The organism is Streptomyces sp. NPDC096013 (assembly GCF_044763565.1).
Taxonomy (GTDB): domain Bacteria; phylum Actinomycetota; class Actinomycetes; order Streptomycetales; family Streptomycetaceae; genus Streptomyces.
Genome location: NZ_JBIWGK010000019.1, coordinates 1 through 57,671, shown reverse-complemented (window position 1 = coordinate 57,671; position 57,671 = coordinate 1). Strand labels below are relative to the sequence as shown.

The 57,671-nt window shown below is 70.7% G+C and carries 45 protein-coding genes (1 of these 45 running past the window's edge); 30 read left to right on the top strand and 15 right to left on the bottom strand.

Annotated features, from left to right (window positions below; all coding sequences use genetic code 11):
- On the top strand, positions 1 to 216 hold the 3' end of the coding sequence (locus ACIRB1_RS40145) for a hypothetical protein (protein ID WP_403468983.1). 498 nt of this gene lie to the left of the window's left edge; 216 of the gene's 714 nt are visible here — the last part of the coding sequence; the start codon falls outside the window, past its left edge; its stop codon occupies positions 214 to 216.
- A 16-nt stretch (positions 217 to 232) separates the two neighbouring features.
- On the opposite strand, the gene ACIRB1_RS40140 is transcribed toward ACIRB1_RS40145, so the two are convergent.
- The 3 genes from ACIRB1_RS40140 to ACIRB1_RS40130 all read right to left on the bottom strand — a co-directional run bounded on the left by ACIRB1_RS40140 (position 233) and on the right by ACIRB1_RS40130 (position 3,868).
- Entirely contained in the window at positions 233 to 619 is a 387-nt protein-coding gene (locus ACIRB1_RS40140) for a hypothetical protein (RefSeq protein WP_403468982.1), read from the bottom strand.
- A 122-nt stretch (positions 620 to 741) separates the two neighbouring features.
- Positions 742 to 2,790 (bottom strand): TIM-barrel domain-containing protein, encoded by a 2,049-nt coding sequence (locus tag ACIRB1_RS40135; RefSeq protein WP_352182205.1) that lies wholly within the window; start codon positions 2,788 to 2,790, stop codon positions 742 to 744.
- 64 nt (positions 2,791 to 2,854) lie between these two features.
- Positions 2,855 to 3,868: a LacI family DNA-binding transcriptional regulator gene (locus ACIRB1_RS40130; protein ID WP_266773063.1), complete on the bottom strand. Its 1,014-nt coding sequence runs from the start codon at positions 3,866 to 3,868 to the stop codon at positions 2,855 to 2,857.
- A 413-nt stretch (positions 3,869 to 4,281) separates the two neighbouring features.
- Between ACIRB1_RS40130 and ACIRB1_RS40125 the strand changes: the two genes are divergently transcribed.
- Positions 4,282 to 6,213: an acyl-CoA dehydrogenase family protein gene (locus ACIRB1_RS40125; RefSeq protein ID WP_403468981.1), complete on the top strand. Its 1,932-nt coding sequence runs from the start codon at positions 4,282 to 4,284 to the stop codon at positions 6,211 to 6,213.
- Positions 6,214 to 6,220: 7 nt separating this feature from the next.
- Here the strand turns inward: ACIRB1_RS40125 and ACIRB1_RS40120 are convergent, their stop codons facing one another.
- Positions 6,221 to 6,670, bottom strand: coding sequence for a lamin tail domain-containing protein (locus tag ACIRB1_RS40120; protein ID WP_352182202.1), 450 nt, complete (start codon positions 6,668 to 6,670; stop codon positions 6,221 to 6,223).
- A 188-nt stretch (positions 6,671 to 6,858) separates the two neighbouring features.
- Here ACIRB1_RS40120 and dxr point away from each other — a divergent pair, with 188 nt between their 5' ends.
- The 6 genes from dxr to ACIRB1_RS40090 all read left to right on the top strand — a co-directional run bounded on the left by dxr (position 6,859) and on the right by ACIRB1_RS40090 (position 15,421).
- Positions 6,859 to 8,127 carry a 1-deoxy-D-xylulose-5-phosphate reductoisomerase gene (gene dxr, locus ACIRB1_RS40115; RefSeq protein WP_352182201.1) on the top strand — a complete coding sequence of 423 codons (1,269 nt, stop codon included), beginning with the start codon at positions 6,859 to 6,861 and terminating at the stop codon, positions 8,125 to 8,127.
- An 8-nt stretch (positions 8,128 to 8,135) separates the two neighbouring features.
- Positions 8,136 to 9,428, top strand: a complete 1,293-nt coding sequence (locus ACIRB1_RS40110) for a site-2 protease family protein (RefSeq protein WP_352182433.1) — start codon at positions 8,136 to 8,138, stop codon at positions 9,426 to 9,428.
- A gap of 202 nt (positions 9,429 to 9,630) precedes the next feature.
- On the top strand, positions 9,631 to 10,788 hold the full coding sequence (gene ispG, locus ACIRB1_RS40105) for a flavodoxin-dependent (E)-4-hydroxy-3-methylbut-2-enyl-diphosphate synthase (RefSeq protein ID WP_352182200.1): 1,158 nt from the start codon (positions 9,631 to 9,633) through the stop codon (positions 10,786 to 10,788).
- Positions 10,789 to 12,058: 1,270 nt separating this feature from the next.
- Entirely contained in the window at positions 12,059 to 12,907 is an 849-nt protein-coding gene (locus ACIRB1_RS40100; protein WP_403468980.1) for a GNAT family N-acetyltransferase, read from the top strand.
- A gap of 129 nt (positions 12,908 to 13,036) precedes the next feature.
- Positions 13,037 to 13,600 carry a GNAT family N-acetyltransferase gene (locus ACIRB1_RS40095; RefSeq protein WP_403468979.1) on the top strand — a complete coding sequence of 188 codons (564 nt, stop codon included), beginning with the start codon at positions 13,037 to 13,039 and terminating at the stop codon, positions 13,598 to 13,600.
- Positions 13,601 to 13,717: 117 nt separating this feature from the next.
- The gene (locus ACIRB1_RS40090; protein ID WP_352182197.1) at positions 13,718 to 15,421 is read left to right on the top strand and encodes a proline--tRNA ligase; all 1,704 of its coding nucleotides are present in this window, start codon (positions 13,718 to 13,720) and stop codon (positions 15,419 to 15,421) included.
- Positions 15,422 to 15,524: 103 nt separating this feature from the next.
- Here ACIRB1_RS40090 and ACIRB1_RS40085 read toward each other — a convergent pair whose 3' ends face one another.
- The gene (locus ACIRB1_RS40085; protein WP_403468978.1) at positions 15,525 to 15,941 is read right to left on the bottom strand and encodes a hypothetical protein; all 417 of its coding nucleotides are present in this window, start codon (positions 15,939 to 15,941) and stop codon (positions 15,525 to 15,527) included.
- A 15-nt stretch (positions 15,942 to 15,956) separates the two neighbouring features.
- Between ACIRB1_RS40085 and ACIRB1_RS40080 the strand changes: the two genes are divergently transcribed.
- Genes ACIRB1_RS40080 through ACIRB1_RS40065 form a run of 4 tightly spaced genes read left to right on the top strand, consistent with a single transcriptional unit; the run spans position 15,957 to position 18,995 of the window.
- Positions 15,957 to 16,916, top strand: coding sequence for an FAD:protein FMN transferase (locus ACIRB1_RS40080; RefSeq protein ID WP_403468977.1), 960 nt, complete (start codon positions 15,957 to 15,959; stop codon positions 16,914 to 16,916).
- Positions 16,913 to 17,494: a ferric reductase-like transmembrane domain-containing protein gene (locus ACIRB1_RS40075; RefSeq protein WP_403468976.1), complete on the top strand. Its 582-nt coding sequence runs from the start codon at positions 16,913 to 16,915 to the stop codon at positions 17,492 to 17,494. The genes ACIRB1_RS40080 and ACIRB1_RS40075 overlap by 4 nt, the downstream gene beginning before the upstream one ends.
- Positions 17,491 to 18,720, top strand: coding sequence for an NADH-ubiquinone oxidoreductase-F iron-sulfur binding region domain-containing protein (locus tag ACIRB1_RS40070; RefSeq protein ID WP_403468975.1), 1,230 nt, complete (start codon positions 17,491 to 17,493; stop codon positions 18,718 to 18,720). The genes ACIRB1_RS40075 and ACIRB1_RS40070 overlap by 4 nt, the downstream gene beginning before the upstream one ends.
- A gap of 2 nt (positions 18,721 to 18,722) precedes the next feature.
- Positions 18,723 to 18,995, top strand: coding sequence for a ferredoxin (locus ACIRB1_RS40065; protein WP_403468974.1), 273 nt, complete (start codon positions 18,723 to 18,725; stop codon positions 18,993 to 18,995).
- On the opposite strand, the gene ACIRB1_RS40060 is transcribed toward ACIRB1_RS40065, so the two are convergent.
- From ACIRB1_RS40060 to ACIRB1_RS40050, 3 genes are read right to left on the bottom strand one after another with little or no spacing between them, the layout of a single operon-like run.
- Positions 18,992 to 19,882 (bottom strand): aminoglycoside phosphotransferase family protein, encoded by an 891-nt coding sequence (locus ACIRB1_RS40060; protein WP_352182192.1) that lies wholly within the window; start codon positions 19,880 to 19,882, stop codon positions 18,992 to 18,994. The genes ACIRB1_RS40065 and ACIRB1_RS40060 overlap by 4 nt on opposite strands.
- Positions 19,883 to 19,933: 51 nt before the next feature.
- The gene (locus ACIRB1_RS40055; RefSeq protein ID WP_352182191.1) at positions 19,934 to 20,398 is read right to left on the bottom strand and encodes a ferritin-like domain-containing protein; all 465 of its coding nucleotides are present in this window, start codon (positions 20,396 to 20,398) and stop codon (positions 19,934 to 19,936) included.
- Entirely contained in the window at positions 20,395 to 20,919 is a 525-nt protein-coding gene (locus ACIRB1_RS40050; protein WP_403468973.1) for a hypothetical protein, read from the bottom strand. The genes ACIRB1_RS40055 and ACIRB1_RS40050 overlap by 4 nt, the downstream gene beginning before the upstream one ends.
- Positions 20,920 to 21,224: 305 nt before the next feature.
- On the opposite strand from ACIRB1_RS40050, the gene rimP reads away from it, so the two are divergent.
- The 9 genes from rimP (at position 21,225) to ACIRB1_RS40005 (ending at position 33,331) form a co-directional block, all read left to right on the top strand.
- Positions 21,225 to 21,749: a ribosome maturation factor RimP gene (gene rimP, locus ACIRB1_RS40045; RefSeq protein ID WP_403468972.1), complete on the top strand. Its 525-nt coding sequence runs from the start codon at positions 21,225 to 21,227 to the stop codon at positions 21,747 to 21,749.
- A gap of 2 nt (positions 21,750 to 21,751) precedes the next feature.
- A complete protein-coding gene (gene nusA, locus ACIRB1_RS40040; RefSeq protein WP_352182188.1) occupies positions 21,752 to 22,750 on the top strand; it encodes a transcription termination factor NusA in 999 nt (332 codons plus the stop codon).
- 90 nt (positions 22,751 to 22,840) lie between these two features.
- Positions 22,841 to 23,119 carry a YlxR family protein gene (locus ACIRB1_RS40035; protein WP_266773092.1) on the top strand — a complete coding sequence of 93 codons (279 nt, stop codon included), beginning with the start codon at positions 22,841 to 22,843 and terminating at the stop codon, positions 23,117 to 23,119.
- Positions 23,120 to 23,265: 146 nt separating this feature from the next.
- The gene (gene infB / locus ACIRB1_RS40030; RefSeq protein WP_352182187.1) at positions 23,266 to 26,448 is read left to right on the top strand and encodes a translation initiation factor IF-2; all 3,183 of its coding nucleotides are present in this window, start codon (positions 23,266 to 23,268) and stop codon (positions 26,446 to 26,448) included.
- 136 nt (positions 26,449 to 26,584) lie between these two features.
- Positions 26,585 to 26,878 carry a DUF503 domain-containing protein gene (locus tag ACIRB1_RS40025; protein ID WP_019064765.1) on the top strand — a complete coding sequence of 98 codons (294 nt, stop codon included), beginning with the start codon at positions 26,585 to 26,587 and terminating at the stop codon, positions 26,876 to 26,878.
- A gap of 54 nt (positions 26,879 to 26,932) precedes the next feature.
- The gene (gene rbfA, locus ACIRB1_RS40020; RefSeq protein WP_328828382.1) at positions 26,933 to 27,382 is read left to right on the top strand and encodes a 30S ribosome-binding factor RbfA; all 450 of its coding nucleotides are present in this window, start codon (positions 26,933 to 26,935) and stop codon (positions 27,380 to 27,382) included.
- The gene (truB, locus tag ACIRB1_RS40015; protein ID WP_403468971.1) at positions 27,379 to 28,284 is read left to right on the top strand and encodes a tRNA pseudouridine(55) synthase TruB; all 906 of its coding nucleotides are present in this window, start codon (positions 27,379 to 27,381) and stop codon (positions 28,282 to 28,284) included. Before rbfA ends, truB begins: the two co-directional genes overlap by 4 nt.
- 312 nt (positions 28,285 to 28,596) lie before the next feature.
- The gene (locus ACIRB1_RS40010) at positions 28,597 to 32,214 is read left to right on the top strand and encodes a trypsin-like peptidase domain-containing protein (protein WP_403468970.1); all 3,618 of its coding nucleotides are present in this window, start codon (positions 28,597 to 28,599) and stop codon (positions 32,212 to 32,214) included.
- A gap of 139 nt (positions 32,215 to 32,353) precedes the next feature.
- Positions 32,354 to 33,331, top strand: a complete 978-nt coding sequence (locus ACIRB1_RS40005; RefSeq protein WP_403468969.1) for a bifunctional riboflavin kinase/FAD synthetase — start codon at positions 32,354 to 32,356, stop codon at positions 33,329 to 33,331.
- 100 nt (positions 33,332 to 33,431) lie between these two features.
- On the opposite strand, the gene ACIRB1_RS40000 is transcribed toward ACIRB1_RS40005, so the two are convergent.
- The 3 genes from ACIRB1_RS40000 to eccE all read right to left on the bottom strand — a co-directional run bounded on the left by ACIRB1_RS40000 (position 33,432) and on the right by eccE (position 39,110).
- Positions 33,432 to 36,755 (bottom strand): SCO5717 family growth-regulating ATPase, encoded by a 3,324-nt coding sequence (locus ACIRB1_RS40000; protein WP_403468968.1) that lies wholly within the window; start codon positions 36,753 to 36,755, stop codon positions 33,432 to 33,434.
- A gap of 307 nt (positions 36,756 to 37,062) precedes the next feature.
- Positions 37,063 to 37,779: a hypothetical protein gene (locus ACIRB1_RS39995; protein WP_352182183.1), complete on the bottom strand. Its 717-nt coding sequence runs from the start codon at positions 37,777 to 37,779 to the stop codon at positions 37,063 to 37,065.
- Entirely contained in the window at positions 37,776 to 39,110 is a 1,335-nt protein-coding gene (gene eccE, locus ACIRB1_RS39990; RefSeq protein ID WP_352182182.1) for a type VII secretion protein EccE, read from the bottom strand. The genes ACIRB1_RS39995 and eccE overlap by 4 nt, the downstream gene beginning before the upstream one ends.
- Before the next feature lie 198 nt (positions 39,111 to 39,308).
- Between eccE and eccB the strand changes: the two genes are divergently transcribed.
- From eccB to ACIRB1_RS39955, 7 genes are all read left to right on the top strand, one after another.
- On the top strand, positions 39,309 to 40,829 hold the full coding sequence (eccB, locus tag ACIRB1_RS39985) for a type VII secretion protein EccB (RefSeq protein WP_352182181.1): 1,521 nt from the start codon (positions 39,309 to 39,311) through the stop codon (positions 40,827 to 40,829).
- 12 nt (positions 40,830 to 40,841) lie between these two features.
- Entirely contained in the window at positions 40,842 to 42,107 is a 1,266-nt protein-coding gene (gene mycP, locus ACIRB1_RS39980) for a type VII secretion-associated serine protease mycosin (protein ID WP_403468967.1), read from the top strand.
- A gap of 511 nt (positions 42,108 to 42,618) precedes the next feature.
- The gene (locus ACIRB1_RS39975) at positions 42,619 to 43,011 is read left to right on the top strand and encodes a hypothetical protein (RefSeq protein WP_352182180.1); all 393 of its coding nucleotides are present in this window, start codon (positions 42,619 to 42,621) and stop codon (positions 43,009 to 43,011) included.
- Positions 43,011 to 44,705, top strand: coding sequence for a hypothetical protein (locus tag ACIRB1_RS39970; protein WP_352182179.1), 1,695 nt, complete (start codon positions 43,011 to 43,013; stop codon positions 44,703 to 44,705). The genes ACIRB1_RS39975 and ACIRB1_RS39970 overlap by 1 nt, the downstream gene beginning before the upstream one ends.
- Positions 44,706 to 44,832: 127 nt before the next feature.
- A complete protein-coding gene (locus tag ACIRB1_RS39965) occupies positions 44,833 to 45,987 on the top strand; it encodes a S8 family serine peptidase (RefSeq protein ID WP_352182178.1) in 1,155 nt (384 codons plus the stop codon).
- 97 nt (positions 45,988 to 46,084) lie between these two features.
- Positions 46,085 to 46,423, top strand: a complete 339-nt coding sequence (locus tag ACIRB1_RS39960; RefSeq protein WP_266773112.1) for a WXG100 family type VII secretion target — start codon at positions 46,085 to 46,087, stop codon at positions 46,421 to 46,423.
- Positions 46,424 to 46,487: 64 nt separating this feature from the next.
- Complete coding sequence (locus ACIRB1_RS39955) at positions 46,488 to 46,793, top strand: WXG100 family type VII secretion target (protein ID WP_266773114.1); 306 nt, start codon at positions 46,488 to 46,490, stop codon at positions 46,791 to 46,793.
- Between the two features lie 115 nt (positions 46,794 to 46,908).
- Here ACIRB1_RS39955 and ACIRB1_RS39950 read toward each other — a convergent pair whose 3' ends face one another.
- The 4 genes from ACIRB1_RS39950 to eccCa all read right to left on the bottom strand — a co-directional run bounded on the left by ACIRB1_RS39950 (position 46,909) and on the right by eccCa (position 54,137).
- The gene (locus ACIRB1_RS39950; RefSeq protein ID WP_352182430.1) at positions 46,909 to 47,412 is read right to left on the bottom strand and encodes a hypothetical protein; all 504 of its coding nucleotides are present in this window, start codon (positions 47,410 to 47,412) and stop codon (positions 46,909 to 46,911) included.
- A 50-nt stretch (positions 47,413 to 47,462) separates the two neighbouring features.
- Positions 47,463 to 49,532, bottom strand: coding sequence for a DUF6571 family protein (locus ACIRB1_RS39945; RefSeq protein ID WP_352182177.1), 2,070 nt, complete (start codon positions 49,530 to 49,532; stop codon positions 47,463 to 47,465).
- Entirely contained in the window at positions 49,532 to 49,978 is a 447-nt protein-coding gene (locus tag ACIRB1_RS39940; RefSeq protein WP_352182176.1) for a hypothetical protein, read from the bottom strand. Before ACIRB1_RS39940 ends, ACIRB1_RS39945 begins: the two co-directional genes overlap by 1 nt.
- Before the next feature lie 193 nt (positions 49,979 to 50,171).
- Complete coding sequence (gene eccCa, locus ACIRB1_RS39935; protein WP_352182175.1) at positions 50,172 to 54,137, bottom strand: type VII secretion protein EccCa; 3,966 nt, start codon at positions 54,135 to 54,137, stop codon at positions 50,172 to 50,174.
- 250 nt (positions 54,138 to 54,387) lie between these two features.
- Here eccCa and eccD point away from each other — a divergent pair, with 250 nt between their 5' ends.
- Together eccD and ACIRB1_RS39925 are read left to right on the top strand one after the other, a co-directional pair.
- Positions 54,388 to 55,890 carry a type VII secretion integral membrane protein EccD gene (eccD, locus tag ACIRB1_RS39930; RefSeq protein WP_352182174.1) on the top strand — a complete coding sequence of 501 codons (1,503 nt, stop codon included), beginning with the start codon at positions 54,388 to 54,390 and terminating at the stop codon, positions 55,888 to 55,890.
- A gap of 126 nt (positions 55,891 to 56,016) precedes the next feature.
- Positions 56,017 to 57,546 (top strand): PQQ-binding-like beta-propeller repeat protein, encoded by a 1,530-nt coding sequence (locus ACIRB1_RS39925; RefSeq protein ID WP_352182173.1) that lies wholly within the window; start codon positions 56,017 to 56,019, stop codon positions 57,544 to 57,546.
- Positions 57,547 to 57,671 lie beyond the last annotated feature (125 nt).

Genomic DNA, 57,671 nt, shown 5'->3' with positions numbered 1-57,671 from the left:
GGCAACAACGGTGCCAACGACGTGTTCTCGTTCGTGCGCAGCTCCAACTCCTCGTCCGGGACGATCGACATCCTGCCGATCCTCAAGTGGATCAAGGACACCAAGGGCTGGTTCGGCAACGTGACCATCGGGGACCTCCAGTTCGGCTTCGAGATCACGTCCTCGTCCGGCGGGCTCGACTTCACCACCAACAGCGAGAGCGTCACCAGTAGTTGACCCACCCGCACTCCGGTCAGCCGCCCGGTCCCCGCACTCCGCGAGGGCCGGGCGGCGCTACGACGAGCGCGGCGACCCAGCAGCCGAGCGCGGTGAGCGTGAGGGCGCCGACCACCGGATTGACGTACCCGGGAACGGTGTCGGTGGCGTAACTGCCCCCGCCCGTCAGCTCGCAGACGAACCTGAGCGGGACGAAGTCCACGGAGTAGTCCACGACGTGGGCGGCCCTCGGGTCCGCCGGGCCGTCGGCCTCCCCGTTCGTCGTACGACAGGGCAGTACCGGCGAGGAGTCGGCGCCCCCGTCGGCGGCCTGGACGACCGCGCCCAGAAGGCAGAGCAGACCCCAGAGATACAGGGCGAACGCGGCTAGGCCCGCCGCGAGGGCGAGCTTGCGTAACACCATCGGAGAAGTCCAGCAGAACAAGATCGATACGGCTGTGACGGAGGCCATAGTTCCGCACAACGGAAGCGTCACGGGCGTCCGCCCCCCCACCGGGCGCCCGCCCCCACCGGGCGCCCCGGCCGCTACTCCGCCACCGGCAGCGCCGCCCCGTCCCGCAGGAACAGCGGGATGCGGTCCAGCGGGGCGTCCACCGTGACCGCCGTACCGCCCTCGTACGTCTCGCCGGTCCACGCGTCCGTCCACCACGCGCCCGCCGGGAGATACGCCGTACGGGCCGTGGCGCCCGCCGTCAGCACCGGCGCGACCAGCAGGTCCGGGCCGAAGAGGTACGCGTCGTCGACCGACCAGGCCGCCGCGTCACCGGGGAACTCCAGGAACAGCGGGCGCATCACCGGCAGCCCCTCCTCGTGCGCGGCGCGCATCACGTCCAGGACGTACGGCCGCAGGCGTTCGCGCAGCCGCAGGTACTTCTCCAGGATCGGCAGCGCCCGATCGCCGTACGACCAGACCTCGTTGGGGCCGCCGGTCATGTCGGGGCCCAGCGGCATGCCCGGGTCGCGGAAGCCGTGCAGGCGCATCAGCGGGGACAGCGCGCCGAACTGGAACCAGCGGACCATGACCTCCTGGTACGCGGGGTCGTCCGGGTCGCCGCCGTGGAAGCCGCCGATGTCCGTGTTCCACCAGGGGATGCCGGACAGCGCGGTGTTGAGGCCCGCGGCGATCTGGCGGCGCAGGGTCGGGAAGTCGGTGCCGATGTCACCCGACCAGAGCGCGGCACCGTGGCGCTGACTGCCCGCCCACGCCGAGCGGTTGAGGGTGATGATCTCGTCGTCGCCGACGCCTTCGGCGCGCAACCCGTCGGCGAACGTACGGGAGTTCTCCGCCGGGTACATGTTGCCGACCTCCAGGCCCGGCCCCGCCCAGTAGCGCAGGTTCTCCTGGAAGCCCGGCTTCAGCTCGGGCTCGCACGCGTCCAGCCAGAAGGCCGTGATGCCGTACGGGACAAGGTAGTTGTCGCGGATCTTCGACCAGACGAACGCGCGGGCCTCGGGGTTCGTGGCATCGTAGAAGGCCACCTGGACGGTCGACGCGACCCCCTTGTCCGGCCAGTCGGCGTGGGCCATCGGGCCGTACTGGGTGCCGATGAGATGGCCGCGCTGCTCCAGCACGCCGTGGTTCTCGCTCAGGGGCGACACCGACGGCCAGACGCTCACCACCAACTTGACTCCCAGTTCGTCGAGTTCGCGGACCATGGCGGCCGGGTCGGGCCACTCCGCCGGGTCGAACTTCCAGTCGCCCAGGTGCGTCCAGTGGAAGAAGTCGCAGACGATCGCGGAGAGGGGGAGCTCCCGGCGCTTGTACTCCCGTGCCACGGCGAGGAGTTCGTCCTGGGTGCGGTAGCGCAGCTTGCACTGCCAGAAGCCCGCCGCCCACGCGGGGAGCATCGGCGTACGGCCCGTCACCGCGCTGTAGCGGCGCTGGCCGTCGGCCGGGTCGCCCGCGGTGATCCAGTAGTCGAGCTGCCGGGCCGAATCCGCCACCCAGCGCGTGCCGTTGCCGGCCAGCTCCACGCGGCCGATGGCCGGGTTGTTCCACAGCAGGGTGTAGCCGCGGCTGGAGACGAGGACCGGGATGCCGACCTCGGCGTTGCGCTGGACCAGGTCGAGGACCAGGCCCTTCTGGTCCAGCTTCCCGTGCTGGTGCTGCCCGAGGCCGTACAGCCTCTCGTCCTCGTACGCTGCGAAGCGCTGCTCCAGGCGGTGGTGGCCGTTGCCGACCGCCGTGTAGAGGCGCGCGCCGGGCCACCAGAAGTGGGCGCGGGCCTCGGCGAGGAGTTCGCTGGAGTCGTCGGTGCGCAGGAAGCGGACCAGGCCCTCGGCGTCGACCTCGACCGTCAACTCGCCCACGGTCAGGGTGCCGTGGCCGTCCTCGATCTTGACGCTCGCCTCGGTGGGCGGTGCCTCGTCCAGCAGGGCGCCCGGCAGTCCGTCGAGCAGCGGGCCGCCGAGCCGGGCCCTGACCCGGACCGCGTCCGGACCCCACGGTTCGATCCGCAGGGTCTCCTGGCGACCGCTCCACTCCAGCGCGCCGTCCCGCTCGCGGAACGTTCCGACGGTGGGGGAGGACTGCGCGAGACTGACCTCGGACTGGATTTCGGCATGCTGATTCACGAGGAGTGCTCCTGGAGGAAAGCAGAACAGGGGGTAAGCGCACAAACACGTGGAGCGTGGCTGGTCAAGAAGCCGACGGTGCCGGTCCTGTGCTCGCCCGCACCGTCAACTCCGGTGCGATCAGCACGACTTCGTCGCTGCCGCGGCCGTCCAGCTTGGCCACCAGATGCTCCACGGCGTAACGGCCCATCTCCTGGGCGGGGATGGCGACGGAGGTCAGCCGCACCGAGGCCTGGGTGGCGACCTGGTCGGGGCAGACCGCGACCACCGACACGTCCTCCGGCACGGCCCGGCCCTGCTGGCGCAGCAGGGCGAGCAGCGGCTCGACCGCCGACTCGTTCTGCACGACGAAGCCCGTGGTGCCGGGGCGCTCGTCGAAGACCCGGGCCAGGGTCAGCGACATCGCGTCGTACCCGCCCTCGCACGGCCGGTGCAGCACCCGCAGGCCCAACTCCCGGGCCCGGGACCGGAGTCCGTCGAGGGTGCGCTCGGCGAAACCGGTGTGCCGTTCGTAGACGGCGGGGGCCTCGCCGATGACAGCGATGTCGTGGTGGCCGAGCTTGGCGAGGTGTTCGACGCACAGCGCGCCGGTCGCCCCGAAGTCGAGGTCGACGCAGGTCAGTCCGGTGGTGTCGGCGGGGAGGCCGATGAGCACGGAGGGCTGGTCGGTGCCGCGCAGCAACGGCAGCCGCTCGTCGTCGAGTTCGACGTCCATCAGGATCATCGCGTCGGCGAGGCCGCTGCCGGTGACCCGGCGCACCGCGTCGGGACCCTCCTCGCCGGTGAGCAGCAGGACGTCGTAGCCGTGCAGCCGGGCGGTGGTCGCCACGGCGATGGCGATCTCCATCATCACCGGCACGTACATGTCGGTGCGCAGCGGCACCATCAGCGCGATGATGTTGGACCGGCTGCTGGCGAGGGCGCGTGCCCCCGCGTTCGGGTGGTAGCCCAGCTCGCGGATGCTCTGCTCGACCCGCTGCCGGGTGGCTCCGGAGATGGACCGCTTGCCGCTGAGGACATAGCTCACCGTGCTCGCCGAGACTCCGGCGTGCTGGGCGACCTCGGCGAGGGTGACCATCCAGCTCTCCAAGCTTTGTGAAGCGCTTCGACAGTGCGCGTTGCTGACAAGGGCGAGTGAGGGTGGTTCGACATTAGCTTCAGGCGGTGTGGGTGTCCATAGGTTGTCGAAGCGCTTCGACACTTTCTATGAGCGCCGGACTCCGGGAGGTTCTCCGGGTGGGGGGAGGCAACCTCCGGGCCGGTCGGCGGCCACGGAGAGGTCGTAGACGAACCGTCCCCCGGAAGGCCCCCCGACGCAACACCGCGGACCCCGCCCCGGCGCGTCTTGACACAAAGGCGTACTCCGTCGACATCGGCTGAACGGACGCGCGAAGGGTGGCCGCCTCGCGGCGGATCGGGTACATACGATCGGGTAGCACCCGTCGGTAACCACCATGGTCCGAGGGCCCGATTCGCGGCGAGGTGAGCCTCATGTCCGCTCCACCCAGCAAACCCACCGTCACCGAGCGAGAGGCCCGGCAGGTGGCGGAGGCGGCCCGGGAACAGGACTGGCGCAAGCCCAGCTTCGCCAAGGAACTGTTCCTCGGCCGCTTCCGGCTCGACCTGATCCATCCCCACCCCCTCCCGCCCGCCGAGGACTCCCGGCGCGGCGAGGAGTTCCTCGCGAAGCTGCGCGTCTTCTGCGAGACCCGGATCGACGCGGCCCGCATCGAACGCGAGGCGCGCATCCCCGACGAGGTCATCGCCGGCCTCAAGGAGCTCGGCGCCCTCGGCATGAAGATCGACACCAAGTACGGCGGCCTCGGCCTCACCCAGGTGTACTACAACAAGGCGCTGGCTCTCGCGGGCTCCGCCTGCCCCGCGGTCGGCGTGCTGCTCTCCGCGCATCAGTCGATCGGCGTACCGCAGCCGCTGAAGCTGTTCGGCACGGACGAGCAGAAGGCGGAGTTCCTGCCCCGCTGCGCCCGCACCGACATCAGCGCCTTCCTGCTCACCGAACCGGACGTCGGCTCCGACCCGGCACGGCTCGCGACCAGCGCGGTGCGGGACGGGGACGCGTACGTCCTCGACGGAGTGAAACTCTGGACCACCAACGGCGTGATCGCCGACCTCCTGGTCGTGATGGCCCGGGTGCCGAAGTCCGCGGACGGCAAGGGCGGCATCACGGCCTTCGTCGTCGAGACCGACTCTCCCGGCATCACCGTCGAGAACCGCAACGCCTTCATGGGCCTGCGCGGCATCGAGAACGGCGTCACCCGCTTCCACCAGGTCAGGGTCCCGGCCGCGAACCGCATCGGCCCCGAGGGCGCGGGCCTCAAGATCGCCCTCACCACCCTCAACACCGGCCGCCTCTCGCTGCCCGCGTCCTGCGTCGCGGCCGGCAAGTGGTGTCTGAAGATCGCCCGCGAGTGGTCGGCGGCGCGTGAGCAGTGGGGCAGGCCGATCGCCGAGCACGAGGCCGTGGGCGCGAAGATCTCGTTCATCGCGGCGACGACCTTCGCCCTGGAGGCCGTCCTCGACCTGTCCTCGCAGATGGCCGACGAGGACCGCAACGACATCCGCATCGAGGGCGCGCTCGCCAAGCTCTTCGCGTCCGAGATGGGCTGGCTGATGGCCGACGAACTCGTCCAGATCCGCGGCGGCCGGGGCTTCGAGACGGCCGAATCCCTCGCGGCGCGCGGCGAGAAGGCGGTCCCCGCCGAGCAGGTGCTGCGCGATCTCCGGATCAACCGCATCTTCGAGGGCTCGACCGAGATCATGCACCTCCTCATCGCCCGCGAGGCCGTCGACGCCCACCTCAAGGTCGCCGGCGACCTCATCGACCCGGACAAGTCCCTCCAGGACAAGGCGAAAGCGGGCGCGGGCGCAGGCGTCTTCTACGCCAGGTGGCTCCCGAAACTGGTCGCGGGCAGCGGCCAACTCCCCGGTTCCTACGGCGAGTTCCGCCACGGCGTCGACCTCTCCCGGCACCTTCGCTTCGTCGAGCGCGGCGCCCGCAAACTGGCTCGCTCGACCTTCTACGCCATGTCCCGCTGGCAGGGCCGCATGGAGACCAAGCAGGGTTTCCTGGGCCGGGTCGTCGACATCGGCGCCGAACTCTTCGCGATGAGCGCGGCCTGCGTACGGGCCGAACTCCTGCGCACCCAGGGCGATCACGGCCGCGAGGCCTATCAACTCGCCGACGCCTTCTGCGAACAGTCCCGCATCCGCGTCGAGGAGCTCTTCGGCCGCCTGTGGACCAACACCGACGCCATCGACCACAAGGTCGTCAAGGGTGTCATGGGCGGCGCCTACGAGTGGCTGGAGCAGGGCATCGTCGACCCCTCGGGGGACGGACCCTGGATCGCCGACACGACCCCGGGCCCGTCCAAGGCGGACAACCTGCACCGCCCCGTCAACTAGCCCTCCGTCAGCAGTACTTGTCGCTCGGATCCCGTGTCGTCCACGAACAGGTGTCGACCTTGCTGCCGTTGGACTTCGTCAGCGTCGCGGTGTCGCTGGTGTTGTTCCAGACGTAGGCGGCACGGCCCTGGTACGTGTTCGACGCGGTGTCCGTGCCCTTGCCGGTGTGCACCTTGATGTACTTGCCGGCGCCGATCTTGATGTTCTTGAAGGTGTAGCGGTGGTTGGAGACGTCCTTCAGGACCCAGCCCTTGAGGGAGATCGCCGACCGGCTGGTGTTCTTGATCTGCACCCACTCGCCGTTCAGGCTCGTGTTCGACCGGTTGTCCGAGCCCGGGCTGTCGAACCAGACGTGGTAGATCGTGACCCCGCCCGCGGCCTCGGCCGGAGTGCTCAGCAGGGTGCCGGTGAAGATCACGGCGCCCGCGAGCGCGGGCAGGGCAGCGCGTTTCCGCATGGAGAATCCCCCCAGGATGTCGTCCACGCACCGGCAGTCCACCGGCGCAGGACTGAAGTGTTATCACACGACCTTCACGTCGTATTCACAAAGGGGGATTTCCCTTCAATCACCGACGAGAGCCGATAAGCCACCCGCCCGAGGGAACCGCTGTCCACCGGACCACCCGGTGCGGCAACAATGGAGGGATGAGCGACAGTCCAGCACCCCTCGCCGACCCACATCTCGTCTACGATCCCGTCGTGGGCGACGGTCCCAAGGCCCTGGTGATCCTCGGGTCCACCGGGTCCATCGGTACCCAGGCCATCGACCTGGTGCTGCGCAACCCGGACCGTTTCAAGGTCACCGCACTCTCCGCGAACGGCGGCCGGGTCGGCCTCCTCGCCGAGCAGGCGTACCGGCTGCGGGTGCGGACGGTGGGGGTCGCCCGCGAGGACGCCGTACCGGCACTGCGCGAAGCGCTCGCCGCACGGTACGGCGCCGGGGAGTCGCTCCCGGAGATCCTGGCCGGCCCCGACGCGGCCACCCTGCTCGCCGCCTCCGACTGCCACACCGTGCTCAACGGCATCACCGGTTCCATCGGCCTCGCGCCCACCCTCGCCGCCCTGGAGGCGGGCCGCGTCCTCGCGCTCGCCAACAAGGAGTCGCTCATCGTCGGCGGCCCGCTGGTGAAGGCGCTCGCCAAGCCCGGCCAGATCATCCCGGTGGACTCCGAGCACGCGGCGCTCTTCCAGGCCCTCGCGGCCGGTACCCGCGCCGATGTCCGCAAGCTCGTCGTCACCGCGTCCGGCGGCCCCTTCCGCGGCCGTACGAAGGCGGATCTGGCGCGCGTGACCGTGGAAGAGGCCCTCGCGCACCCCACCTGGGCGATGGGACCCGTGATCACCATCAACTCCGCGACCCTGGTGAACAAGGGCCTCGAAGTGATCGAGGCGCACCTGCTGTACGACATTCCCTTCGATCGCATTGAGGTGGTCGTACACCCGCAGTCGTATGTCCACTCGATGGTGGAATTCACGGACGGTTCGACACTCGCCCAGGCGACGCCCCCCGACATGCGCGGGCCGATCGCCATCGGGCTCGGCTGGCCCGAGCGGGTCCCGGACGCGGCGCCCGCGTTCGACTGGAGCAAGGCGTCGACGTGGGAGTTCTTCCCGCTCGACACCGACGCGTTCCCGTCGGTCGGCCTCGCCCGCCACGTGGGACAGCTCGCGGGCACGGCCCCGGCGGTGTTCAATGCGGCCAACGAGGAGTGCGTGGAGGCCTTCCGCGCGGGCGCGCTGCCGTTCAACGGAATCATGGAGACGGTGACACGGGTGGTCGAGGAACACGGGACGCCGGCCACGGGAACTTCACTGACCGTGCCGGACGTCCTTGAAGCGGAGACCTGGGCACGCGCCCGGGCCCGCGAACTGACAGCGCAGACGACCACGGCGAACGCGGAGGCGCGTGCATGACAGCCCTGATGATGATCCTCGGCATAGTCGTCTTCGCGGTCGGCCTGCTGGTCTCGATCGCCTGGCACGAGCTGGGGCATCTCTCCACCGCGAAGCTCTTCGGCATCCGGGTGCCCCAGTACATGGTCGGCTTCGGCCCGACCATCTGGTCCAAGCGCAAGGGCGACACCGAGTACGGCTTCAAGGCCATCCCGTTCGGCGGCTACATCCGCATGATCGGCATGTTCCCGCCAGGACCGGACGGCAAGATCGAGTCCCGGTCCACCTCGCCCTGGCGCAGCATGATCGAGGACGCCCGCTCGGCCGCCTTCGAGGAGCTGGAGCCCGGCGACGAGTCCCGCCTGTTCTACACACGCAAACCCTGGAAACGGGTCATCGTGATGTTCGCGGGCCCCTTCATGAACCTCATCCTCGCCGTCGCGCTCTTCCTCACCGTCCTGATGGGCTTCGGCATCTCGCAGCAGACCAACACGGTCAGCTCGGTCTCCCAGTGCGTGATCGCACAGAGCCAGAACCGCGACACCTGCAAGTCGACCGACCCCGCCTCCCCGGCCGCCGCGGCGGGCCTCAAGGCGGGCGACAAGATCCTCAGCTTCAACGGCGTGAAGACCACGGACTGGAACAAGCTCTCCGACCTGATCCGCGCCGCCCCCGGCAAGACGGTCCCGATACTCGTCGAGCGCAAGGGCCAGGACGTCACCCTGCACGCGAAGATCGCGAGCAACCAGGTCGCCAAGAAGGACTCCAGCGGCCAGATCGTCCAGGGCCAGTACGTCACCGCCGGCTTCCTCGGCTTCAGCGCGGCCACCGGCATCGTCCGCCAGGACTTCGGCGACTCGGTCACCTGGATGGGAGACCGCCTCGGCGAGGCCGTCGACTCCATCGCCGCCCTCCCCGGCAAGATCCCGGCCCTGTGGAACGCGGCCTTCGACGGCGCCCCCCGCCAGGCCGACTCCCCGATGGGCGTGGTCGGCGCGGCCCGCGTCGGCGGCGAGATCTTCACCCTCGACATCCCGCCCACCCAGCAGCTGGCCATGGCCCTCATGCTGGTCGCCGGCTTCAACCTCTCCCTCTTCCTCTTCAACATGCTCCCGCTGCTCCCGCTCGACGGCGGGCATGTCGCGGGCGCGCTGTGGGAGGCGCTGCGGCGGAACCTGGCGAAGGTGCTCAAGCGGCCGGACCCGGGCCCCTTCGACGTGGCGAAGCTGATGCCGGTCGCCTATGTGGTGGCGGGGATCTTCGTCTGCTTCACCTTGCTCGTCCTGGTGGCGGACGTGGTTAACCCGGTCAAAATCTCCTAGCCATCCGCAGTTCGTGGCGGCCCGGCATCTTTCGTGCCGGGCCGCTCTTCCTTGCGCGGGTTTACGGGCGACGGAGGTCCCCCCGCCGAGTGGATTCGAGGTGGGGACGTGCTCGGGCCCGTGCGGTTGACGTAATCTCGAAGCCTGGAGCCCGCTGATTCGGGACCGGAGCCTTGATCCACGACTTGGGGTTGCACAGCAGATGACTGCGATTTCTCTCGGCATTCCGTCCGTTCCGACCCGGCTCGCCGAGCGCCGCAAGAGCCGGCAGATCCAGGTCGGATCCGTGGCGGTCGGCGGTGACGCGCCGGTGTCGGTGCAGTCCATGACGACCACCCGTACGTCGGACATCGGCGCCACGCTCCAGCAGATCGCCGAGCTGACCGCGTCCGGCTGCCAGATCGTCCGCGTGGCCTGCCCGACGCAGGACGACGCCGACGCGCTCGCGACGATCGCCCGCAAGTCGCAGATCCCGGTGATCGCGGACATCCACTTCCAGCCGAAGTACGTCTTCGCCGCGATCGAGGCGGGCTGCGCGGCGGTTCGTGTGAACCCCGGCAACATCAAGCAGTTCGACGACAAGGTCAAGGAGATCGCGCGCGCCGCCAAGGACCACGGCACGCCGATCCGCATCGGGGTCAACGCGGGCTCGCTGGACGCCCGACTGCTGAAGAAGTACGGCAAGGCGACCCCCGAGGCGCTGGCCGAGTCCGCCCTCTGGGAGGCGTCGCTCTTCGAGGAGCACGACTTCCGGGACATCAAGATCTCGGTCAAGCACAACGACCCGGTGATCATGGTCGAGGCGTACCGGCAGCTCGCCGCCCAGTGCGACTACCCGCTGCACCTCGGCGTCACCGAGGCCGGCCCCGCCTTCCAGGGCACGATCAAGTCGGCGGTGGCGTTCGGCGCCCTCCTCTCGCAGGGCATCGGCGACACGATCCGCGTCTCCCTCTCCGCCCCGCCGGTCGAGGAGGTCAAGGTCGGCAACCAGATCCTGGAGTCCCTGAACCTCAAGCCCCGCCGCCTGGAGATCGTCTCCTGCCCCTCCTGCGGCCGCGCCCAGGTCGACGTCTACAAGCTGGCCGAGGAAGTCACGGCGGGCCTCGACGGCATGGAGGTCCCGCTCCGCGTCGCGGTCATGGGCTGCGTCGTCAACGGCCCCGGCGAGGCCCGCGAAGCCGACCTCGGCGTCGCCTCCGGCAACGGCAAGGGCCAGATCTTCGTCAAGGGCGAGGTCATCAAGACGGTCCCCGAGTCGAAGATCGTGGAGACCCTCATCGAGGAGGCGATGAAGATCGCCGAACAGATGGAGGCGGACGGCATCGCTTCCGGGGAGCCGTCGGTTTCTGTCGCGGGTTGAGGCGTTGAGGCGTTGAGGCGTTGAGGCGTTGAGGCGTTGAGGGGTTGGCCGGGGGCCGGGTTGGCCGGGGGCCGGAGGTCTCTGGCGGCTTGAGAGGTCTCCGGCGGGCTGAGAGGTCTTGCGCAGGCTGACGGCGGGGGACGGGCTCCGGGGGCCGTGGCCGGGTCGGGGGGTCTTCGGGGGCTGGTGCGGGCCGGGGGTCTGGGGTGCGGTGCGAGGTCTGGTGTCGGCCGGGGTCCAGGGTCGGGCCGGGATGCTCGGGCGGGCCGGAGGTCTGGGCCGCGGTGGCCGATCTGACGTGGGCCGGGGGTCTGGGAGCGCAGCGCGAGGTCTGATGCGGGCCGGGGATCTGCGGTGCGGCGCGAGGTCTGGTGTCGGCGGGGGTCCGGGGTGCGGGCCGGGATATCTGGCGCGGGCGTTAGGTCTGGGCCGCGATGGCAGGCCTGGTGCGGGCCGGAGGTCTGGGCCGCGGTGGCAGGTCTGATGCGGGCCGGGGGTCTGCGGTGCGGTGCGAGGTCTGGTGTCCGGCGGGGGCCAGGGTCCGGGCCGGGATGTCTCGTGCGGGCCGGGGGTCTGGGCCGCGGTGGCAGGTCTGACGTGGGCCGGGGGTCTGGGGTGCGGTGCGAGGTCTGGTGTCGGCCGGGGTCTGGGGTGCGGGCCGGGATGTCTCGTGCGGGCCGGAGGTCTGGGCCGCGGTGGCAGGTCTCGTGCGGGCCGCAGGGCCGGGCGCGCAGCGCGAGGTCTGACGCAGGCCGGAGGTCTGACGCGGGCCGGAGGCCAGGCGCCGTGCGAGGTCTGGAGTCAGCTGAAGATCCAGGCGGGCTGACAAGGTCTGCGGCGCGCTGAAGGTCTTTGGGCTGTACTCGCCCAGGCCTTGAGCTTTGCTCGCTCGGCAGCACTCAGCACTGCACTCCGCACTCAGCGCGCTCCTCGTCGACGTACCTGCGCTTTCCTCGTCCGGAGTTCGAGGCCGCGCCACTCGACGCCCTGAGCCGCCCCCGCCGAGGTCTTGGGGTCTCACGAGTCACGGGCTCCCGGGCCCCACTCGCGGAGTCCCCCACGTCCCAGTGCAGGTCGGCGCACACCCCAGCCCGTCCGGCGTCTGAGGACAAGGCCGTTCAGGCCGACAGCGGGGGGCTGGGGGCGGCAGCCCCCAGAGACGGTCACTCAACCCACCCCCGCCGACAAGCGAACGGCACACAACGCGGCACCGCTCAGCTTCCGCAGGTACAGTGCGGAGATCAGCAGACCTTAGGGTGAGGCCCCGTACGTGTTGACCCAGACCACCTCTCGGGTGCTCGAACCGAGCGACCTGGACGCCGCGCTCGCCGTGCTCGACCGCGAGCCGGTCACGAACGCCTTCGTGACCTCGCGGGTACAGGTCGCCGGCCTCGACCCCTGGCGGCTCGGCGGCGAGATGTGGGGCTGGTACGAGGACGGCATGCTGACGTCCCTCTGCTACGCGGGCGCCAACCTCGTCCCCATCTGCGCCACCCCCAGAGCCGTCCGCGCCTTCGCCGACCGCGCCCGCAGGGCAGGCCGCCGCTGCTCCTCGATCGTCGGCCCGGCCGAGCCGACCGCCCAGCTCTGGCGCCTCCTCGAACCCAGCTGGGGCCCCGCCCGCGAGGTCCGCGCCCGCCAGCCCCTCATGGTCGCCGACCGCATGCCCACCGACATCGCCGCCGACCCGTACGTCCGCCGTATCCGCAAGGACGAGATGGACACGATCATGCCGGCGTGCGTGGCGATGTTCACCGAGGAGGTCGGCGTCTCCCCCCTGGCCGGCGACGGAGGCCTGCTCTATCAGGCCCGCGTGGCCGAACTCGTGGGCGCTGGGCGCTCGTTCGCCCGCCTCGACGAGCACGGCAAGGTCGTCTTCAAGGCGGAGATCGGCGCCGCGACCTCCCAGGCCTGCCAGATCCAGGGCGTCTGGGTGGCCCCCGAGTACCGGGGCAGAGGCGTGGCGGCCCCCGCGATGGCGGCGGTGCTCCGTTACGCCCTGGCGGACGTGGCCCCCGTGGTCAGCCTCTACGTGAACGACTTCAACACCCCGGCGAGAAGGGCGTACTTGAGGGTCGGCTTCCAAGAGGTCGGCGCGTTCATGAGCGTTCTCTTCTGAAACGTGCCGAGGGGTGACCCCTGGGGGCGCGAGGCCGTGACGTGTGCGGCTCCGCCGCCGCGCGGGCGCGACCGCCCACATACGGCCGCCACTCGAACGACGACAGACACACCCCTGTACTCTCCCCACATGCGATTTCCCGGTCACGGCCACCGCCACCCCGACGACGTCGTGATCGGCCCCCTGGACCTCTCGGCCCACGTGGACGAAGCCCTCGCCGTACAGGCTCTCGCGTTCGGCCTGGGCGCGGACGAGGTAGCCGTACGCAGGCAGATCGTCCTGCGCCACATGACCTACCCGGGTGCGAGAGCCCTGGGTGCCACCTCGGCGGGGCGCCTCGTCGGCTTCGTCTACGGCATGCCCAACAACCGCACCCACTGGTGGTCCACCGTCGTGGAGCCCTACCTGCGCGCCCGCGACCACGACGACTGGCTCGACCGCTCCTTCGTGATCACCGAGCTGCACGTCCACCCGCACTACCAGAACCGCGGCGCCGGCCGCTCCCTGATCACCACCATCACGGACGCCGCCACCGAACCCCGCTCGATCCTCTCGGCGATCGACACCGACAGCCCCGCCCGCGGCCTCTACCGCTCCCTCGGCTACGAGGATCTCGCCCGCCAGGTCCTGTTCCCGAGCGCCCCGAAGCCGTACGCGGTGATGGGCGCCCCGCTGCCACTGCGCCGCCGTTAGGGCCTGTCCGGCGGATCCTGTCGCGGACGCGGGGCGGGCCTTAACCGATTTCCACCGGCACAGCACGCCCGGCTAACCTCCTAGCCATCACCCTTTCCCGGCAGGAGTACAGGAACCATGGCGAACGCACCGGTCCAGCGCATGTCCCAGTTGATGGCGAAGACGCTGCGCGACGACCCGGCGGACGCCGAGGTCCTCAGTCACAAGCTGCTCGTGCGGGCGGGTTACGTCCGCCGTACCGCCGCCGGGATCTGGTCGTGGCTGCCGCTGGGCAAGAAGGTCCTGGCCAACGTCGAGCGGATCGTGCGTGAGGAGATGGACGCGATCGGCGCCCAGGAGGTGCTGCTTCCCGCGATCCTGCCCCGCGAGCCCTACGAGGCGACCGGCCGGTGGGAGGAGTACGGCCCCGAGCTGTTCCGCCTCCAGGACCGCAAGGGCGGCGACTACCTCCTCGGCCCGACCCACGAGGAGATCTTCACGCTGATCGTGAAGGACCAGGCGTCCTCCTACAAGGACCTGCCGGTCATCCTCTACCAGATCCAGCACAAGTACCGCGACGAGGCCCGCCCCCGTGCCGGCATCCTCCGCGGCCGCGAGTTCCTGATGAAGGACTCGTACTCCTTCGACACGGAGGACGAGGGCCTCGCCCACTCCTACGCCCTGCACCGCGAGGCCTACCAGAAGGTGTTCGCGCGCCTCGGCCTCGACTACCGCATCTGCGCCGCCACCGCGGGCGCGATGGGCGGCTCCAAGTCGGAGGAGTTCCTCGCCCCCGCCGAGGCCGGCGAGGACACCTTCGCGGACTGCCCGAACTGCGACTTCGCCGCCAACACCGAAGCGATCACCTACGAGTTGAAGCCCGTGGACGCCACCGGCGTGCCCGCGCTCGAGGAGATCCCGACCCCCGACACCCCCACCATCGAGACCCTCGCCGCCCACCTCGGCGTCGAGGCGTCCGCCACGCTGAAGAACCTCCTCGTGAAGGTCGACGGCGAGATCGTGGCCGTGGGCGTCCCCGGTGACCGCGAGGTCGACCTCGACAAGGTCGAGGCCCATTTCGCCCCCGCCGCCGTCGAGTTGGTGACGGCGGAGGACTTCACCGGCCGTCCCGACCTGGTGCGCGGCTACGTCGGTCCGCAGGGCCTGGGCGAGAAGGTCACGTACATCGCCGACCCGCGCGTGGCCCCCGGCACGAGCTGGATCACGGGCGCCAACAAGGAGGGCACGCACGCGAAGAACGTCGTGGCGGGCCGTGACTTCGAGGTCGACACATACGTCGACGTCGTGGTCGTCCAGGAGGGCGACCCCTGCCCCACGTGCGGCACGGGCCTCAAGCTCGACCGCGCCATCGAGATCGGCCACATCTTCCAGCTCGGCCGCAAGTACGCCGACGCCCTCAAGCTCGACGTCCTCGGCCAGCACGGCAAGCCGGTCCGCGTGACCATGGGCTCCTACGGCATCGGTGTCTCCCGCGCGGTCGCCGCCCTCGCCGAGCAGACCGCCGACGACAAGGGCCTGTGCTGGCCCGCCGAGGTCGCCCCGGCCGACGTGCATGTCGTGGCGGCGGGCAAGGCCCTTCAGACCGAACTCGCCCTGGACGTCTCGGAGAAGCTGCGCGCGGCCGGTCTGCGCGTCCTGGTCGACGACCGCGCCGGGGTCTCCCCGGGCGTGAAGTTCACCGACTCGGAGCTGATCGGCGTACCGAAGATCCTGGTCGCGGGCCGCCGTTCCGCCGAGGGTGTCCTGGAGCTGAAGGACCGCAGGACCGGCGAGCGCGAGGAGCTGACCGTCGACGAGGCGATCGCACGCCTCACCGCGTAGGCGGCGGCCGAGAAGGCTGTCGGCGGTCGACCGAGAGGGCTTGTTGAAGCCTCAAGCAATTTAAGATTTCTCTCAGAGAGTTCTGGTGAGGCGTATGGGCGCCTCACAGACTTCTCTCAGGCTGGTCCCCGACCGTAGGACGTGACAGAGCGTCACTGCGGAGGGGAACGGTCATGACAGTCAGGGAGCGCGGGGCCGCTACGGCGGTCCGCAGAGGCAAGCGGCGCATCGCGGCCGTCACGGCGGCGGTCACGCTGGCGGCGGCGGCCGGGGTGTTCGCCCTGGTCGGCACGGTGCGGTCGGACGCGGAGGCGGACACGGCGGCGAGCGGCACGGGCACGACCACCTCGTCGTCCCCCTCGCCGTCCGCGTCCTCCAACTCCTCGTCCACAGCGGACAGTTCGACCTCCACAACCTCCTCGTCGTCCTCGTCGCCCTCTTCATCCTCGTCGTCCTCGTCGGACCTCCAGTCGTCCTCGTCCGGCGTCACGTCCTCCTCCGGCGGCTCCACCGACTCCACGTCGGGAGCGTCGTGATGAGCACAGCGACCCTGCGCACGACGGCCGCCGCCGACTGGCGCGCCCTCGGGAGCGGCGTCCGGCTGGTCGTCACCGACCCGGCCCTGCTGGACTCCTGCAACCTGCTCCTCGCCCGGCACCTCGCCGAGGTCGACGCGGCATGCAGCAGATTCCGCGCCGACTCCGAACTGGCCGCCCTGGAAGCCTCGTCGGGCCGCCCGGTCACCGTCAGCCCGCTGCTCGCCGAGGCGTTGGCGGTCGCCCTGCGCGCCGCCGAGGCGACGGACGGCGCGGTCGACCCGACGGTCGGCTCGGCCATGAACTCCATCGGCTACGACCGCGACTTCACCCTCGTCCGCGAGGACGACCGCCCGGTCCGCCTCACCGTGAAGCGCGCCCCGGGCTGGCGCGCGATCGACCTGGAACCCGCGACGGGCACGGTCACCGTCCCTGAGGGCGTCCGCCTGGACCTCGGCGCCACCGCGAAGGCGTGGGCCGCCGACAGGGCCGCGGCGATGCTCGCCGAAGTGGCGGGCTGCGGCGTCCTGGTGAGCCTGGGCGGCGACACGGCCGTCGCGGGGGAGCCCCCGGCCGGCGGCTGGAACATCCGCGTGCAGGACGTCACCGGCTCCGTCGACGAGACGCCCGCGCAGGGTACGTACGCCACGGTCGCCCTGCGCTCCGGCGGCCTCGCCACCTCGGGCACCGCCGCCCGCCGCTGGCGTCGGAACGGCTACGAGCTGCACCACATCGTCGACCCCCGCACCGGCCTCCCCGTCCGCAGCCCCTGGCGCACGGTCTCGGTCGTCGCCGCGACGAGCGCCGACGCCAACGCGGCGAGCACCGCGTCCCTGGTCAAGGGGGCGGGCGCGGAACGCTGGCTGACCCGCCTGGGCCTGCCCGCGCGCCTGGTCGCCCAGGACGGCACGGTCGTCACGACCCCGGGCTGGCCCACCCACCAGGCGGTCGCCGCATGAGCTCCGAGATCCTCTGGTACGCCAACCGCGCCACCGGAGCCGTCTGCCTCGTCCTGTTCACGGTCGTGGTCCTGCTCGGCATCGCGGTCCGCCTGCGCACCCGCCTCCCCGGCCTGCCCCGCTTCGGCACGGTCGCCCTGCACCGCTCCCTCTCCCTCTCCGCGACGGCGTTCCTGGCCGTGCACATCACGATGGCGGTGATCGACGGCTACGTGAACATCACCGTCCTCGACACGGTCGTCCCGTTCGTCTCCGCCTACGAACCCCTCTGGCTCGGCCTCGGCACGGTCGCCCTCGATCTGCTCCTCGCCGTCCTGGTCACCAGCCTCCTCCGGGAACGCGTCGGACACCGCACCTGGCGGGCGCTGCACTGGCTGGCGTACGCCTCCTGGCCGGTCGCCCTGATCCACGGCATCGGCATCGGCACGGACACCGGCACCGACTGGATGACCTGGCTGACCGTCTCCTGCGTGGCCGCGGTGACAGCCGCCTTCGGCATCCGCCTGGCCCACTCCGCCCGCGCCTCCCGGCGCACCCCCGCGGCCCTGCTCCGCACCGCCGAAGGAGCCCGCTCATGACCACGACCACGACCACGAACTTCACCGACGTCTACATGTCCCCCCGCCTCCTCGCCCCCGGCGGCACCGCGGCCGACCTCTCCACCCACGAACTCCGCTACGGCCCACTGGCGTACGGAGACCCCGACGGCCTGCTGAGAACGGTCGCCGAATCCGGCCTCACCGGCCGCGGAGGCGCCGCGTTCCCGATGTACCGCAAGCTGGTCGCGGTGGCCGACGCGAGCCGCCGTACCGGCCGCGCACCTGTGGTCGTGGCCAACGGCGCGGAGGGCGAACCGGCCAGCCGCAAGGACAGGACGCTCCTGCGCCTGTCGCCCCATCTCGTCCTGGACGGGGTGCAGTTGGCGGCCAGGGCGACAGGCGCCGCGGAAGCCCACCTGGCGGTGGAGGACGGCGCCTCCTTCCTGGAATCGGCCCTGGCCCAACGCCACGACCCGCTGCCCGTCCGGATCGTCCGCCTGCCCAGCCGCTTTCTGTCCGGCCAGGCATCGGCCCTCGCGCAGTACGTCTCCGGCAACGCCCCGCTGCCCCGCCACCAGCGCCCGCCGGTCCGCGAACGCGGGGTGCGCAAGGCCCCCACCCTCGTCCAGAACGTGGAGACCCTGGCCCACCTCGCCCTGGTCGCCCGCTACGGCGCCGACTGGTTCCGCGGCGTCGGCACCCTCGCCCAGCCCGGCAGCACGCTCTGCACCCTGCACGCGCCGGGCCGCGAAGTCCGGGTGGTGGAAGCCCCGTTCGGCCTCCCACTGAACCGCCTGCTTCCCTCGCACGGAGTCTCCGCGGTCCTCATGGGCGGCTACCACGGCACCTGGATACCGGCCGGCGAAGCGTCCCAACGCACGCTGGACGCAAACGACTTGGGAGCGGGAGTGCTGGCCGCACTCCCCGCGGACCGCTGCGGAGTGGCCGAAACCGCCCGCGTTCTCCGCTACTTGGCCCTCCAGTCGGCCGGCCAGTGCGGCCCCTGCCTCAACGGCCTCCCGCGCATCGCCTCCGCCTTCCGGGCCCTGGCCACCCCCGGCCCCCCGGCCGACGCCCGCCACGACGTGGCCCGTTGGTCGGGCCTGGTGGAGGGCCGAGGCGCCTGCCACCACCCCGACGGCACGGCCCGCCTGGTCCGCAGCGCGCTGACCACGTTCGCCCCCGAACTCGACGCCCACGCAAGGGGACTGTGCACGGCGAGCGACCCCACCCCCTTCCTCCCGATCCCGAACGAGGCCCGCTGACCATGGACCACCAACAGCTCGACATCGACTGGACGTCCTGCCGGGCCCACGGCCTCTGCGCGGAACTCCTCCCGGACCACATCACCCTGGACGAGTGGGGCTATCCCCTGCTGGACGGTTCCCCCGTCCCACCGCGAACGGTGAAACGAGCCAGGAGAGCGGCGTCGGACTGCCCAGTGCTGGCCCTGAGACTCCGCCCCACCGCAGCGCCCCGTCAGGGGCGCGGGGAACTGCGCGCCGAGCCCCCACGCACCCGCACCCAAAAACCGGCTTAAAGCCACCCGGCGAATTCCAGCAACAACTCGGCATCCCGAGGCCGCCCCACCCGAAGCGCCCGCACCCCGGACTCCACGGCCCGGAACAACGTCCACCCCCGCAACCGTTCCTGATCCACATCCAACGACTCGGCAAGTCGCTTGACCCGTCGCCGAGTTGTCGCCGCCCCCGAAGGCGTGGCGATCAGATCCTCCACCCGGTCCCGCACCAGCCGGGCAAGATCGAACGCACACTCGCCCACCACAGGGTCCGGCCCCACCGCGAGCCAAGGCATCCGCTCGGCCGCAAGCACCTTGCTCTGCCGAAAAGTCCCATGCAGCAACCGCACCTCGGGCGGCGCGGCCAACAACGCCTCACGAGCATCCAGCGCGGCGGAGACGAGCGCCGAGACCTCGCTCCCCGCCCCCCGCAGGGCTACGGCCTGCCGCCCCGTCCGCTCCGCCACCGTCTCGAACGCATGGTCACCGGGCGGCTCGACCCACAGCCGCCGCAACGTCCCCGCCGCCTCCAGCAACGCCTTCGCCTCCGGCAACGACCGCACCGACACATCGGGGTGCAACCGCTCCAGCACCAGCACACCCTCGGCCGCGAACGGCTCGACGAGCTGCACCGCTCCCAGCCCGCCCCACCGCGCGAGCGCGGCCCGCTCACTCTCGGGACGAGCCCGCGAGGGGGCCAGTTTCAGTACCGCCGGGGTGCCGTCGGCCCGCCGCACCAGCACGACCAGACTGCTGCGCCCACCGGGCACCTGCACCCGCTCGACGGTCAACTCGCGTAGATCGACGGCCTGTCGGGCCAGCTCGGACAGCTTCTCCAACCAGTCGTCACCGCTCGGTGCCGTCTCACCGAGCGCCCTCACCAGACGCTGCGGCGGTTCGAAAGCCATGCGCGAGTCGTTCCCTTCCTGCCGTACTGCCGTCCTGCGTCCCCGTGCGGATCACGCCGTGGGTGTCGCCGGGGCCGTGGGTGTCGCGGCCCGCTCGGCGAGACCAGGGAAGGGTACGCTCCCGCCGCGCCAGCGCACCGCCCGGACCGCCGCTTCGCGCAGCCCCTCCGCGGCCGTACCGCGCAGCCCGCCCGTCGTCGCCCGCACGAGGTCGGAGTAGACCCCGGCCACCCGGTCCTCCAGCTCCGCGGCGAGCTGTACGGCCGCCGCCGAGTCCGGCACCGGGAACGGCAGCGCGTACCCGGCGGACGCGGCCACCGGGGTGCCGCCCAGGTCCCGCACCTCCCGGACCAGCGCGTCGCGCCGGGCGCGATGGGCGTCGTAGGCCGTCTTCGCCTCCTGGCGGCGGCCCTCGCGGATGCGCCCGCCGACCACGCCGTAGCCGTACACCGCCGCGTGTTCCGCGGCCAGGGCCGCCTGCACCGCGGTCAGTTCCGCGGCCTTCTCCTCGCTCACTTGGCACCCTCCGTCAGCAGATACGCGTGGGCGGCCCCGGCGGCGGCCACCGAGGCCAGCAGACGGGCCAGTTCACCGGGCAGGTCGAGCAGCGCCTTGGCCCGCCGGTCGGCGAGGCTCCGCTCGGCCGCCGCGAGTCCGGCGAGGGCGTCGCCCTCGGTCGCGGGGACGGCCGTGGAAGAAGCAGTGGCCGACGGCGAGGCGGTGGCCGTGGTGGAAGGGGTCGCGCTGGTGCCGCCGAAGGCCGTCGTGTGCCGTACGACCTCCGCGCGCAGCGGGTCCAGGCGGGGCGCCAGGGCCGGGTACGCGGCGAGAACCGTGTCGTAGTGGCGCAGGAGGGTCTCGCTGTCGGAGGCCGCACGCGCGCGTGCGTGCTCGGCCGCGGACCCGCTGCCGCCCGTGGTCCCGGAGTCGTCGGCGCCGGAGGAACAGCCGGCCAGGAGGGCGGCCCCGGCGGCCGAGACGAGCAGGCTCCTTCTGCGCGGCCCGGCGAGGGTGCGCGGAGGTGGGGGGAACGGCACGGCAGACGTCCTCGGGGGGCTCGTACGAACGGAATGACGGCAAGGGCAGCGCGCCCGTGATCACGGTACCCGCGGAGGCCCCCGACGTGCGTCACCGGCTCGTAGGCTCCCCAAGGGGCGCGGGGAACGGCGCGACACGCCCCCACGGACCCGCACCCGCCCGGCCAGGTCAGCCACCCGAACCCACGGCGCCCCGCCCCACCGCCGGAGGAACATGTGGACGGCAACACACCCCGCGACCGGATACCCTTTGTGCAGACACGCGCCCTACCCACAACAGCACACGCGGCCGAGGAGTCACCCGGATGAGCACGACCCAGAGCGAGAGGCTGCGAGAACTGCTGGAACCGCTCGTCAGCTCCCAGGGACTCGATCTCGAAGAGGTCGCGGTGGACTCGGTCGGACGCAAGCGGGTGCTGCGCGTGGTCGTCGACTCCGACTCGGGCGCCGATCTGGACCAGATCGCGGATGTCAGCCGCGCGCTCTCGGCGAAGCTCGACGAGACCGACGCGATGGGCGCGGGGGAGTACACCCTCGAGGTCGGGACCCCCGGTGCCGAGCGCGAGCTCACCGAACACCGTCACTACGTACGCGCCACCGACCGGCTGGTGAAGTTCCAGCTGGCCGAGAGCGGTGAGCTGATCGCCCGGATCATCGAGGTGGACGACGACGGCATCGACGTCGAGGTGCCCGGCGTGAAGGGGCGCAAGCCCACCGCCAAGCGGCTCGCCCTCGCCGATGTCGTCAAGGCCCGCGTCCAGGTCGAGTTCAACCGCAAGAACAAGCACGACGACACCGAAGACAACGAAGAGAACGCAGAGGAGGCGTAGCCGTGGACATCGACATGAGTGCCCTGCGGGGCTTGGTGCGGGAGAAGGAGATCTCCTTCAGCCTGTTGGTCGAGGCGATCGAGTCGGCCCTCCTCATCGCCTACCACCGCACCGAGGGAAGCCGCCGCCACGCGCGCGTGGAGCTCAACCGGGAGACCGGCCACGTGACGGTGTGGGCGAAGGAGGACCCCGAGGACCTGGAGGAGGGGCAGGAGGCGCGCGAGTTCGACGACACCCCGTCCGACTTCGGCCGTATCGCCGCCACCACCGCCAAGCAGGTCATCCTTCAGCGGCTGCGCGACGCCGAGGACGACGCGACGCTCGGCGAGTACGCGGGCCGCGAGGGCGACATCGTCACCGGCGTGGTCCAGCAGGGCCGCGACCCGAAGAACGTGCTCGTCGACATCGGCAAGCTGGAGGCCATCCTGCCGGTGCAGGAGCAGGTCCCCGGCGAGACGTACCCGCACGGCATGCGCCTGAGGTCGTACGTCGTCCGGGTGGCGAAAGGCGTGCGCGGTCCGTCCGTGACGCTCTCCCGCACGCACCCCAACCTGGTGAAGAAACTGTTCGCCATGGAGGTGCCGGAGATCGCCGACGGCTCGGTGGAGATCGCCGCCATCGCGCGCGAGGCCGGCCACCGCACGAAGATCGCCGTCCGCTCCACCCGCAGCGGTCTGAACGCCAAGGGCGCCTGCATCGGCCCGATGGGCGGCCGGGTGCGCGCGGTGATGGGCGAGCTGAACGGCGAGAAGATCGACATCGTCGACTGGTCGGACGACCCGGCCGACATGGTGGCCAACGCGCTGTCCCCGGCGCGGGTCTCCCGCGTCGAGGTCGTCGACCTCGCGGCCCGCTCCGCGCGCGTGACGGTGCCGGACTACCAGCTGTCGCTCGCGATCGGCAAGGAAGGGCAGAATGCCCGGCTCGCCGCCCGACTGACCGGCTGGCGGATCGACATCCGCCCGGACACCGAACAGCCGTCCGACCAGCTCGGGGAATAGATCTCGGCCTCACGTGGCTCAGATCACGACAACAGCCGTTCGATTCTTGCCCCCAAGGGGTGAGGTCGGTGCGGGGAGGTAGACTTAGCAGTGTCTGGCCGGACGCGAGCCCGCGCATGCCCTGAGCGCACCTGTGTGGGGTGCCGGGAGCGAGCGGCCAAGAAGGACTTGCTGCGTACCGTGGCGATCGAGGGCGAATGCGTCCCCGATGATCGCGGTACGCTGCCCGGCCGGGGTGCGTATCTGCATCCCGCCCTGGTCTGTCTGGACCTGGCGGTCCGCCGCCGGGCGTTCCCACGGGCGCTGCGTGCCCAGGGTGCGCTCGACACAAAGGCGTTGCGCCTCTACGTCGAGCAGGCAACACCGTAAGAGCGAGTCGTACGGAACCTCCGTGCGGCCCGGTATTCCGCGAGTTGGAAGTAGGTCGAGATTGCGATGAGCACTCGATGAGCACGCGATGAGTACGCCCATGAAGTAGCGACGGTCCGGACGCACCCGGACCTAAAAGGAGCGAAGTGGCTAAGGTCCGGGTATACGAACTCGCCAAGGAGTTCGGGGTGGAGAGCAAGGTCGTCATGGCCAAGCTCCAAGAACTCGGTGAATTCGTCCGTTCGGCGTCCTCGACGATCGAGGCGCCCGTTGTACGCAAGCTGACAGACGCCCTCCAGCAGGGCAGCGGAGGCGGCAAGCCCGCCCCCGCACGCAAGGCTGCCCCGGCTCGTCCGGCGGCCCCCTCTTCCGCGCAGGCCGCCCGTCCGGGTCCGGCCGCCCCGCGCCCGCCGGCCCCGAAGCCGGCCGTCGCCGAGAGCGCCCCCGCGGCTCCCGCCGCCCCGGCCGCTCCGGCGTCCACGGGTGGCCCCCGTCCGGGCCCGCGCCCCGCGCCGCGTCCGGCTCCGGCCTCGCCGGCGCCCACCGCGCCCGAGTTCACCGCCCCCCCGGCGGCTCCGGCGGCGCCCGCCGCCCCTGCCTCCAACGGCGGTTCCAGCTCCGCCCCGCGTCCGGGCGCCCCGCGTCCGGCGAGCCAGGCCCCCCGTCCGGGCGGTGCCCGTCCGGCCGGTCCCGGCCAGGGTGGTCAGGGTCGCGGCGACCGTCCCGAGCGCACTGACCGCGGCGACCGTCCCGGCGCACCCCGTCCGGGTGGCCAGGGCGCGCGTCCCGGTGCTCGTCCGGCCGGTCCCCGTCCGGGCAACAACCCGTTCACCTCCGGCGGCTCCACCGGCATGGCGCGCCCCGGTGCGCCCCGTCCCGGTGCTCCGCGACCCGGCGGTCAGGACCGCCCGGGTGGTGCTCCCGGCGGCGCCCCGCGTCCGCAGGGTGCCGGTCAGGGCGGTCCCCGTCCCCAGGGCGCTGCGGGCGGTCCCCGTCCCGGCGGCGCTCCGGGCGGCGCGCGTCCGACCCCGGGCGGCATGCCCCGCCCGCAGGGCGGCGCTCCGCGTCCCGGCGGTGGCCCCGGTGGCAACCGTCCGAACCCCGGCATGATGCCGCAGCGTCCCGCTGCGGGCAGCCCCCGTCCCGGTGGCGGCCCCGGTGGCCGTGGTCCCGGTGGCGGCGGCGGTCGTCCGGGCGGTCCGGGTGGCGGCGGCGGTCGTCCCGGTGGCGGCGGCGGCTTCGCCGGTCGTCCGGGTGGCGGCGGTGGCGGTTTCGCCGGTCGTCCCGCGGGTCCCGGTGGCGGTGGCGGCGGTTTCGCCGGCCGTCCGGGTGCTCCCGCCGGTGGCGGCGGTGGCCGTCCCGGCTTCGGTGGCCGTCCCGGTGGTCCGGGTGGCCGCGGTGGCACACAGGGCGCCTTCGGCCGTCCCGGTGGTCCCGCGCGTCGCGGTCGCAAGTCGAAGCGGCAGAGGCGCCAGGAGTACGAGGCCATGCAGGCCCCGTCGGTCGGCGGTGTGATGCTGCCTCGTGGCAACGGACAGTCCGTCCGTCTGTCGCGCGGTGCCTCGCTCACCGACTTCGCCGAGAAGATCAACGCCAACCCGGCGTCGCTCGTCGGCGTGATGATGAACCTCGGCGAGATGGTCACTGCCACGCAGTCCGTCTCCGACGAGACGCTGAAGCTCCTCGCGGACGAGATGAACTTCGTCCTCGAGATCGTCAGCCCCGAGGAGGAGGACCGCGAGCTGCTCGAGTCCTTCGACATCGAGTTCGGCGAGGACGAGGGTGGCGAGGAGTTCCTCGTCGCGCGTCCGCCGGTCGTGACCGTCATGGGTCACGTCGACCACGGTAAGACCCGACTTCTCGACACCATCCGCAAGACGAACGTCGTCGCGGGCGAGGCCGGCGGTATCACGCAGCACATCGGCGCGTACCAGGTCACCACCGAGGTCAACGACGAAGAGCGCAAGATCACCTTCATCGACACCCCGGGTCACGAGGCGTTCACCGCCATGCGTGCCCGTGGTGCCAAGTCGACCGACATCGCGATCCTCGTGGTGGCGGCCAACGACGGTGTGATGCCCCAGACGATCGAGGCGTTGAACCACGCCAAGGCGGCCGACGTGCCGATCGTGGTCGCGGTCAACAAGATCGACGTCGAGGGCGCCGACCCGACCAAGGTGCGCGGTCAGCTCACCGAGTTCGGGCTGGTGGCCGAGGAGTACGGCGGCGACACCATGTTCGTCGACATCTCCGCCAAGCAGGGTCTGAACATCGACGCCCTGCTGGAGGCCGTGGTCCTCACCGCGGACGCCTCGCTCGACCTGCGGGCCAACCCGGAGCAGGACGCGCAGGGCATCGCGATCGAGTCCCACCTCGACCGCGGCCGCGGCGCCGTCGCGACCGTCCTGGTCCAGCGCGGCACCCTGCGGGTCGGCGACACCATGGTGGTCGGCGACGCCTACGGCCGTGTCCGCGCGATGCTCGACGACAAGGGCGACAACGTGGAAGAGGCGGGTCCCTCGACCCCGGTCCTCGTCCTCGGACTCACCAACGTCCCGGGCGCCGGCGACAACTTCCTCGTCGTCGACGAGGACCGCACGGCACGTCAGATCGCCGAGAAGCGCGCGGCGCGCGAGCGCAACGCCAACTTCGCCCGGCGTGGAGTCCGGTTCTCCCTGGAGAACCTGGACGAGGCCCTCAAGGCCGGTCTGGTGCAGGAACTCAACCTCATCATCAAGGGCGACGCGTCCGGTTCGGTGGAGGCTCTCGAGTCCTCGCTGCTCCAGCTCGACGTCGGCGACGAGGTCGACATCCGCGTCCTGCACCGCGGCGTGGGTGCGGTCACCGAGTCGGACATCGACCTGGCGACCGGCTCCGACGCGATCGTCATCGGCTTCAACGTCCGCGCTGCGGGCCGCGCGGCGCAGATGGCGGAGCGCGAGGGCGTCGACGTCCGGTACTACTCGGTGATCTACCAGGCCATCGAGGAGATCGAAGCAGCGCTCAAGGGCATGCTCAAGCCGGAGTACGAGGAGGTCGAGCTCGGCACGGCGGAGATCCGCGAGGTCTTCAAGTCGTCCAAGCTGGGCAACATCGCCGGTGTCCTGGTCCGCTCGGGCGAGGTCAAGCGCAACACCAAGGCGCGCCTCGTCCGCGACGGCAAGGTCATCGCGGAGAGCCTCACCATCTCCGGTCTGCGTCGCTTCAAGGACGACGTCACCGAGATCCGCGAAGGGTTCGAGGGCGGTATCAACCTCGGCAACTTCAACGACATCAAGGTCGACGACGTCATCGCGACGTACGAGATGCGCGAGAAGCCTCGCGGCTGATCGTCACAGCACGCGATCGGGGCCGGTCGGCGGAGAGAATTTCCGTCGATCGGCCCCGGCCGTTGCGTGTACGGTTCCTGTATCGGCGTCCGAGACCGGCGCCCATACCCCGAACCGGCGGGACATCCGGACACACATGTATGTGGGGACTCTGTCCTTCGATCTGCTCCTCGGCGACGTCCACTCGCTGAAGGAGAAACGCTCTCTCGTCCGCCCGATCGTGGCCGAACTCCAGCGCAAGTACGCGGTGAGCGCGGCCGAGACGGGCAGTCAGGACCTGCATCGCAGGGCCGAGATCGGGCTCGCGGTGGTCTCCGGGGACACGGGACACCTCACCGACGTACTGGACCGCTGCGAGCGGCTGGTCGCAGCGCGGCCCGAGGTGGAACTGCTCTCCGTTCGACGCAGACTCCACAGCGACGAAGACTGAAGCAAGCGGCAAGACGTAGTTGCAGCACGACGTAGTTACTAAGGAGACGGACCAGTGGCCGACAACGCGCGTGCCAAGAGGCTGGCGGACCTCATCCGAGAGGTGGTGGCCCAGAAGCTCCAGCGCGGCATCAAGGACCCCCGGCTCGGCACCCACGTCACCATCACGGACACCCGCGTCACGGGTGACCTCCGGGAGGCGACTGTCTTCTACACGGTCTACGGCGACGACGAGGCGCGAGCCGAGGCGGCGGCGGGCCTGGAGAGCGCCCGGGGCGTCCTGCGCTCCGCCGTGGGCGCGGCGGCGGGCGTGAAGTTCACCCCGACCCTGACCTTCGTCGCGGACGCCCTCCCGGACACCGCCAAGACCATCGAGGACCTCCTCGACAAGGCACGGCAGTCCGACGAGAAGGTCCGCGAGGTATCGGCCGGCGCCGCCTACGCGGGCGACGCGGACCCGTACAAGAAGCCCGGCGAGGACGACGAGGACGACACCGCCGAATGACCGAGAAAACCCGGACGCCCGACGGCCTTGTCATCGTCGACAAGCCGTCGGGCTTCACTTCGCACGACGTCGTCGCCAAGATGCGAGGCATCGCCCGCACCCGCCGCGTCGGCCACGCGGGCACGCTCGACCCCATGGCCACGGGCGTACTCGTCCTGGGAGTGGAGAAGGCGACCAAGCTCCTCGGACACCTCGCCCTCACGGAGAAGGAGTACCTGGGCACGATCCGCCTGGGCCAGAGCACCCTGACCGACGACGCCGAGGGCGAGATCACGGGGTCGTCAGACGCCTCGAAGGTCACCCGGGACGCCGTCGACGCCGGGATCGCCAAGCTCAGCGGCGAGATCATGCAGGTCCCGTCCAAGGTCAGCGCCATCAAGATCGACGGCGTCCGCTCGTACAAGCGGGCCCGTGACGGCGAGGACTTCGAGATCCCCGCCCGCCCCGTCACCATCTCCTCCTTCGCGGTCCACGACGTCCGGGACGCCGTCGCCGAGGACGGCACCCCCGTCCTGGACCTGGTGGTCTCGGTGGTCTGCTCGTCCGGCACCTACATCCGAGCCCTGGCCCGCGACCTGGGCGACGACCTCGGCGTCGGCGGCCACCTCACGGCCCTCCGCCGCACCCGCGTCGGCCCGTACAAGCTGGACACGGCGAAGACGCTGGAGCAGCTCCAGACGGAGCTGACGGTGATGCCGATCGCCGAGGCGGCCGAGGCCGCGTTCCCGCGCTGGTCCGTGGACACCCGACGGGCGAAGCTGCTGCTCAACGGCGTCCGGCTGGAGATCCCCGAGGAGTACGCGGGCGCCGGCGCGGTCGGCGTCTTCGATCCCGAGGGCCGCTTCCTGGCGCTCGTGGAGGAACAGAAGGGCAAGGCGAAGAGCCTGGCGGTCTTCGCCTGACGGTCCCTCGGGGGACGTCCGAGGCTGCCGTCGAGCACGGAGGCGGATACGGAGCCGAGCCGCGGTGGGGTCTCAACTCCCGCCCGTGGAGCGGCGGTCACGGGGTCTACGGTTCCCGCCGCTCCACGGTCCCCCCTCGGTTCCCCCACCCCTAGGGTGTATCCAACCCTCCGCCTCTATTCACCCGTCCGGGCAGGCGCTCGGAGTGAACCGAGGGAGCGGAAGGGGGCGCGTTCACCACGCGATCTGTCCCGCTGATCACGCCACGCCTACCGTCGAACACAGGGCACGGATACGGCGGGAGGTTCGACCATGGCGGGACGTGGCCCGCGGACGGGCGGCACCCGTCGGACGCGGGAAAGCACACGCGGGGAGAGGCCGACGCGGGGCGTCGCGTCGGCTGTCGGCGAGACGACGGGCGCCCTCGCCGACGACGGGAAGCGCGCCGCGTCCCTGTCCGCCGCCGATGACGCGACAGACGCCGCCCCCACCACCGCCACCGCTGACACCTCCCTGGTGCGCATCCGCGACCTCGCCGGACGCCCGCGCGGCACCGGCTTCGTCGCCGACCACCACGGCACGGTCATCACCAGCCACGAGGCGGTCGACGGACTGCCCCGGCTCCTCCTGCACGCCGCCGACGACCGCACCTGCCTGGTGACCGCCGACGCGGTGACCCCGCTGCCCGCCCTCGACCTGGCCCTCGTCCGCACGGACGGCCTGGGCGTCGACCCGCTCCCCGTCACCGTCCGGGACCGCGTGGAGACCGGCACGTACGTGCGCATCGCCGCGGGCTGCTGGCGCGAGGCCCGCGTCCTGGGCGCCACCTCCGTCACCTACACGGCCACCGACCGCTTCCATCTCCTCGACGACGCCCTGGAGTTGGCGATCGGCACGGCGGGCCGGGACGCGCTGCGGCTGGGCGGCGGAGCGGCCGGGGGTCCGGTCCTGGACGCGGTGACCGGCGCGGTGCTCGGCGTCCTCGGCACAGCCCTGCAATCCGGGCAACGGGACACGGGTTTCGCGGTACCACTCCGCCAACTCCCCCGAGACGAAGCCGCGTTGGGTGACACCCCGGAGGCGCTGGACGACCTCCTCGCGCGCAACGCGGCCACCGTCCCCGCGTACGGCGCCGACCTCAACCTGGCGGGCGTCCTGGAACTGACGGCGACATCGGTCGGCTCGGACGGCCCCCCGGGAGCAGTGGCAGGCCTCGTGGGCCCCGTAAGCGCGGTGGACCCCGTCGAACGCCCGGCCCTGGCAAGGGAGTTCGCCGCGTTCCTCGACAGTCCGGCCACCGTGCTCGGCCTCGTCGGGCCACCGGGCAGCGGCCGTACGACGGAACTCGCGGCGCTCGCCGCCCGGCGCAACGGCGGTGCCGAACCGGCCCCCACGCTGTGGCTGCGCGGTGCCGATCTGCGCGACGACGACACGTCGGTGGCGGACGCGGTCCGCAGGGCTGTGGACCGGGCGGCACGGATCGTCGCCGCGTCCGTCTCGCTGCCGGGGGGCTCCGGAGACCTCGGCGACGTCGCCCCCGAACGGCTGGCGCGGGTGGCCCGAGACGCCGGGCGGCCCTTGTTGCTGCTGCTCGACGGGCCCGAGGAGATGCCGCCCGTGCTGGCTCATCGGCTGGCCGAGTGGACCGAGGGGACGGGGGAGTGGCTGCGGGGGACGGGGGCGCGGCTGGTGGTGGGGTGTCGGGCGGAGTACTGGGAAGGAGCGGGGTTTCCGGCGGAGTCGCTGTACGGCGGGCGTGATTCCGGAGCCCCCGGGGCGGTGCTGCCGCCCTGCGTTCAGCTGGGGGACCTGCGGCCGGACGAGGCCCGGCGAGCGCGGGGAGCGTACGGGATTCCGGAGGGCGTCCTCACCGGCGCCGACGCCCGGCACCCCCTCACCCTCCGGCTCCTCTCCGAGGTGCTCGCCGCGCTGCCCGCCGCCCCCGACACCCGGCTCGACCGGGACGACGTGTTCTCCGCCTACCTCGACCTCATGTGCCTCCGGATCGCTGTCCGGCTGGCCGCCGAGAACGGGCTGCGCGGCACCCCGGTAGGACGCCTCGCCGCCAAGGTGTCCGGCCAGGTGCACGAGGCCGCGCGGCGCAGTCTCGGGCCGGGACAAGGGGAGTTGGACCGGGAGTCGTTCGAGGCGGTGTTCCCTTGGGGCCCCGTACCCGCACGGCTCGGCGGTGGCACCGGGTGGGCGTCAGCCGTCCTCACCGAAGGACTCCTCGTACCGGCCGGCACCGGATACCGCTTCGCCCACGAGGAGTTGGCGGACTGGATCCAGGGCACCCACCTGGACCTCGACGAAGCTCTACGGGCCCTGGTCCACCGCCCCCGCACCACACGAACAGGGCACCCCCTCCCCGTACCGCACCACCGCATCGGCCCCGTCGTACAGGCCCTGCTGCTCCTCGCCCGCCAACACGGAGCCCCCGAACTGGCTGTGAAGCTTGAGGAGTTGACGGCTGCCCTGGACGCCGACCCGGACTCCTGGTGGGCCGCGCGCCTGCTCGCCGAGGTACTGCTCCGGGTCCCCGACGCCACGCCGTACGGCGACGTATTGCGACTGCTGGCCGACCAGTTGGTGATGCGGAGCCGCCAACGCGGCCCCGTATCACCGGAGTTCGGGCCACGCTTCTGGGCCGCACTGCACCTGCCGCACTCCCAGCGGTTCGAGCTGCTCCGGCGGCTCGTGCTCGCCGACGACGCCCCGCGGAACACCCCCGGCGCGCCCCGATTCCTCGACACCGCGGCCGAGTTGCTCGCCGCCGACCCCACCGCCGTACAACCGCTCCTGACCCGCTGGTTCGACGACGAGCGGCCGTTGCCCGCGACGCCGGAGGCGACCGTGGCGACGGCCGCTCAGGTCTTGCTGCACACGCATCGGCGACGGGCGCTGGACGAACTGACGGAGGTGCTCGTCGGGTGTGCGCACGGGCGGGCCGATGAGCTTCTCGGCGTGCTGGCCGAGGAGGAGCCGTCGGCCGTGTGCCGGGCGGTGGACCGGTGGGCGCACGACGAACGGCCGGCCCGCAGGGTGGCGGCGGTGGCGTACGGACTGCGCGCCGCCCCGCACGTACGGACCGAGGCGGACCGTGAACTCCTGCGCTACGCGGCCGAGTTCCTGCTCGGACGCGCCACCGACTCCACCCTGCACGGCGGCGCCCTCGCCCTCCTCGTCCGCGATCCGCACACCCGCGCCCGCCATCTCCCGCGGGCGCTGCGGCACTTCGCGTCCGGCGACCCCCAGTTCCCGCCGAGCGCGCTGGCCGCCGCGCTCACCACCCACCCCGAACCGGTCCTGGAGGCCTTCCGCGCCCGTCTGCACGGACCGGACGCGAGCGAGGCGGTCCGCACGCTCGCCGACGTGGCGACCCCGTCCCTGGTGTGCCGGGCCGCGGCCCTGGTCCGCGAGACCGCCGTACGGTGGCCGGAGACGGCCGCGTACCTCGGCCTCTACGTCGACCGCTGCCTCGACCACGGCCCCGCCGCCCGCGCGATCCTCTTCCCCCTGGTCACCGGCCTCCTCGACGGCGGCCCCACGCCGGTGCGGGCCGCCCTCGCGCCCGTGCTCGCCGCCCCCGGTGCCCCGGCCTCCCGCCCGCTGCGCCGCGAACTCCTGGAGTTCCTGCTCGCGCACGAGCACGACCCGGCCGTACTGGACGCACTCCTGCACACGGCGGGGCGGCGCGACGACGACGAGATCCGCGACCTCGTCCACCGCACGGGACGGCTGCTGGTCCGCACCCCCGCGGGCGCGACCCGTTTCGACCGCGGGCTGGTCGACCTGGGCCGGCACGTCCCCGGTTTCGCCGCGCTGATGGCCCGCTGGTTGGCCGATACCCCGGAGGACTGGGCGGCGGTGGTCGGACCCGGCACACGGCGCATGATCGAGAACCTGGCCGGGGTGGGCGTTCCGGCATAGCGGCCTTTGTACGTGCGCCCGGTCACAGCCTCCATGCCGATGCGGGGCGGAAGCCCCCGGCATGGCACCCTTAGACCTGCGTAAGAGGTCAACGACACAGGTCTACATACGGACACGGGTTCGATGAGGAGCGGTCACAGTGCAGCGCTGGCGTGGCTTGGAGGACATCCCTGAGGACTGGGGGCGCAGTGTCGTCACCATCGGTTCTTATGACGGGGTCCACCGCGGGCACCAGCTGATCATCCGGCATGCCGTGGAACGCGCCCGTGAGCTGGGCATTCCCTCGGTCGTCGTCACCTTCGACCCGCACCCCAGCGAGGTCGTGCGCCCCGGCAGCCACCCGCCGCTGCTCGCCCCGCACCACCGCCGTGCCGAACTGATGGCCGAGCTGGGGGTCGACGCGGCGCTGATCCTGCCGTTCACCAAGGAGTTCTCCAAGCTGTCCCCGGCCGACTTCGTGGTCAAGGTACTGGTGGACAAACTGCACGCGAAGGCGGTCGTCGAGGGCCCCAACTTCCGCTTCGGCCACAAGGCCGCGGGCGATGTGGCCTTCCTGACCGAGCAGGGCAAGACGTACGACTTCGAGGTAGAGGTGGTGGATCTTTACGTGAGCGGTGCGGCGGGCGGCGGCGAGCCCTTCTCCTCCACACTGACCAGGCGGCTGGTCGCCGAGGGCGACGTCGAGGGCGCCCGCGAGATCCTCGGCCGCCCGCACCGGGTCGAGGGCGTCGTGGTCCGCGGCGCGCAGCGCGGCCGCGAACTGGGCTTCCCGACGGCCAATGTCGAGACCCTGCCCCACACGGCGATCCCGGCGGACGGCGTCTACGCCGGTTACCTGCACGTCGGCGGAGAGGCCATGCCGGCCGCGATCTCCGTCGGCACGAACCCGCAGTTCGACGGCACCGAGCGCACGGTCGAGGCGTATGCCATCGACCGCGTCGGCCTCGACCTGTACGGCCTCCATGTCGCCGTCGACTTCCTCGCCTTCGTGCGCAGCCAGGCGAAGTTCGACTCGCTGGAGGGCCTGCTGGAACAGATGGCCCAGGACGTGAAGCGCTGCCGCGAACTGATCTCGGCGGACGCCGCCGACGACGCCGGCGAAGCCGACGCCGGATAGCTGTTCCTGTTTTCCTGTTGCTTGTGCTGTTCCTGTTGTCGTTCCTACGACGACGAAGGGCGGCCGGTGCCTGTTGGCGCCGGCCGCCCTTCGTGTGCGGCTACTGCTGCGGGGGTGCGGGCGGCGGGGGAGGCGGGGCCTGCTCGCCGTCCTGCTGAGGAGCCTGCGGGGGCTGGCCGTAGCCCGGGTGCTGCGGGTACGGCGGCGCGGGCTGCTGCCCCGGGTGCTGGGGGTAGGGCGCGGCGGGCTGCTGGGCCGGGGGCGGGCCCTGCGGGGGGTAGGGCTGCTGGCCGTAGGGCTGACCGGGGTGAGGGGGCTGCGCCTGCGGCTGCGGCTGGTGCGGCTGCTGCGGGGGGTAGGGACCGGGCTGGCCGGGGGCCTGCCCGCCCGGGTACGGCTGCTGGCCCGGGTAAGCGGGCTGGCCTTGCTGCCCCGGGTATCCCGGGTAGCCCTGCTGGCCGGGCATCGGCGGGGCCAGCACCGGGGGCGGGTTGCCGTCGTTCGTCCACAGGCCGTGCATCTGCTGGTGGCGCACGAAGTCCTCGGCGACCAGGGCCGCGAGGTTGAAGTACGACTCCCGTACCTTCGGCCGCATCATGTCGAGGTCGACCTCCGCACCGGCGGCGAGATGCTCGTCGAACGGCACGACCACGACACCCCGGCAGCGCGTCTCGAAGTGGCTGACGATGTCCTCCACCTTGATCATCTTGCCGGTCTCGCGAACCCCGGAGATGACCGTGAGCGAACGGGAGACGAGGTCGGCGTACCCGTGCGCCGACAGCCAGTCCAGCGTCGTACTCGCACTGCTCGCACCGTCCACGGACGGCGTCGAGATGATGATGAGCTGGTCGGCGAGGTCGAGCACACCGCGCATCGCGCTGTAGAGCAGACCCGTACCGGAGTCGGTGAGGATGACCGGGTACTGCTTGCCCAGCACGTCGATCGCGCGCCGGTAGTCCTCGTCGTTGAACGTCGTCGACACGGCCGGGTCGACGTCGTTGGCGATGATCTCCAGCCCGGACGACGCCTGGGACGTGAACCGGCGGATGTCCATATAGGAGTTGAGGTACGGGATCGCCTGGACGAGGTCACGGATGGTGGCCCCGGTCTCGCGCCGCACGCGGCGGCCGAGGGTGCCGGCGTCCGGGTTGGCGTCGATCGCGAGGATCTTGTCCTGGCGCTCGGTGGCGAGGGTGGAGCCCAGCGCGGTGGTGGTCGTGGTCTTGCCGACACCGCCCTTGAGACTGATCACCGCGATCCGGTAGCACGACAGCACCGGCGTCCGGATCAGCTCCAACTTCCGCTGCCGCTCGGCCTCTTCCTTCTTCCCGCCGATCTTGAACCGCGACGGCGCGGCTCCCGGCCGACCGCTCTTCGCCTTCTGCTTCTTGTTGTGCAGCAGCCGGTCCGACGACAGCTCCACGGCGGCGGTGTAACCCAGCGGCGCGGCCGCGGGGTTGGTCGGCTGCCGCTGGTCGTGCTGGATGGGCTGGGGCCAGGCGGCACCGGTGCGGGGGTCGACCGGGGGTGTGGACTGCGGGTGGGGCTGGGGCTGGGGCTGAGGGCTGGGCTGTTGGGCGTGCGGCTGGGGCGGGGACTGGGGCTGGGCTTGGGGCTGTGCTTGGGGGGCCTGCGGGGGCAGGTGGGGGTGGGCCTGGGGGGCGGGGATGGGCTGCGCGGGGGCGGCCTGCGGGGGGAGGGGCGGGGTGCCCTCGGGGCCTGCCTCGGGAGCGGCGGGGCGGGGGAAGCCGTAGCCGCTCTGGGGGGTGGGGGTGGGCGGGCCTTGGTGCGCGGGGGGTTGGGGGAAGCCGTAGGCGCCCTGGTCGTTCGGGGTGGGGGGTGCGGGGGGCTGGGGGAAGCCGTAGGCGCCCTGTTGGTTCGGGGCGGGGGGTGTGTGAGGTTGCGGGAAGCCGTAGCCGCCTTGTTGGTTCGGGGCTGGGGGCTGTGCCGGGGCGGTGGGCGTGGGGGGCTGGGGGAAGCCGTAGCCGCCCTGTTGGTTCGGCACGGGGGCCGGGCCCTGCGGGTTCGGCGGCGGCGCGTCCCAGGCCGCCGGTGCCGGCTGCGGGGGCTGCGGCTGGAACGGGGGCTGCTGCTGCGGCGGCAACGAGGGCTGGGCCGGGGCCTGCACGGGCTGCTGCGGCACGGGCGGCTGCGGCACCGGGGGCTCTTGGGACGCGGCGGCATCCACCGGCTGCGTCTGGGCCGGGGGTTGAGCCTGCGGCTGGGGCTGCGCGGGCCACTGGTCGGCCGGGGCTGGGGCGGCGGGCTGGTAGGAGGGCGGCAGCGGCGGGATGCCGCTCTGCGGGGCCGGCGGGGGAGTCCAGGTGGGCGGGACGTTCGCTGCGTCGCGGTCGGCGTCGGCGTCGGTGGTGCCGGTGCCGTTGCCGGTGGTGTCGGTGGCGCCCGTGGCCGGGGCGGTCGGGTCCGCCGGGTCGGTCGGGTCGACGGGATCGATGGGGTCGGCCGGGTCAGTGGAGTTGTTTTCCGGTGCGGACGGGGAGGCGTCGACGTCGCTCGGCTCGACCTCCGCGTCAGCGGGTGCGTCAACTGGTGTGTCAACTGGTGTGTCAGCGTCGAGCCCGGCGTCGGGGTGCGTCACAGAGGCGGCGGACGCGTCGCCGGCATTCTCGCCGTCAGCCGTGTCCCCCGCTGTGCCCGTGTCCGCGCCCGTCCCCGTTCCCGGGTCGGCGACCGCGCCGTCCTCGCCCTGACCGGCTACTTCGGCGGCGTCAGGGTCTGCGATGCCGTCGGCGGAACTGTCGTCGCCAGGCACCTCGCCCTCGAACTCCCGCTCTCCGGAACCCAGTTCCGCGTCAGGGGTACCGTCTCCGGCGTCAGAGCGCTCGGCACCGCCCAAGGGACCGTCGGCAGGAGCAGGAGCAGGAGCAGGAGCAGGAGCAGGAGCAGGAGCAGGAGCAGGAGCAGGAGCCGAATCCGGAACCGAAGCCGCCGGAGTCTCCTCGTCGCCCTGCTCCGACGAACCCTCCGCGACCCCACCCCGCTCAGCGATCTCCCGCTTCAACGCGGCAGACGAGAACCGCATCGTCGCCCCGCTGACGAGGTCACCGCTGTCGGAGTCCTCCTCCTCGGGAACCGCGGGCGTAACCGAGGCCGGACCCACGGGCGGAACCGCCGCCGAAGGCGCCCAGCCCGCCTGGAAGCCGGAGTTGTCCGGCGGGGCCGGTACCGGGAACGCCGGGCCGACCGGAGGTGGCGGCGGCACCGCCGTACCGCTCGCCGGAGTCGACGGCGGCGAGGCCTGTCCTGATGTGCCCGACGCGCCGGTCGAGTTCTGCGTGTACCAGGCCGGCGGCGCGTAGTCGATCGTGAACTCGCCCGTCATCTCGATGGCGGACTCGTCGTCGGGCTGGTCATCGCCGGGCGTGGCCCAGCCCCCGCGGATCCCGTCCCGATCGCTGCTCACAATTCCTCCTGGTGTGGTCGAGCACCCTCATGCCGTGCCGGGGCGACCGCTCGCACCGTCCGGTGCGCCGGGTTGTCCCCCTGGGGCCGCTGGGTCACGGACCGCTCGCTCGCGGACAACTCGTGACGTGCCCCGTCCCAGCCTAATCACCAAAACCGTGGACTCGGCAGGCCCGCCCGCCCCTTAGTGCGGGCCCAGACGACCGAGACCGCCGATAGCGGCTCAAATCCCTCTGGAAAACGACCAAATGGGACAGCCGAGGTAACTCAATCCGTCCGCCCGGCGGGGACCGGGGGACCCGTACCCCTCAGTCCATCCGCCGAGCCACACCCAGCAGACCGACTTCCGCGTCCGTCGGCTGCGTCATCACGTACTGCCGGTCGCGGTCGCCGCACCAGAGCGTGAGGCCGTCGGCGAGCGTGGGCAGGGAGTCGACGTCGGCCCGGGGGAGTGCCATGGCGCGGCCCAGCTCCGCCGCCTCGTCCGGCGAGATCCGCTGCACACCGACGAGCCGTGCCTGCCGTATGAGCCGCGGGGCGACAGGGCTGAGGTACGGAAGCAGGGTCAGCACCGACTGCCAGGGTCCGGACACGACCCGCCCGCGCGGCGGACGCATGCCGCAGTCCCGCACCACGAGTACGGGCGTGCCCGCCGAGGCGCCCTGTGGCGGGACCCGGCCCACGTCGTACACGGCCAGGCCGTTCTGTCCGCCGCCCATGGCGTGGACCATCTGCATCCAGGCCTGCGGACGGCCGGTCTCCACGGCCACGCGCGCCCCGGTCGCCGCCGCTCTGAGGGCGACGACCTGTACGGTCCACAGGCCCCCGATGAGGACGACGTCGTACGGAGTGGGCCGGTTGAGGCCCAGCACCGCGGGCTGACCCTCGGAGTCGACGCCGATCACGACGCCGTCGTCCCCGATGGGCAGTGAGAGCGCGTCCACCTGCTCGGGGGACAGCACATGCCGTCCGTGTCGCGGACCGATCAGGCCGAGGCCGTTGCGCAGCATCGTCATCGCGGTCATCGGGCACCTCCGAGCGGCAGCGTGGCGAGTACGCCCGGGAGCTGCTCGCGGTCGAGGCGGGTGAGCGCCATGCCCGTGTGGCGCGCGGCGCCCTCCAACGCGCGCCGCGCCGCGACCAGTTCGTCGTCGCTCCGTCCCGTCACCCGAAGGTGCCCGCACATCGACACCTCTTGGCGCTCCCCGCGCGCGAGGGTGAGGCTGAACGTCGTGGCGAGCGCCGGGGTGGCCGTGAGCAGGGCGATCAACTGTGGCAACGACGGGCCGCGACCGCCCAGTTGGGGCCAGCGGCGGATCCAGTACGTCGTGTGTCTGCGGTTGTCGCAGCGCCAGCTCCGGCCGGACTCCTCGGTCCGGCGTTCCCGTGTTTCGGTCCTTCCGGCCTCCGCCGTCACCAGGGGGTTCGCGCAGGCTGAGGTGGCGAGCGCCGCGGTCAGCTCCTCTTCGCCGAGAATCGTCGAGCGGAAGCCGGCGCCGGTGAGCCGGCTCGCGAGGTGGTCGGCGATGCGCACGACGCACTTCTGCGCTCCGATGAGCCCCCCGCCCCGCGCGGCCACAGCCTCCAGGCACTGCTCGGGGTCGAGCTTCAGCGCGATCCAGGTGATACGCACCGCGGGGGCGCCGGTCTGCTCCTGCAGCGGCGCGTAGTTGGTGACGGCCACGGAGTGCTGGGGCAGGTGCAGCGCGGGCGCGGGCTGGGTGTGCAGCACGAGTTGCGCCGACTCCAGCCGGATACCGTCCACCTCGAGCGCGTCCCGCACCAGCGCGAGCGGCAGGGGCTGTCTGTTCCGGTCGGCCCGCAGCGCGGTGGCATCGGCCTCGACCTGTACGACGGCGGTCACGAAGGTGCCGTCTCCGATCAGCCCGATCGGACGCCGGTCCCGGCCGCCGTACGAATACGTCCGCAGGGTCGGGTCGCACTCCAGGGCCGGTGCGAGACCGGGCTCCGTGCCCGGTGGTGCCACCGTGTCGGCGGCGCGCTTCTGACGTGCGCGCAACGCCCGTGCTGTGCCCAGCCATTCGGGCAGGGAGCGGCCGCGCCGGCGGACGAAGGCGAGCAGTACGAGCGCGACGGCGACGACGCCCGCCGGCACCATCGCCATGGGATCGATCGCCCACCCGACGAGGAGGACGGCCGCCGCGATCTCCAGCAGGACGAGCCGTTGCAACCGGAATGCCCCGGCCTGTCCGCGGCGAGTCCTGAGATGAAGTCCGCCCGCCCCCTGGGATGGTGTGCCGGCGGCGGACGGCGGCTGCGCGGACCCCTGCCCGGGTGTCCCGGAGCCTCTCGTCCGCGACCGGTCACGGGACCGCGTCCGCGTTCCGGAAGCCATCACTCCATCCCCCCGTTTTACTCACAACTCACTGCTGTTTCAGCACCACATAGGGCCCCTGAAGGTCCAGGTACCCTACCCGCTCCACAAGTCCCCGCGGATACCAGGCATAGTAGGTGCCCGGTCTGACATCGATGGGCGGGGGACGGTGGACCCCCGAGCGCTGCCCAGGCTCAACACGGGGAGAGACAGACAGAGATGGCATCTCGGCGGGACCAGCTCAACGCCTACACCTTCGCGAAGCGGCGCATGCTGGCGTCCTTCGTGCAGTCGTCCCCGGACGGTTCGGAGGAGGGGGCACCGCGACCGCTGCGCGGAGTGGTGCCAGGCGTCATCGTGGGCGTGGTCGTCATGGCAGTCTTCGGTGCGTGGGGCATGTTCAAGCCGACCGCGCCCCAGGGCTGGGACACCCCCAAGTCGAAGGTGATCATCGCCAGCAAGTCGACCACCCGCTACGTCGTCCTGAAGACCGGCCACACGGTTCAGCTGCATCCCGTCCTCAACATGGCGTCGGCGAAGCTTCTTCTCAACCCCGGCCAGGGCGAGGTCGTCACCGTCGACGAGTCGGTCCTCGACAGCGGCAAGATCCGGCACGGCGTCACCGTCGGCATCCCGTACGCCCCCGACCGTCTGCCCTCGGCGGGAGAGGCGGGTGCCGACAAGCGGTGGGCCGTCTGCGAGCGTCCGAGCGCCGGCGGCAGCTCCATCCAGAAGGCGGCCCTGGTCCTCGCCAAGCGCGACATGAAGAAGACCGACGGCAGGCAGCGGCTGCGGGGCGGGGAACTGCTCTACGTCGTGGACCCGGACAAGAACCGCTACGTGGTGGACGCGGGTGGTACGGCGTATCGCGTGAACAAGAGCGACGAGTTGCTGCTGCGCGCGGTCGTCGGCTCCGGCCGCGACCCCGAGCGCGTCTCCCAGGAGTGGCTGGCCACCCTGCACCAAGGCGACCCGATCGCCTTCCCGTCCATCGGCGCCGCATCCGGTACGGCCGCCGGCGCGCCGGGCGAGCTGGACGCGTCGACCAACAAGGTGGGCATGGTCCTCAAGGCGTCCGACGCCAGCGGGCAGCACTACTACGTGGTGCTCCCCGGCCGGGTCGCGCAGATCTCCGCCTTCGTCGCCCAACTCCTGCTGTACAGCAAGGACCTGGCCCCGCTCGGCCAGGCCGGTCACGCCACCGGGGTGAGCCCGGGCGCGATCGAGCCGAAGGGCTCCTTCGGCGTCGAGAACCGCTGGCCGACCAAGGAACCCAAGGCCGTCAACGAGTCCTCGGACGCGTCCGGCAGCCGCAGCACCATCTGCAACGTCCTGCAAAAAGTGGGCAGCAAGGGCGAGACGACCCTGACGACCTGGGCAGGCACCGACTTCCCGGCCCCGCTCCCCACCGGCTCCACCAGCGCCTACGTCACTCCCGGTTCCGGGCAGCTCTTCCGCCAGTTCCAGGGCGAGGAGACCAAGGCCGGCCCCGTCTTCCTGGTCACCGACACCGGGCTGCGGTACGTCCTGCAGTCCAACGCCGACAGCGCCACGAGCGACGCGGGCATCGGTACGACGGCCAAGGAACGCAAGCAGGAGCAGCAGGAGGCCGAGCAGGCCCAGATCCGCCTGGGGTACGCCGATGTCGATCCGGCGCCGATCCCCGCCTCCTGGTCCGAGTTCCTGCCCACGGGCCCCCGCCTGTCGACGGCGGCGGCACGTCAACCGCAGGGTTCGTAGGGAGAGTTGGGCATGCCGTACACGACTCCCTCCCGTCCCCTTCGCACGGCGGCGGCCATGGCCGCCGTGGCCGCGACCCTCGCCGTGACCACTGTCGCGCTCGCGCGCCCCGCATCGGCGGACGACTCCTTCTCGGACCAGTGCACGTTCCCCAACAAGAAGTACCCGGGCCGCCCTTGGGCCCTGCAGCGCGTCCTCCTCGACGAGCTGTGGAACCAGTCCCAGGGCAAGGGCGTACGGGTGGCGGTGATCGACACCGGCGTGGACGTGAAGAATCCCCAGCTCACCCATGCGGTGGATGTGAAGAGCGGCCGTAACCTCCTGCCGAAGAACCTCAAGGACAGCAACGGCGACGCGATCAAGCGGGGCAGCGAGAACGGCACGACCGACACCGTGGGACACGGCACCAAGGTCGCCGGCATCATCGCCGCCCGCCCGGTCGGCGGCACCGGTTTCGTGGGCCTGGCCCCCGAGGCGACCATCATCCCGATCCAGCAGAACGACGCGGAGGGCCACGGCACCGCGCAGACGCTCGCGCTGGCGATCAGCTACGCGATCCAGGCCGGGGCCGACGTCATCAACATCTCGCAGGACACGTCGAACGCGGTCAAGCCCGACCCGTCCCTGGAGACGGCGATCGACTCCGCGCTGGCCCGCAAGATCGTGGTGGTGGCGTCGGCGGGCAACGACGGCCTGGGCGGCAACGTCAAGAAGACGTACCCGGCGTCCTACCCGGGTGTCCTCGCCGTCGCGGCCTCCGACCGCAACAACGAACGCGCGTCCTTCTCCCAGTCCGGGGACTTCGTCGGCGTGGCGGCACCCGGCGTCGACATGATCTCCACCGTGCCCAAGGGCGGCAACTGCTCCGACAACGGTACGAGTTTCTCGGCCCCCTACGTCGCCGGCGTCGCCGCGCTGATCAAGGCGAAGCACCCTGACTGGACCGCCCGCGAGGTCGTCGCCCAGATCGAGCAGACCGCCGAGCGCACCATCGCCGGCCACGACCGCCTCGTCGGCTGGGGCGTCGTCGACCCGGTCCGCGCGCTCACGGAGGACGATCACCCGATCGAGTCTCCCGATCCCCAGGACGGCCTCACCAAGGCCCAGGCCCCGTCCCCCGCGAAGCTCCAGCTCGGCGAAACCCCCGACGAACACAACGCCCGCCTCGCGACGTACGTCACTCTGGGCTCGGCCGTGCTGGTGGCAGGACTCGGCGGCGCGGCGGTGGCGACGCGGGACGCACGGAAGCGGGCGCGGAGAGTGGCGGGGCTGGAGTGACGTACGGCGACGCCTGAGGGTGGCGCCGCATTTTCCCCCTTCCTGTCAAGAGGTCGCGACCTGGGAAGGAGCGGGCCCACAGCGGGAGTTGACGGAACCGGAGGACGCCATTCGCAATGGCCACGCTGCAACGACGGCCCCGCATCACCCCTCCACCCACCCTGACGTTCACTCGCAGGTGTGCGGCCACGGCACCTGAGTAGCCGTACTCAGGCCACCGGCCCGCGGGTCACATAGCGTCAGGAGGCAGCAGCGGCCCAGGTGGGCGCGAGAGGGCGCCGTGAAGACGCGGTGAAGCTTGGTCGAGTGGTAGCACAGCTGTCGCATAAGGCAGTTGGGACTGTCACAGGAAGCGACTAGAGTGAATGCGTTGCGGAGAGGAACGCTCACGGGGTGCAGTCGCCCCGGGGGCGGGCGACGAAAACGGGGAGGGGAAAGCGTCGTGCTTCCTGCTGATGGCGGAGGGGGCTTCAGGGCCAGCCTGGAGGCGCTCGGAACTTTCAAGAAGCGTGTGGACGGAGTTCTTTCGAACTTCGAGAGCTCTCCGGGCAGTGCCCACAAGGTCGGAGCGCATGCGCTCACGCAGGCGTCGTTCGCCGGTGCCGGCGGTTTCGGTGAGGCCAAGGGCCTGCACACACAGTACGAGCGCGTCCATGAGCGTCTCACCGCACTCTCCAAGAACCTGGGGCTTCAGATCGAGGCGCTCCAGATCGCTGTGAGTGCCGCACACAACAACTTTCACAACGTCGACGAGGAACAGCGGCGTCGGTTCTGGGAGATCCAGACCCAGTTGAGTCGTGAGCACGCCGAGGCGCTGCGGGAACAGGCAGCCGCGGACGCGGCGAAGAGCGGCAAGCCGGAGCAGGAGCGGTCCGACGACAAGCAGTCCAAGGCTGGGTACTGATGGGTAACGAGCAGCACCACCCGAATCCGCACGATGTGGAACAGACACAGGTGGTCCAACAGGTCGGTGTCATCGACGCTGCCAACGTCGTGTCGGATGCGATGAACGGCATATTCGGCGGACACGTTCGTTTTTTCGGCAAGACCGACTTTGAGAACCACCGTCTCAACGACATGATCGACATGGTCGAGTCCGCGAGTCCCGAGCACCTGGAGACCGCGGGCAAGGCCCTCTGGGATGCTCGCGATGCCATCAATGACGCGGCCGAAGAGCTCGGTGGCCATATCGGCAACGTCGATTGGGAGGGCGACTCCGGTCAGGCCTTCCGTGACTGGGGCAGTGACCTCGTCACCTACGCCGTCAACCTGGCGTCCTTTGCGGAGGTCGCCGGCACGCAGATCTCGGCCGCGGCCATGGGCCTGGCATCCGTCCGTAGCGCCATGCCGCCGCGCGACACCCGGATTGACTCCACCCAGACGCCTGAGGACATTCCGATGCCCGCGCGCGTCGTAGGCAACAAGCAGTACGCCGCTGCGGTCACCGTCGAGAAGGACCGCCAAGAGGCGATCAACCAGATGAATCGGTTGTCGTCCTTCTATTCGGTGTCGGAGGAGACGCTGGCGGCGCAGGAGCCTCCCATGTTCCTCAAAGCCATGCCCGATGTGGGGGTACCCAAGCCGGTCGGCGAATACAAGGTTCCTGGCAATGGAGACGGAACGCGGACCAGAAGCAGTCTCGGAGTCGCTCGCGAGCGGGTGAGTACGCCTCACGAAACGTCGAGCGTCACGAGTGGTCATTCCCGTACGGCCGACGTGGTTACTCCGCGAACACACCTGGACGACTCGTCCCTTCACCCGGACCGAACCGTCGGCACGAAGATCGATGGTGTGGGGACTCTCCCGGCTCAAGAGACCGTGACGCCCTCGACCGTCCTGCCGCCGTCGACGACGGGGTCAGGTGCGGGTAACACAGGCACGATTCCGCCTGTTGCAGCGAGTGCTCCTCCTCTGTTCAGCGGTCCTACCGGCAGGACGTCGGCGTTCGGAGGAACAACGGCGAGCAAGGCGCAAATCCCGTCTCAGGGACGCCTCGGCGCTCCCAACAACGCCGCTGCCGCACGCGGAGCCACGGGCCCGGTGGGGCGTGCCAACGCCGCGGAACAGTCGGGAATCCGAGGCAACGGACCGGCCGGGGCCAGGTCACCTCTTGCCCGCGGTGTCACGGGTGGAATGCCCCGCCCTGCCGGCGGAACCGCAGCCGGTCGCACCGGTGGCGCGGGACCCACAGGGGCCGGACGGAGCAACGGAGTTGTCGGCGGGAAAGCGACCACAGGTGCTGCCTCGGAATCGGGCGGCACCAGGATTCCGCGCGGCACGGTCGTCGGCGCTGAGAGTGGTGCCACCTCCCGTACGCCCGCAGGCAGAATCGGTCAGCGCGGGGTTGTCGGATCACCGAACCCTGCCTCCAGCGGCCGCAAGGAAAGGCCTGGTCGTCCCAACACGGGCAACTCCGACGGTGTGGTCGGGACTCCCAAGGGCCGGGTATCCCCGGGAGGCAGGGACGGCCTCCCGGGAGGCAGCGCAGGAACTCCGCAGGGCGGGAGAGCCAATCGCCGCCGAACCAGTCGCGAGGACCGCGAGAACGAACGCGAGCGCGACGACCGACGGCGTAGCAGGCCAACAGAGACCGACTGAACAACGAGCGAGGATTCACATCCGCATGACAGGAACCAGCCGACGGGGCAGATCGACCGCGACTTCCGCGGGACGTGCCGGGCGAAGGGCGTCCGCCGTGTGCGCCGCACTCGGTGCTTTCGCCGTCATGTCTTCGGTGCTGGCTCCGGGCGCGGCTGCCGCCGACGTTCAGTCGCAGCAGTGGTACTTGGACGTGATGGACGCCGCCGGGATGTGGAAGGTGAGCACCGGTACAGGTGTGAAAGTCGCCGTCATCGACTCGGGGGTGAACCCCGGGACTTCTTCGCTGAAGGGACAGGTGCTCATCGACGAGGTACCGAAAGCTGTGGCCTACCACGCGACTCAGGACGTCAGTGGCCACGGGACGAGCATGGCGGAACTGATCGCCGGTACGGGTGCCGGGGGCGGGCTGAAGGGCCTCGCGCCGGGGGCGAAGATTGTGCCGTACCGGATCCAGACGGATGGCATGAAGGGAGACGAGCTCCTCAAGTCTCCAGACGTGGCGAAGGCGGTCAGGGCCGCAGCCGACACGGACGTCAAAATCATCAACATGTCCATCGGCAGCCCCTATATCTATCCCGACGAAGAGGCGGCGATTAAGTATGCCTATTCAAAGGGAAAGCTCTTGTTCGCCGCAGTAGGAAATGACGGGAACAAGAAGAACGCCATTGATTACCCGGCGGCCTATCCCTTTGTGGTCGGAGTGTCCGCCGCAGATCGCAGCGGGAAAGTCGGGAACTTTTCGGAGTACGGTAACTATGTCGACCTGGCAGCCCCGGGTCTCGACGTGCCGACTTGGTGCGACGCCACATTCCGTTCGTATTGCGATGGGCAAGGCACCAGTATGGCGTCCGCCATCACCTCCGCTTCCGCCGCTCTGATCTGGTCCGCCCACCCCGACTGGACGGCTGATCAAGTTCTCCGCACCCTCACCGACACCGCAGGCCGCGACTGGCCGAAGAACAAGCCGAGCAACTACCTGGGTTATGGCTTGATCCGTCCCCGGAAGGTGCTTGAGCAGAGCGGTATCAACCCTGGCGCGGCTCATTCGGACCCGCTCGGTGTGGAGAACGGGGCCGGCGTCACCGGGGCTCCTTCCCCCTCTGCCGCACCCTCGTCGCAAGCCTCCACCCCCGCCTCAGGCGGCCAGACCTCAGCCGCAGGAGCGAGCTCGGGCTCGTCCGGTGATACGACGCTCTGGGTCGCTCTCGGAGCGGCGGTGGCCGTGGTCGTGGCCGCCGGCGGAGCCTTCGCTGTGGCCCGTTCGCGGCGAGGCATATGAGAGCCGGCGGATAGCGCTCACCCGACCAACCAGCGCCTCACCACTCGGTGTTGCGCACCCAGGAACACCAACCTCTCTCGCGAAAGGGAGTGCCGAGATGGCTGACGGCCGCAAGCTTGATGATGCACATGTACAAAAGCTCCAGACGAACGTCATCGACAGGTACGACAACGTCAAGAAGCACCTGCAGAAGCTCCAGGGCTGCATCGACATGATCGAGGCGAACTGGACGGGCTTCGGAGCCAACGCGTTCAAGACCAAGCAGCACGAGATCAACGAGCACATGGCCGGGATCGGCCGCATGCTCGACGACTTCCTGAACGGAATTCACCTCACCAAGCAGGACAAGGACAAGCTCGAGGACGAGCTCCACTCGACGATCTCCAGCATCGAAGTGGACGCCGGTGCGAAGACCTCGGCGCTCAACCTCTACTGACCGCGCCGAGCGTCGCACCCCGGACCGCGAGGTCCCTCTCACATCGTCAAGGAGATGAGGAAACATGACCGGCACGCCGCACCTGCAGGATCTTGCCGTCAAGTACGGCACCCTGGACGCGCTCGCCACTGAACTCGGCAACCTGGCCAAGCAGTTGGAGAGCGATCTCACGGCGCTGAAGAAGGGCGTTCACGACGCGGCCGAGGGCTGGGCCGGTGACGCCTACGACTCCTTCCAGCGGAAGTCGAAGGAGTGGGACAGCCACACCAGCGCCATCCACCAGGCGCTGCTGTCCATCACGCAGAAGGTGCACCAGGCCGGCGGCGACTACCGCGGCGGCGACAAGAAGGCCGCCAGCTTCTTCGAGTAGGCCGCGCGCTTCTTCGCGTAGGACAGTTCGGCCGGAGTCGACGGGGTGGGCACGCACGGGAGGTGCCCACCCCGCCTTTGTGTTATGGACCGCAGGGGTTCATCCGAGGCGCGGCTCAACTCGCTTGTTTGCACCCCTGCTTGGCCATGGCCTCGGGGAAGTAGGACTTCAGGAACGAGCGCAACGCATCCCGCCGCTGCGAGGTCTTCTCGGGGACCTGCTTCTCGAGTTGCACCAACGTGACGAACTTGCGCTGTTGGCCTTTGTACGCGCACCCGGCCACCGCCAGGGCTCCGTTGTCCGCCACCCTGGCGCTGTCACCGATGTCGACGGAGGCGGGGTTGCCGAGGCGTACCAGAGCCCGGTCCTGGACCTTGACGGGATCGGTGTCCGCGGGAACGACATCGCCCGTCAGATAGACGACCAGTTTGCCGTCCACCGATAGGCGGCAGCGCGGGCTCTCCTGCCCGGCGTCGTAGGCGCGCTGGGTGAGCTTCTGTCCGTCCGGGAGGAAGGGCGACAGCAGATCCGAGTCGACGGCCACTCCGCAGACCTTGTCCGGAACGCTGTAGGCGCGTGAGCCCGAGTCCGTACAGCCGGCCGTGGCCAGGACAAGCATCGTCACCGCGGCGGCCGTGCGCCGCGCCGAAGGTCCCGATACACGTGTGATCACTGGTTGCCCGCCAGTCCCTGAGCCCGCGCGTTGCCGTCGAAAGCGGCACCGTTGATCTCGGAGGTCAGTGTGTATCTGTTGCTGTTGCCGTGGTTCGGATTGGCGTCGATCCACAGGTCGCTGAGCTTCTGCAACTGGTTCTCCCGTGCGGTGAACACCTCGCCGTTCTGGCGTGCGTTGTCGTCGTTGATACGGGCCTGCTCGTCCAACTGCCATTGATAGGCGAGGGCATCGACCCCGCGCTGTGCGGCGTCACCGACGACCGGAATGAAGTTCACGGCGCCGCCGAAGCCGTGGTAGAGCCATTTGGCATTCCACGAAGGATCCTCCTTGTCGGTCGCCAGGGCCTGATAGCGGGCCTCTTCCAGGAATCCCACCGTGTGCCCGGCTCTGAGCAGGGTCTCCTTGGGGTCGCTGGGATGGTCCGTGTAAATGTCGCGGACCATCTCCTTGTTCAGGCCGTCGTTGAGGATTCCGTACGCGTGCTGGTCCCGGGACACCTGTTTCGTCACTTCCAGCAACTGGTGCCGGTCGAGCTGGCGGGGGTCACTGGGATCGTCCGCGAGCGAACTCGCCGTGTTGTGTACCTCGTCGCCGTAGTTCACCAGCACTTTCGCCATGTCGTCCCGCATCTCGGGCGCGAAGTCGTCACCCGTGCCGGAGATGATCTTCAGCGACCGGTCGAGGACACTGCGGTTCTCGGCACTGTGGTCCACCGGAACGGCGTGCGGATCATTGGGGTTGACACCGGTCGCCGCGGCGACGAGCGCGTTCCCGGTGGCGTCGCGCGACTGATTTCCGTCGTGATTGTTCAGCGGTGTGTCGTCGAATGCGGGGCGGTCTTTGAGAACCCATTCCGCGTTGTCCTGGGGCTGGGTCTCGTTGAAGAACGCGGTGGCGGCATCGGGGCTGTTCGACAGGGCTGTCATGAAGCCGGTCATCGGGTCCCGGCCGAACTCCTCGCCGATGAAGTTCATCTTGGGCATGGGCGGCCCGCCGCTGCCGTTCCAGTAGTGGTCGGGAATCCGCATCTTCTTCTCGGTCGCGACGAGAGCGTTTCCGTACCTGTCCAGAAACGTGTCGTCGTAGTCCCCTACGCGCATGAGATTGCTCATGAGCTGGAAGCCGTAGACCTGCGTCCCGCGGGTCTGAATACGGTCGTCCGCCAGATTGACCATGTCGTCCTCCCACTGCCGCATGGCAGGTGAGTCCGACCGTGTCGCCCCCGCGAGGGTGAGGCCGAGATTCTTCTGGAAATCGCCCAGCTGGTCCAGGCGGGCCCGCTGGAGATCGCCTCCGTCGGAGGGATCGGAGAGATCCGCCCAGAAGTCCAGCACGCCTTTCGGGCCCAGCGTGGTGGCGAACTTCTCCTGAAACAGGGGATCGTTCTTGTATCCCGCGAGCTGCCGGTTGAGGTCGTCGAATTCCTCGGGGGACATGGAGTCCCCCTTGGTCTTGATGAGGTTCGCGTATTTCTCGGCATCCTTGAGCGCCTGTGCGGCGGAGTCCCGGTCCTCGTACGCCGCGCCGGAGAAGCCGTACTTGGCCTCGTCCGCTATCGCACGCAGAACGTCGGAGGCGGTGTCATCGCTGTTGGTCGCCCTGCTGAGAAGGCGTTTGACGTCCTCGCACAGTTCGTCCACGTCCTGTTGGCTGTGTTCGGGAACCGTGGTTCCCTTCGCGGCACGGTCGGGGTGGATGTTCATGGTGACGGTGAAGGAGCCGTTGCCGGTGTCCATCACGGTGAGGTTCTTCTTGAGACCCCGTGAGATCGTCTCGACCAACTGGTCGTGATAACCGACGAGTTCGTCGTGGGTGTCCTTGAGAATGTTGTAGATCGTCGTCGCCTGGGTGTGGGCGTCGGTGAACTCGCCGGCCGTCTTGGTGATGAACTCGCGGGAAACCGTCGCGTTGACACCGGACCAACTGGCTTTGTCGGCCAGCCCTTTGAGGCCTTCGCGTGCGTCCTTCTCGAGGGTTTCCAGATGTTTCACCACCTGGGACCAGTCGTCTATGGCCGTGCCGAGTGAAGCGAAGTTCCCGAATCGGAGCGTATCGAGGTCCATCAGTGGCCCGTCCCTTCACTGAAACCCTTGTCCAGTGTCGAGATACTGCTGATCTGACCGGATATATAGAACTCGTCGCCCTGGTGAGCCTTTTGGGTGTAGTCCATGTGGTTGGAGATATGGGCGCACGCGTCGAGCAGACTGGTGAGTTGCTCTTCCCACCGCTGCTGTACGTGATCCAGCGCCCCGCCGAGCTTGAACCCCTGAGTCGTGAGATCCGAGGCCGCGGTCTGGCTGCTCGACCAGGCGTCGCGCCCGTAGCGGCCCAGATCCTGCCAGAGCTTGAACGCCCGGTCGCCGATCGCCGCCAGATCCTTGTGGTTGACGGTCAGATCACCTTGCGGTGTGCTGCCGCCGCCGTCATCCGGAATCCGATTGAGCCGCATGTGCGTGGACTGCTTCTGCGCGGCCTGGCTCTTCAGCTCTTCCCACTCGTCCCATGCCACGTGTGGATCCCTTCCCCGTGTCCCCGTAAGACCCCGCCCTTCGGACGGGACCAGTCCGTCAACCTAGCAACAGACCGGTCCGGAGCCTTGGTTCAAGGGACCGGACCGGCCCAGGCCGGCCGTCTTCACGTCCGTGACGTTCGCACCGGCGTCCGGCGACCGGCGACCGGCGTCACGAGCGCATCGCCGCCGGTCAGTACACCGTCTCCGGCACCAACCCCGTCTGCACCAAGGGCTTCCCCCGCTTCCGTGACACGAACACCCCTCGCCCCACAGGCATCGGCCGAGGTCGTACCCCGCCCAGGACGTCACCCTCGCCGGGGTCGCCCGCGAGGACGACGCCCTGGGCGCCAAGTTCCTGCATCCGCTGCATGAACGGCTCGTACGCGGAACGCCCCGCGCCCGCCGAGGAGCGGGCGATGATGAAGCGGACGCCGACGTCACGGGCGAACGGCAGCATCTCCGTGAGGTTGCCCAGCGGGTTGCCGCTGGACGTGGAGACGAGGTCGTAGTCGTCCACGACGACGTACACCGTCGGACCCTGCCACCAGCTCCGTTCGCGGAGCTGCCGGGCCGTGACGTCGGCCGTCGGAGTGCGGCGCCGCATCAGGTCCGCCAGGGCGACCATGTGGTGGTCCATGGCGTTGGACATGGGGATGTACTCGGCGAGGTGCGAGGACGGGGTCGCGTCCAGCAGGGCGCGCCGGTTGTCGATGACGAAGAGCTTCGCCTGGTCGCCGGTGTACCGCTCCGTCAACTGCTTGATCAGCAGCCGCAGCAGGTTCGACTTGCCCGACTCGCTCTCGCCGAAGACGAGGAAGAACGGGTCCTGCTCGAAGTCGACGAAGACCGGCTCCAGGTTGTTCTCGTCGATGGCGAACGCGACACCGCGCTGCGGGAAACGGTCTCCCGCAGGCAGCTGCGCCGCGGGCAACTCGCGCGGCAGCAGCCGCACTTCGGGCGCCCCTGGTGCCTCCCAGTGCCGGGACACCTCGGTCGCCAGCGCCTGGGTGGCATCAGCCAGGTCCGAGTCCGAGACCAGGCCGTCGATGCGTGGAACCGCCGCCATGAAGTGCAGCCGCTGCGGCGACACACCGCGTCCGGGGACGCCTGTCGGGACGTTCACCGCCACCTTGCGGTCGATCTCGGAGTCCATCGTGTCGCCGAGCCGCAGTTCGAGACGGTTCATCAGGTGGTCCTTGAGGTTCGCGCGGACCTCCATCGACCTGGACGCGGTGAGGACCAGGTGGATACCGAAGCCCAGGCCGCGCGCGGCGATGTCCAGGACCGCCGCCTCCAACCCCTCGTAGTCCGCGCGGAAGTTGCCCCAGCCGTCGATGACGAGGAAGACGTCGCCCCAGGGCTGGTCCGCGACCGAGATCTGGCCGCGCGCCCGACGGGACCGGAACTCCGCGATCGACGGGATGCCTGCGGCGCGGAAGTACTCCTCGCGGCGCGTCATCACGCCGTAGACCTCGGAGACGGTGCGGCGGACCTTCTCGGGGTCGAGGCGGGAGCCGATACCGCCCACGTGGGGCAGGCCGGCCACCGAGGCCAGGCCTCCGCCGCCGAAGTCGAGGCCGTAGAACTGGACTTCGTGCGGGGTGTGGGTCAGGGCGAAGGCGCAGATCAGGGATCGCAGGAGGGTGGACTTGCCGGACTGCGGGCCGCCCACGATCTGCATATGGCCGGCCGCGCCCGAGAAGTCGACCCACAGATGGTCGCGGCGCTGCTCGTACGGCTTGTCGACCAGCCCGACCGGTACCACCAGCCGGCCCGCGCCCTCGTATCCGGGCTGGGTGAGTCCGCGGCCCTGCACCGCCGTGAGGCCGGGCAGGAGTCCGTCCAGCGAAGGCGGGCTGTCCAGCGGCGGCAGCCACACCTGATGGGCCGCCGGCCCCTGCGCCTCCAGTCGGCGCACGATGACGTCGAGCACCGTGTCGGCGAGGGCGTCGTCGACGTCCGGGGACTCGGTGCGCTGCTGCGGCACCGAGGTGTACTGCACCGGCACCTCGGCCGCTGTGAACAGCACCGGCCGCCGGTCGACCGGGAGTTGACCGGCGCCGAACGCGGCCTGCGAGGAGCCCGAGCGGTAGGTCCCGGACACATAGGCGGCCTTGAACCGCACCATCTCGTCCGTGCCGTACTTCAGGAAGCCGGACCCGGGAACGTTCGGGAGTTCGTAGGCGTCCGGCACGCCCAGCGCCGCCCGTGACTCGGCCGCCGAGAAGGTGCGCAGGCCGACGCGGTACGACAGATAGGTCTCAAGACCGCGCAGCCGGCCCTCCTCCAGACGCTGCGAGGCCAGCAGGAGATGCACACCGAGCGAGCGGCCGATCCGGCCGATCTGCACGAACATCTCGATGAAGTCCGGCTTGGCGGTGAGCAGTTCGCTGAACTCGTCGATCACCAGCACCAGGGAGGGGATCGGCTGTAGCGGGGCGCCCGCGGCGCGCGCCTTCTCGTAGTCGTGGATGTTGGCGTAGTTGCCCGCGTCGCGCAGGAGTTCCTGGCGGCGGTTGAGCTCGCCGCGGATGGAGTCGCCCATGCGGTCGACCAGCGTCAGATCGTCGGCGAGGTTGGTGATCACGGCCGCCACATGCGGCATCTGCGCCATTCCGGCGAAGGTCGCACCGCCCTTGAAGTCCGCGAGGACGAAGTTCAGCGTCTCCGAGGAGTGCGTCACCGCGAGGCCGAGGACCAGCGTGCGCAGCAGCTCCGACTTGCCGGAACCGGTCGCGCCGACACACAGGCCGTGCGGGCCCATGCCTTCCTGGGCCGCTTCCTTGAGGTCGAGCATCACGGGCCGGCCGTCCTCACCGAGCCCGATCGGCACACGGAGCCGCTCGGCCAGGGAACGGGGCCGCCACGTGCGCTTGGTGTCGACGGAGGCCGCGTCACCGAGGTTCAGCAGATCGGTGAACTCCAGGTTGGCGAGCAGCGGTTGGTCGTCGTCTCCACCGGACGCCATCCGCAGCGGCGCCAACTGCCGCGCGAGCGCCTCGGCGGACGCGTACGAGAGGGCGTCGGGCGTCCCTTCGTAGACATCTCCGTGACCGGACTCCAGATGCAGCGACTTCGGCTGTACGACGATGGAGAGTTCGCCGCGTACGGCGGTCGGCTCGCCGGGGACGACATCGACGAGTGTCACGCCTTGCAGGCCCTCGGAGCCGGCCAGGACCGAGTCGGGCGGCAGCGAGACTCCGTCGAGGACGACGACGATGTGCGGCTCGTCCGGGAGCGGTGCCGCGGTGGGGTGAAAGCGCGGCCTGCCGGTCAGCCGGGCGGAGATCAGGTTCTCCAGCTCGCGGATGTCGCTGTCGATCAGCCGACGGCTGCCCGCGCCGTCCATGGCACCCGGCGCTTGTGCGTGCGGCAGCCACTTGGCCCATTCCCAGTGCGGCAGGCTCTCCTTGGCCGCCGCGACCACGATCACGAGGTCCTCGGGGGAGTGCAGCGCGGCCAGCGAGCCGGTCAGGGCCCGGGCGGACGACCGTACGGACTCGGGCTCGCCGCTGATCGTGAGATACGAGAAGGCGCGCAGCGAGATCGCCATCGGCAGGTCGTCAAGGGTGCCGTGGACCGACAGGAAGCGCTGCATCGCGCCCGCGGTCAGCGGCTCCAGCTGCTCCACCCCGCCGGTCTCGGGGGCGATGAGCGGAGTGGCGAGCGACTGCCGGCCGAGGCCGATGCGGACCTGGCCGAAGTCCTCGTCGCCCGGCCGCCGTTCCCACACCCGGCTGCCCTCGGCCACCAGTGCCCACAGCTGCTCGGGGGAGGGGTGGAGGTAGTACTGCGCGTCGCGCTGCACCCGCGCGGTGTCCAGGGCGGTCCGCCGGGTCTGCGCCAGGTAGCGCAGATAGTCGGTGCGCAGGTCCGCCAGCTGGCCCTGGGAGCCGCGGCGGAAGCGGACCACCATCGCGATGGACATGGCGACCGTCGATACGATCATCACCATGCCCATGATCTTCATGAACGGCTGTCCGTTCGTGAAGAAGAACACCACCGAGCCGCCCATGCCGAGCGTCGGCAGCAACTGCATCAGAACGCTCTCCTGATGTCCCCGAGGCAACTCGGGCGGAGGCTGCAGGACGATCTCGTCCGTGGGCACCTCGGACGGCAGCGCGCGAGGCGGGCGCTTCACGACGATGTGGCTCACTGCTCACCAATTCCCTTGCGCGGCCCCGGGACTACCGTCCGCCACCCCGTGTCAGGCGGACGCAGGCCGCCGCGCGATCCTACTGACTTCGCGGCAGACGGGTGAGCGGTAGGGTGCCGGATGTTCGCGCGAGCACACGCGAACCAGCCTGGAAAAACAGGGCATTCAGCGCGATGTGAAGGTGCGCGGAACGCCCCGCGCGACACCTTCACAACGCAGACGCAGAATCATCATCGAGGGGGAGCAGCAGGTGAGCATCACGGCATCCGCGGCGGGCGGGCCCGGTACCGGAGCCCCTGTCGGCACCGGCCCGGGCCTGGGTTTCTGCCGGGTCACGATCGTCGCGCCCGACAGCAGGATCGACGTGGCACTGCCCGACGACATCCCGGTCGCCGACATCTATCCGGAGATCCTCAGGCTCTCCCGGCAGCGCCCCGCCGACGGCGCCCCGGTCGGATATCACCTGGTGCGCCGGGACGGCACGGTCCTCGACAGCTCCCGCACGTTCGCCGCCCAGCGCATCCTCGACGGCGAACTCCTCACCCTGCGCCCCTTCTCCGAGTCGCTCCCGCCGGCCGTGTTCGACGACGTGTCCGAGGCGGTCTCGGCCGCCGTGACCCGCGAACACACGCTGTGGGGCGGCGAGTTGACCCGCGCGGCCGGTCTCGTCGGCGGCGGTGTGCTGCCCGCCCTGCTCGCGTTCGTCGCCTGGACCGCCGACCCGCGCCACGACATGCAGAGCCTGCCCGGCATCCTCGCCGCCGTCGTCGGCATCCTGCTGGTCGTCCTGGCGTGCGTCCGCGCCCGCGTCTACGACGACCGGGCCTCGGCCATCGCGCTGGGCCTCGGCGCCCTGCCGAACATCGGGGTGGCCGGCTCGGGCCTGCTGCCGCTCACCGACGGCCAGGGGATCGGCAAGCTGCAGTTCCTCCTCGCCTGCGCGGCCGTGCTGGTGGCCGCGGTCGTTCTCACCCTGTGCTCACCCGGTGGGGACGCGCCCTTCGTCGCCCTCGTCTTCGCGTCCGCCGTCGGCCTGATCGTCTCGTTCGTCGCGATCCGGGCCCACTGGACGCCGTCCGAGATCGCCGCGCTGTGCGCCCCGGTCGCGGTCGGCGCGCTGGCCTTCCTACCGTCCCTCTCGATGCGCTTCGCCCGCCTGCCGATCGGCTTCGAACCCCCGAACACCACCCCGCGCAGCGCGTACGGCGCCGAGCCCGTCGCCCAGGAAGCGGTCGACACCGAACGGGTGGCGGCCCAGGCACGCCGCGGTCACGAACTCCTCGTCGGCCTCGTCGGCGGCTGCGCGGTCACCGCCGTCGGGGCCACGGCGGTCCTCGGTTTCTCCCACGACGTCTGGGCTCAGCTGCTCGCCCTCGCGACCGGGGTCGCGCTGCTGATGCGCGCCCACCTCTTCCGCTACACCGCCCAGGTCGCGCCCGTCCTGGCCGCCGGACTCAGCTCCCTCGTGCTGCTCGGCCTGGGCCTGGCGCTCAAGCCGCCGCACTCCCTGGTCGGCCACGCGCTCAGCGGAGACCGCAGCGGCCTCGACATCCGTACGGTCTGGCTCGTCGCGGCGATCGCGGCGGCCACCGCCCTCGTGACGGCGATCGGCCTGATCGTCCCGCGCAGCGGACTCACCCCGTTCTGGGGGCGCTTCCTGGAGATCGCCGAGGGCTTCGTCCTGCTGACGCTGGTGCCGCTGGCCCTCGCCGTCTTCGACGTGTACGCGACGGTCCGGTCGTTGACGAGCTGACCCGCCCACCACTGGCACCGGCACGGGTATCGGCCTGTCCGGTGCCGGTCGCCCGCGACAGGCGGCGAGAACCAGACGCACGACGACGTACACCGTTGTGACAAGGCGCCGAAAGGATTCGCCCGCGTGAGCTTCGGCCCACCCCCCTCTCCGTACACGCACTCCGTCCTCACCCGGAACGACCAGCAGAAGAAGCGCCGCCGCAACAGGCTGCTCGGGCTGCTCGCGGTCGTTCTCGTGGCGGCCGTGGGCACAGCCGGTCTGCTGGCCGCCCGGAGCGACGACAAGAAGCAGCCGACGGCCGGCAACGCCCCCGCGGTCGGCGGGGGACGCCTCGACGTCAGGGACACGGTCGAGAGGAAGCCCGCCACCACCACCGGCGACATGGCATTCCGTTTCTCGATCGACGATGCGAAGGCCGGCGAGCACACCGAGATGCCGGGCACCTGGGCCACGGGCAGGATCCTCGCCAAGGGCATCAACCAGACGCTGGTCGGCTTCAGGACGGGCACCGACGCCGTACCGGGCGACGAGGTCTGGAAACTCCGCCTGGCCGGCCCGATCTGCGGCTACACCCGTCATGTGACCGGCGAGAACCGTACGGCCGTGGTCTTCAGGGACAGCAAGGACAAGGCATCCCTCTGCAACCACGTCGCCTTCTTCGACCTCGACGACGGCAAGCAGATCTGGGAGCACGAGTTCCCCGTCTCCACGATCGGCGACGAGCAGGGCACCACCCCGACGGACGGCGCCGTCCAGGACACCCCGAGCGTCACCCTGGCCCACGCCACCGTGGCCGTCACCTGGGGCGGCGGCACGGACGCGTACGACATGGACTCCGGCGAGCGGACCTGGCGTACGACGGAGTCCGGTTCGTGCCAGGACATGGGGGCGGCGGGCGGACGCGCCCTGCTCGTCCGGCTCGAATGCTGGGACGACAGCCAGACCTCCGCCTCGTGGCAGACCATCACCTACAAGGTGCGCGGGGTCGATCCCGGTACCGGCAAGGAGAAGTGGACGTACGCCGGGACCAAGGGCCTCCGGGATCTCGAACTGCCGTCGAGCGATCCTCCCGTCGTGGCCGTGTCGGCGGGGGAGACGGGCCTCACCGAACTGCTCTCCCTGGACGACCGGGGCAGGGTGCGCGCCACGATCGGCCTGACCAGCGGCAACTACCTCGGTGACTGCTCCGACCAGGTCGACTACCTGGTGATCGACGACTGCCAGACCATCGCCGTCGGACTCGGCCAGGTCTTCGTCCGGAGCAAGGAGGCGGGCGCCCCGCACAACTCGAACTGGATCATCGGCTTCGACCTGGCGACCGGGAAGACGACGGAGAAGTTCGAGTCCGGGCCCGACTCCCTGCTGTACCCGCTGGACGTGAGCGGCAGCCGGCTCCTCGCGCTGCGGATGAGCGACGACCACATCTCGCCGTCGGCACTCGTCAGCCTCGACCCGAAGACCGGCAAGGAGACCCCTTACCTCTACTTCGGGGTGCCGCAGGACGCCGACACCCTCACGACCCTCGACGAGAACGACATCGTCGTCCAGGACGGTCGACTCTTCTTTGCGGCCCACGCGGCGGACGGCCCCAGCAGCGGCAAGGCGTGGACCTGGCTGGTCCTGGGCATCGGGAGCAGCGCCACGAAGCGGTGACGGTGCCGGGCAGCGCAGGCATGAGGGGGGGGGGGGGCGCCCCCCGCCGCCCCCCCCCCCCCGCGGTAGAACAAATCAGCGACCCCCCCCCCCCCCCCCCCCCCCACAACCCCCCCCCCCCCCCC

Bases quoted from the DNA above. Each gene is read 5' to 3' on its own strand.
- ACIRB1_RS40140 (WP_403468982.1), bottom strand. From the start codon at position 619: ATGGTGTTACGCAAGCTCGCCCTCGCGGCGGGCCTAGCCGCGTTCGCC.
- ACIRB1_RS40130 (WP_266773063.1), bottom strand. From the start codon at position 3,868: ATGGTCACCCTCGCCGAGGTCGCCCAGCACGCCGGAGTCTCGGCGAGC.
- ACIRB1_RS40125 (WP_403468981.1), top strand. From the start codon at position 4,282: ATGTCCGCTCCACCCAGCAAACCCACCGTCACCGAGCGAGAGGCCCGG.
- ACIRB1_RS40120 (WP_352182202.1), bottom strand. From the start codon at position 6,670: ATGCGGAAACGCGCTGCCCTGCCCGCGCTCGCGGGCGCCGTGATCTTC.
- dxr (WP_352182201.1), top strand. From the start codon at position 6,859: ATGAGCGACAGTCCAGCACCCCTCGCCGACCCACATCTCGTCTACGAT.
- ACIRB1_RS40110 (WP_352182433.1), top strand. From the start codon at position 8,136: ATGATGATCCTCGGCATAGTCGTCTTCGCGGTCGGCCTGCTGGTCTCG.
- ispG (WP_352182200.1), top strand. From the start codon at position 9,631: ATGACTGCGATTTCTCTCGGCATTCCGTCCGTTCCGACCCGGCTCGCC.
- ACIRB1_RS40095 (WP_403468979.1), top strand. From the start codon at position 13,037: ATGCGATTTCCCGGTCACGGCCACCGCCACCCCGACGACGTCGTGATC.
- ACIRB1_RS40090 (WP_352182197.1), top strand. From the start codon at position 13,718: ATGGCGAACGCACCGGTCCAGCGCATGTCCCAGTTGATGGCGAAGACG.
- ACIRB1_RS40080 (WP_403468977.1), top strand. From the start codon at position 15,957: ATGAGCACAGCGACCCTGCGCACGACGGCCGCCGCCGACTGGCGCGCC.
- ACIRB1_RS40075 (WP_403468976.1), top strand. From the start codon at position 16,913: ATGAGCTCCGAGATCCTCTGGTACGCCAACCGCGCCACCGGAGCCGTC.
- ACIRB1_RS40070 (WP_403468975.1), top strand. From the start codon at position 17,491: ATGACCACGACCACGACCACGAACTTCACCGACGTCTACATGTCCCCC.
- ACIRB1_RS40065 (WP_403468974.1), top strand. From the start codon at position 18,723: ATGGACCACCAACAGCTCGACATCGACTGGACGTCCTGCCGGGCCCAC.
- ACIRB1_RS40060 (WP_352182192.1), bottom strand. From the start codon at position 19,882: ATGGCTTTCGAACCGCCGCAGCGTCTGGTGAGGGCGCTCGGTGAGACG.
- rimP (WP_403468972.1), top strand. From the start codon at position 21,225: ATGAGCACGACCCAGAGCGAGAGGCTGCGAGAACTGCTGGAACCGCTC.
- ACIRB1_RS40025 (WP_019064765.1), top strand. From the start codon at position 26,585: ATGTATGTGGGGACTCTGTCCTTCGATCTGCTCCTCGGCGACGTCCAC.
- truB (WP_403468971.1), top strand. From the start codon at position 27,379: ATGACCGAGAAAACCCGGACGCCCGACGGCCTTGTCATCGTCGACAAG.
- ACIRB1_RS40010 (WP_403468970.1), top strand. From the start codon at position 28,597: ATGGCGGGACGTGGCCCGCGGACGGGCGGCACCCGTCGGACGCGGGAA.
- ACIRB1_RS39995 (WP_352182183.1), bottom strand. From the start codon at position 37,779: ATGACCGCGATGACGATGCTGCGCAACGGCCTCGGCCTGATCGGTCCG.
- eccE (WP_352182182.1), bottom strand. From the start codon at position 39,110: ATGGCTTCCGGAACGCGGACGCGGTCCCGTGACCGGTCGCGGACGAGA.
- eccB (WP_352182181.1), top strand. From the start codon at position 39,309: ATGGCATCTCGGCGGGACCAGCTCAACGCCTACACCTTCGCGAAGCGG.
- mycP (WP_403468967.1), top strand. From the start codon at position 40,842: ATGCCGTACACGACTCCCTCCCGTCCCCTTCGCACGGCGGCGGCCATG.
- ACIRB1_RS39970 (WP_352182179.1), top strand. From the start codon at position 43,011: ATGGGTAACGAGCAGCACCACCCGAATCCGCACGATGTGGAACAGACA.
- ACIRB1_RS39965 (WP_352182178.1), top strand. From the start codon at position 44,833: ATGTCTTCGGTGCTGGCTCCGGGCGCGGCTGCCGCCGACGTTCAGTCG.
- ACIRB1_RS39960 (WP_266773112.1), top strand. From the start codon at position 46,085: ATGGCTGACGGCCGCAAGCTTGATGATGCACATGTACAAAAGCTCCAG.
- ACIRB1_RS39955 (WP_266773114.1), top strand. From the start codon at position 46,488: ATGACCGGCACGCCGCACCTGCAGGATCTTGCCGTCAAGTACGGCACC.
- ACIRB1_RS39950 (WP_352182430.1), bottom strand. From the start codon at position 47,412: ATGCTTGTCCTGGCCACGGCCGGCTGTACGGACTCGGGCTCACGCGCC.
- ACIRB1_RS39945 (WP_352182177.1), bottom strand. From the start codon at position 49,532: ATGGACCTCGATACGCTCCGATTCGGGAACTTCGCTTCACTCGGCACG.